Below are 57,671 nucleotides of genomic sequence, written 5' to 3'. Positions count from 1 at the left end.
CCCTACTATGCCGAACCGGTCTATATCGAGGCGCTTGCCCGTTCGATCGAGCGCCATCTGGCGACCCTCGATTTCGAGCCTGAGGTGGTCATCGCCTCCTATCACGGCATTCCGAAACCCTATTCCGATAAGGGCGATCCCTATCAGGCCCATTGCCTGGAGACGACCCGGCTGCTGCGCGAAAAGCTCGGCTGGGATGAGAAGAGGCTGATTACCACCTTCCAGTCACGCTTCGGTGCGCAGGAATGGCTGCAGCCCTACACCGACAAGACGGTCGAGAAATTAGCCGGAGAAGGCGTGAGATCGATCGCCATCGTCAATCCGGGCTTTTCTGTCGATTGCATCGAGACGCTGGACGAGATCGCCAGGGAGGCGGCCGAGACTTTCCATCACGCCGGCGGCGAGACGTTCGCGCACATCCCTTGCCTCAACGACAGTGCCGAGGGCATGGCGGTGATCGAGGCGATGGTGCGGCGCGAACTGTCAGGCTGGATCTGAAGCGGGTTTAATCGCGCAGCTAGCGCGGCTGTCTATACACCGGCAATCCGCGATCACCTGATTGTAACATTTCTGAAACACACTTAAGTGTTTGGTGAAGTCGGTTGTATGGAAACGACTATCGCATCGGCACGAAAATCGGAATCGATTTTTGGGAAGCATGATGTGCAGGTATAAAAATTAGAGCGTACTTTGTGCGTCCGGTGAACGCGCGTCGCTCTAACGTGCTCGGCATCTGAGGGAGAGCCAAATGGATTTCAGTGGTTTCGATATCGCGCTTCTTGTTCTTGTCGCTCTTGTCGTGCTCGTGCTTTTCAAAGGCATTCGGACAATCCCGCAAGGCTACAATTATACCGTCGAACGCTTCGGCCGCTATACCAAGACATTGAGTCCCGGCCTCAACCTCATCGTGCCGTTCGTCGACCGCATCGGCGCCAAGTTGAACATGATGGAGCAGGTGCTCGACGTCCCGACCCAGGAGATCATCACCCGCGACAACGCCACCGTCGCCGTCGACGGCGTCGCGTTCTACCAGGTGCTCAACGCCGCACAGGCCGCCTACCAGGTCGCCGGGCTGCAGAACGCCATCCTCAATTTGACGATGACCAACATCCGTACCGTGATGGGCTCGATGGACCTCGACGAGCTTTTGTCAAACCGCGATGCCATCAATGAACGCTTGCTGCGCGTCGTCGACGAGGCGGCACATCCCTGGGGCATCAAGATCACCCGCGTCGAGATCAAGGACATCAATCCGCCGGCCAACCTTGTTGAATCGATGGGTCGCCAGATGATGGCCGAACGCAACAAGCGCGCGCAGATCCTCGACGCCGAAGGCCTCAAGCAGTCGCAGATCCTGGAAGCCGAGGGCCGCAAGGAAGCCGCCTTCCGCGACGCCGAGGCGCGCGAACGCTCCGCCGAGGCCGAGGCCCGCGCCACACAGGTGGTGTCGGAAGCGATCTCCAAGGGCGACGTGCAGGCGCTCAACTATTTCGTCGCGCTGAAATACACCGAAGCGCTGACCAAGATCGGCTCTGCCACAAACAGCAAGGTCGTGCTGATGCCGATCGAAGCGTCATCACTGATCGGCACGCTCGGCGGCATCGGCGCAATCGCCAAGGAAATCTTCGGGAGCGAAGGCACTGCCGGCGGCGCGCGGCAAGCTTCACGCCCGCCCGTGGTTCGCCCCAGCCAGACCTGAGGCCGATCCCATGTTCAACCGCATCATTTCCGAACTCGGCCCCTGGAATTGGATGGTTCTCGGTTTCGTCCTCCTCGTAATGGAGGTCATCGCGCCGGGCATCTTCATGCTATGGATCGGCATCGCCGCGCTGCTGATCGGTGCAGTCTCCCTGCTCATCTGGGACGCGGGTTTCTGGACCTGGCAGGTCCAGGTCCTCGCTTTCCTCGCGATGTCGCTGGTTTCAACCTATGTCGGCAAGAGACTGGTGGGTGGGCGCCATGACCCGACCGACCAGCCACTGCTCAACCGCCGCGGCGCACAAATGATCGGCAGGATGGCGACGCTTGCCGAGCCGATCAAGGACGGGCGCGGGCGCATAAAGCTTGGCGACACGCTATGGCGCGTCTCCGGCCCCGATCTGCCGGCCGGCACGCAGGTGCGCGTGACGGGCGCGGCCGATACCGATCTGGAGCTGACGGTCGAGGCGGTTCAAGGCTGATCCCACCCATCTCCGCGGAGTGACTTTCAAGCAGACTCTGATGTCTGTCAGGCCGCGCCGATGCGCAGCAGGTCGTGCAGATGGACAAGTCCGACCGGCCGTTTGCCCTCGACCACCATCAGGCTGGTGATGGCCGAATTGTTGATCGTCTGCAGCGCCGTCGCCACCAGCGTGTCCGGCCCGGCCGTCTTCGGCTCCTTGGTCATGACCTGATCGACGCTCATCGCCAAAAGATTGCTGCCGATGTGGCGCCTGATGTCGCCGTCGGTGATGATGCCGATCAGCGCACCGTCCTCGGCGGTTATCGCCACGCAGCCAAACCCCTTGCGCGACAATTCGAGGATCGCTTCGCGCATTCCGGTGCCGGAAGGCACCAGCGGCAGCCTGTCGCCGACATGCATGATGTCGCGGATCTGCGTCAGATTGGCGCCAAGTTGCCCGCCGGGATGGAAGGTGCGGAAATGATCCGGCGTGAAGCCGCGCGCTTCGAGCAGCGCAATGGCCAGCGCATCGCCGATCACCAGTTGCAGCAGCGTCGATGTCGTCGGCGCCAGGCCATGCGGACAGGCCTCCGACGCGCGCGGCAGCAGAAGCACAACATCGGCCTCGCGCGCCAGCGCCGATCTCTCTCCGGCGGTGACCGCGATCAGCGGGATCGAGAAGCGCCTGGAATAGGCGATGATGCCCTTGAGCTCCAGGCTCTCGCCCGACCACGACATGGCGATGATGGCATCGTCCCTGGCGATCATGCCGAGGTCGCCGTGATTGGCTTCGGCAGGGTGGACGAAGAACGCCGGTGTGCCGGTCGAGGCGAGTGTCGCGGCCAGCTTCGAGCCGATATGACCGCTCTTGCCGACGCCGGTGACGATGACGCGGCCTTCGATCTGCGACACCATGTCGACGGCGCGCGCGAACGGTTCGGCCAATCCGTTTTCGAGCGCAGCCGCCAGCGCCGCGACACCGGCCTGCTCGGTTGCCACCGTTCTGAGCGCCGAGGCTATCGAAGCTTGCCCGTCGAGCCGCTTCTTGTCTGGGGATCCCGCATGCATGGCTGATGCGATTAGCGCTTTGCCATGCGCCTGTCCAACGGAATTGCCATTCAGTGCGGGCTGATGAACCGCCGCCTCAACCCTCCGTTAACCATCCCCGTTTACGGTTCGGTAAGTATGGCGCGCGCGCGCCGCGCAAGCAGTGGTGGCGATGTCCGGGGCCCAGCCTGAAATGAAAAGAAGACGAAACGGCAAGGCGGTCTGCGCCTTGCTGCTGGCGACCAGCGTCTTCGCCTTGCTGCGACCAGCGCAGCCCTATGCCCAGGTAACCGAGCTGCGCGGCGAGGTTTCGGAATCGGCGATTCTGGCCGGCGCCCAGGATCAGACGGCACAGGCCGGCGCAACCACCCAAAGCGATGCGCCGGCGCCCACCTATCAGCCGGCCAGCCCGGGCGCCGTACAGGACGATGACACGGCGCCCGCGACCGGCAGCATTTTCGATCCGCCGGAAGCCACCGACGATCCGTTTGCGGAAACGCCCGCTCCCGTCCCGCCACGCCGACCATCGAGCGCAACGCAACGGGCGGCCGATCAAGACGAGGCAGAGGCCGCCGAGGCAGAAGCCACCGCCGCGACTGCAGCCACGACGGACGACACGGACACCGCCGGGACAGACCAGGACGCCACCAACCGCCGGGCCGTGACAATTGATTCCGCCGACAGGCAGGAGCTCGATCCGGGCGCCGAGCGCGCCGAAGCCATCGAAGGTCGGGACAGGAAGGTCGAGGACGACCCGTTCGCCGCCACCGGCATCAAACTCGGCTCGTTCGTGATCAGGCCGACGCTCGAACAAGGCCTGACGGCCTCGTCGAATGCCGATTCAAGCGCCGACGGCAAGCCGGCACTGCTGTCGGAAACGACGCTGCGCTTCAATGCCGTCTCCGACTGGCGAGAGAATTCGGCTGTCATCGACGGCTACGGCACTTTTCTCAAGACCATATCGGGCGACGAGATTCAGGAGTTGCGGGGCCGAGTCGACGGCACGCTCAATGTCGACCTCGACAACGATCTGCGCGCCATCGCCAAGCTCGGTTACGAGGCGGCGCCGGAATCGGCTTCGTCGCCGGTCGTCGTCGAAGGCACCATCGAGCAGCCAGTGCGCCAGACCATTGACGGCAGCCTCGCGGTCGAGAAGGATGCCGGCAAGATGCGCTTTGCACTGACCGGCGCGGTCGAACGCGACATCTATGGCGACGCCAAGCTTTCGACGGGCGGAACGGTGTCGCAGAAAGCCCGCGACTCGACGCTCTATACCGCCACCTTGCGTACCGGCTATGAGATTTCTCCCGCCATCACGCCTTTCACCGAGGTCGAAATCGGCCGCCGCGTCTATGATTTGCGCGTCGACCCCAATGGTTTCGAACGATCCTCGACACGGCTTGGCGTACGGGCCGGCGCCGAACTCGACCTCGGCGAGAAGCTTGCCGGCGAATTCTCGGCCGGCTGGCTGCGGGAAGCGATCGACGACGACCGCCTGGAGGCGATTTCGGGCGCCACGGTGAACGCCGACCTCAGATGGTCGCCGGAACGCGGCACCACGATCGGCCTCACCGGCCAAACGACCGTCGAGGGCACGACAACCCCAGACGAAAGCGGCGACATCCTTTACTCCGGCCGCCTCACCGGCGAGCGGGAAATCCGTGCCAACCTGACCGGGAACGCAGCTCTCGGCGTGGACTGGCGCGACTACATCGGGTCCGACGGCCATGACCTGACGCTGAGCGCCGAGGCCGGACTGACATGGTGGCTGAACCGGTATGCCGGACTGACCACCCGCGCCAGAACCGAAAAACAGACCAGCAACCTGGAGGGCCGCGACTACACGGCCCACAGCATCTTCGTCGGGGTGACGCTGCAGCCGTAAAGCAAGCCGTTGAAGGTTTGGGTATGTCGAGATTCGGGTCAGGCAGTGGCGGGAACGGCGGTTTCGAGAACCTGAACGCGGCCTACATTGGGTTATGCAAGTACCGGAAGCGCAGAAAACCGCCGTTCGCAGGCCGGCTGAATGTCAGCTCGCTAGAACGCCGCACCCCGCTGCTCTGACGGTTTCAACTCGTCGAGAAGCTTGCGGATGGCGCCCGCCATGTTCCCGTTCACGTCGCTGCGCCACAGCGCGAAGGCGACGTTGGCCTCGACAAAGCCTTCCGGCGACCCGCAATCGAAGGTGCGCCCCTGGTAATGGCAGCCATAGAAGGGCTGCTGCTTCTCCAGCTTCAGCATCGCATCGGTGAGCTGGATCTCGTTGCCGGCGCCCTTTTCCTGGCCCTCGAGAATCCCGAATATCTCCGGCTGCAGGATGTAGCGCCCGTTGATGTATAGATTGGAGGGTGCCGTGCCGGTCTTCGGCTTCTCCACCATGCCGGTGATGCGGAAACCGTGATGCGTATCCTCGCCGCGACCGACGATGCCGTATTTATGGGCCTCGGCGGGGTCGCATTCCTGAACCGCGACGATGTTGTTGCCGGTCTCGGCATAAAGCTCGACCATCTCCTTCATGCAGCTTTTTTCCGACTGCATGATCATATCAGGCAAAAGCAGCGCGAAGGGCTCGTCCCCGACGAGCTCGCGGGCGCACCAAACGGCATGGCCAAGGCCAAGCGGGACCTGCTGGCGCGTGAAGCTGGTCTGCCCCGGCGAGGGCTGCAGCCGCTGCAGGCGGGCGAGCTCGTCGTTCTTGCCGCGCTGGGCGAGCGTGTCATAGAGTTCGAACTGGACGTCGAAATGGTCCTCGATGACCGCCTTGTTACGGCCGGTCACGAAGATGAAATGCTCGATGCCGGCTTCGCGTGCCTCGTCGACCACATACTGGATAACTGGCCTGTCGACGACAGTCAGCATTTCCTTGGGTATGGCCTTGGTGGCCGGGAGAAACCGGGTGCCGAGACCGGCGACCGGGAAAACTGCCTTGCGAACTCTCTTCATGCTGTCAATTATCCGCTTGTAAGCCTGTTCGGCAATCCCGCTTCGAGACATTTTCGTGCCGGAATCGAGGATTATGGAACGGCTGGTCAGAAAAAAATTTGTAGTCCGTAAAGCACCGACGCGGCTTTTCGTTCCCAACGGCACCTATGGTAAACCAATTGCTAACCGGCTTCGGCGATGAATGATCTTCCTGTGATGATGAAGGAGGAAAAGATGTCCGTTCGCAACGCCGCAAAGCGCTTCACCAGCGTCGTTGCGGCCGCCAGCCTTTCGCTCGCCCTGCTGATGCCCGCCGGATCTGCTTTTGCCGACGCCGGCTTCCGGCAATGGGTGGCGAGCTTCCGCGCCACCGCAGTGCAGAGCGGCGTTTCCGGCGCCGTTTATGACCAGGCGTTCCAGGGGATCAGCGATGCCGATCCGGTCGTGCTGGAAAAAGCGCGTTATCAACCCGAATTTACCGCGCCCGCCTGGGATTATTTCGACAACCGCGTCCATGACCAGTCGGTCGCTGTCGGCCAGCAGATGGCCAGGAAGTGGAAGCCTTGGCTGGACAGGATCGAGGCAAAATACGGCGTCGACCGCTACATCCTGCTGGCCATCTGGTCGATGGAATCGAACTACGGCGAAATCCTCAAGCGCGACGAGGTCATGCGAAATGTCGTGCGTTCGCTGGCAACGCTTGGCTATGCCGACCGCAGGCGATCGAAATTTGCCCGCACCCAGTTGATCGCGGCGCTGAAGATCCTGCAAAGGGGCGACATCGACAAAAGCCACCTCAGCGGCTCATGGGCCGGCGCCATGGGCCATACCCAATTCATTCCCACCAGCTATCAGGCCTATGCGGTCGATATGGATGGCGACGGCAGGCGCGACATCTGGAATTCGATTCCCGATGCATTGGCCACGGCCGCCAATCTGCTCAGGAAGAACGGCTGGCAGGCCGGCAAGACCTGGGGCTATGAAGTCAGCCTTCCCGATGGGAAGAAGTTCCCGGCCGGATCGAAGTCGCTGTCGCAATGGCAAGCGCTGGGTGTCACGCGTGTCAACGGCAAGCCCTTCAAGAGCGGTGCGGAGAAGGCCACGCTGAAAGTACCGGGCGGCCGCGGCGGCCCGGCCTTCCTGATGATCAAGAATTTTTCGGTCATCAAGCGCTACAACAATGCCGACAAATACGCGGTTGCCGTTGGCCTTCTTGCCGACGAAATCGCCGGCTATGGTGGGCTTGTGCAGGACTGGAAGCGGCCTTTCACGAAGCTCTCCTTCGAGGAGAGGCAAGAGCTTCAGCAGCGGCTTTCCCAGTACGGCTACTATGACGGCAAGTTCGACGGCAAGATCGGCGAGGGATCGAAGGCCGCCATCATGGCCTTCCAGGCGAAGGCTGGCTTGACCCAGGACGGACATCCGAGCATGGAAGTGCTCAAATGGCTCAGGCAGAACTAGCCTCGCATAGGGAGACAACAACCTGGAGCATCGGACCCAAAACCGTTGGCAATCCGATGCTCGAGCGGCGGCACGGTTGGACTTGGGTCCGGCGCTCTTAAGGGATGGAGAGGGTGATTGATTTCGGCTGCGCGTATCCAGGTGATCCTTCGTCGCGTGCCGATCCTGATTCTGGCTGTTGCCGTTCTGGCCGTCAGTACTGCCGCCGCCTTTCATACGCCGGCCGTAGCGCAGGAAGAACAAAGGCGTGGCTGGTCGCTGCGCGACCTGTTGTTTCTGCGCCGAAGCGAGCGGGTGGAACCGCCGCCGCGACAAATTCAGAGAGCCAGGCCGCCGAAGGCCAGGGCAAAAAAGCCCCGCGCCGCGCCGCGCCGGCCGGCTGAGCCGACAACCCCCATTGTCGAGAAGGCGCCGGATGCCCGCACCGTTCTGGTGGTCGGTGATTTCATGGCGAGTGGCCTTGCCGAAGGTCTGGATACCGCCTTTGCCGAAAACAACAAAATCAGGATCGTCGTTCGCAGCAACGGTTCGTCCGGTTTCGTGCGTGACGATTTCTACAACTGGCCCGAACAGATCAAGTCGCTGGTCGAGACCGAAAAGCCCGCCGCCGTGATCGTCATGCTGGGCTCCAATGATCGGCAGCAAATGCGCGTGAACGATGAGCGCGAACAGCCGCGGTCCGAAGGCTGGGACAAGGAGTACGAACGCCGGACCGAAGCGTTCGGCAAGGCCATTGCATCGGCCAAGGTGCCGTATCTGTGGGTCGGCATGCCGGCATTCAAGGCGCCGAAGATGACCTCCGACATGCTGGCTTTCAACGACATCTACCGCTCGACGGCCGAAAGTCACGGCGGTGAATTCGTCGACATCTGGGACGGTTTCGTCGACGAGGACGGCGCCTTTGTCACCAGCGGGCCTGACATCAACGGCCAGCCGGTGCGCCTGCGCACCGACGACGGCATCTATGTGTCGAAAGCCGGCAAACGCAAGCTCGCCTTCTATGCCGAAAAACCCTTGATGAAGATGCTTGGCATGACCGCGCCCACGGGCACACCGGCTACTTATGCGCCAGCGGGCGCTCCCGTCGAGGCGCCGGCACCGGCACCCATGGCCGTCGATCGCACCGTGCCGATGCTGCTCAACGATCCGGCGCTCGATGGCGGTTCGGAGCTTCTCGGCGCAGCGCCGCCGGCAAAGGCGGACGGGCTCGGCGAAAAACTCGTCGTCGAGGGCAAGGCATCAGATGCTTCGCCCGGCCGCGCCGACGACTTCCATTGGCCGCCCAGGGCGCAGCCTGCGGCGGCGGCCGCAAACGAAACGACAACGGCGATCAATCCTTGATACGAGGCTCGGAGACCGTTTCGAAACTCGCTACTGTGAGTCATATGAGGGTGTTTTCGAGAACCGGAGCGGAGCGTACATTCGAGTATGTGAGCACCGGCCTACGCCGGCCGTAGCCTTAACTGCCACGACCGCTCATGAGTGCTTCGGCCGGCAAAGGCCGGAAGCGCAGAAAACGCCCTCAGATGGCCGCAGGAGTAGAGTTTCCAAACGGTCTCAGCGCGGTAGCACGCTCGATCCCATCAGCGCCTCGTCGATCGAGCGCGCCGCCTGCCGGCCCTCGCGGATCGCCCACACGACCAACGACTGGCCGCGACGGACATCACCCGCCGCATAGAGCTTTTCGACGCTGGTCCTATAGTCGCGGTCATTGGCCTCGACGTTGTTCGAGCGGCGGCTGTCGATGGCGATCTTCATCTGGCCGCCCAGCTCCGACACCGGTCCGACGGCGGCCGGCCCGGCAAAGCCGATGGCGATGAAGGCGAGATCCGCGCGGATGACGAATTCCGTGCCGGCGACCGGCTTGCGCTTTTCATCGACCTCGCAGCATTTGACGCCGGTCAACGCGCCGTCCTCGCCGATGAATTCGAGCGTCGCCACCTGAAACTCGCGCTCGGCGCCTTCGGCCTGCGAGGACGAGGTGCGCATCTTCGTTGCCCAGTAGGGCCAGACCGAAAGCTTGTCTTCCTTTTCCGGCGGCTGCGGCCGGATGTCGAGTTGGGTGACGCGGACGGCGCCCTGGCGGAACGCGGTGCCGACGCAGTCGGATGCGGTGTCGCCGCCGCCGACGACGACGACATGCTGGCCACCGGCGACGATCGGCTGCGAAGGCCACGCCACCGACTGGATCGGCTCGCCGCCGACGCGCTTGTTCTGCTGCACCAGATAGGGCATCGCGTCATGCACGCCGTCGAGATCGTCGCCGGGGATGTTGGCAGGGCGCGGTGTTTCCGATCCGCCGCAATAGAGCACCGCATCGTACTCGGCGAGCAGCTCCGCTACCGGCTTGTCGACGCCGACATTGATCCCACAATGGAAGCTCACGCCCTCGCCCTGCATCTGCTCGATGCGCCGATCGATATAGTGCTTCTCGATCTTGAAGTCGGGGATGCCATAGCGCATCAGCCCGCCCGGCCGGCTCTCGCGCTCATAGACGTGGACGTCGTGGCCGGCACGGCCAAGCTGCTGGGCGGCGGCCATGCCGGCCGGCCCCGAGCCGATGATTGCGACGCGCTTGCCGGTCTTCTTTTCCGGCGGATAGGGCCGGATATGACCGGTTTCATAGGCCTTATCGGCGATCGCCTGTTCGATCGTCTTGATGGCGACCGGAATGTCCTCGAGGTTCAGCGTGCAGGCTTCCTCGCAAGGTGCCGGACAGATGCGGCCGGTGAACTCCGGGAAATTGTTGGTCGAATGCAAGTTGCGGATCGCATTGTCCCAGTCGCCATTGTAGACGAGGTCGTTCCAGTCCGGGATCTGGTTGTGGATCGGGCAGCCGGTTGGCCCATGGCAGTACGGAATGCCGCAATCCATGCAGCGCGCGGCCTGTTTCTCGACCTCCTTGTCCGACATCGGCAGCGTGAACTCGCGAAAATGCCGGATGCGGTCGGAAGCCGGCTGGTACTTGTGCACCTGCCGGTCGATCTCGAGAAACCCTGTTACCTTGCCCATAGTCCAGTTCCTGCTGTCCAGATGGTGCGGTTTTCGCCGCACCCGTTAACCTCTTGAGGCAGCCATGGCAACCTTCAGCACGAGGTCAGGATTGTTGATGAGACCCGTGCCGGGAAGCCAGGCTTCCCGGCAACTCCCAAAGCCTATTCTGCCGCTACGCCCATGCGCATGCGTTCCATCTCGATCAGCGCGCGGCGATATTCGACCGGCATGATCTTCCGGAACTTCGGCCGGAAAGTCGCCCAATTGTCGAGGATCTCGCGGCCCCGCACCGAACCCGTGTAATGGACGTGGTTCGAGATCAACTGATAGAGCCGCTCCTCGTCATGGCTGGTCATATCGCCCGACACGTCGACACGACCTTTGTGGTCGAGGTCACCGCCATGATGGAGCAGTTTCTCCATCAGATCGTCTTCCTCCGGAACCGGCTCCAGTTCGACCATCGCCATGTTGCAGCGCGCGGCGAAGTCGCCTGCCTCGTCGAGCACATAGGCGACGCCGCCCGACATGCCAGCTGCGAAGTTGCGGCCGGTCTGGCCGATGACGACGACGATGCCGCCGGTCATGTACTCGCAGCCATGATCGCCGACGCCTTCGACGACGGCGGCGACGCCCGAGTTGCGCACGGCAAAACGCTCGCCGGCGACGCCGCTGAAATAGGCCTCACCCTCGGTCGCGCCGTAGAGCACCGTGTTGCCGACGATGATGGACTCGGCGGCAACGATCTTCGTGTTCTCTGGCGGGCGGATGACGATGCGTCCACCCGACAGACCCTTGCCGACATAGTCGTTGGCGGCACCGACCAGCTCGAACGAGACGCCGCGCGCCAGGAAGGCGCCGAAGGACTGACCGGCCGTGCCAGTGAGCTTCACCGAGATCGTGTCCTCGCGCAGGCCCTTGTGCTTGAAGCGCTTTGCCACCTCGCCCGACAGCATGGCACCCGTCGAACGGTCGACATTGCGGATCGGCAGCTCGATGCTGACCGGCTGCCTGGCGTCCAGTGCCGGCTTGGCGAGTTCGATCAGCTTACGGTCGAGCACATCGTCGATTGGGTGCTTCTGCCGTTCGGTCCAATGCACCGCCTCGTGCGGGGCATCGGGCTTGAAGAACATCTTGCTGAAATCGAGTCCGCGCGCCTTCCAGTGCTGGATCAGTGCGCGCTTTTCCAGAAGGTCGGTGTCGCCGATGATCTGGTCGAGATGGGTGTGGCCCATCTCGGCGAGCAGCGCCCGCACCTCTTCCGCCACATAGAAGAAGAAGTTGATCACATGTTCCGGCGTGCCCTTGAAGCGCTTGCGCAACACCGGGTCCTGCGTCGCGACGCCGACCGGGCAGGTGTTGAGATGGCACTTGCGCATCATGATGCAGCCGGCCGCGATCAGCGGCGCGGTCGAGAAGCCGAATTCGTCGGCGCCGAGCAACGCGCCGATGACGACGTCGCGGCCGGTGCGCAGGCCGCCATCGACCTGCAGCGCGACGCGCGACCTGAGGCCGTTGAGCACCAGCGTCTGGTGCGTCTCGGCAAGGCCCATTTCCCACGGACTGCCGGCATGCTTGAGCGAGGTCAGCGGCGATGCACCCGTGCCGCCGTCATAGCCCGATATGGTGATATGATCGGCACGCGCCTTGGCGACGCCGGCCGCAACCGTGCCGACGCCGACTTCGGACACCAGCTTGACCGACACATCCGCCGCCGGATTGACGTTCTTCAGGTCGTAGATGAGCTGCGCCAGATCCTCGATCGAGTAGATGTCGTGATGCGGCGGCGGCGAGATCAGGCCGACGCCCGGCGTCGAATGCCTGACCTTGGCGATGGTGGCATCGACCTTGTGGCCGGGCAGCTGACCGCCCTCGCCCGGCTTTGCGCCTTGCGCGACCTTGATCTGCATCATGTCGGAGTTGACCAGATATTCCGCCGTCACGCCAAACCGCCCGGAAGCGACCTGCTTGATCGCCGAACGTTCCGGGTTCTTGCCACCGCCCGGCAGCGGCAGGTAGCGGTCGGCTTCTTCGCCGCCCTCGCCGGTGTTCGACTTGCCGCCGATCGTGTTCATGGCGCGCGCCAGCGTGGTGTGCGCTTCCCTGGAGATCGAGCCGAAGGACATCGCTCCGGTCGAGAACCGCTTGACGATATCGGCCGCCGGCATGACTTCGTCGAGCGCGACCTTCTTACGCCCGCTTTCTTCGGCGAGCCTGATCTTGAACAGGCCGCGAATGCTCTGCGCCCGCGCCGTCTCGCTGTCGATCTGAGCGGAATAGTCCTTGAACGTCTCCCATGAGCCCTGGCGCACGGCGTGCTGCAAGGTGGCGACCGCATCGGGCGACCAGATATGAGCTTCGCCGCGCATGCGGAACATGTATTCGCCGCCGACTTCGAGGCTATTGCGCAGCACCGGGTCGTTGCCGAAGCCGTCGGTATGGCGGCTGACCGTCTCGGCCGCGATCTCGTCCAGCCCGACGCCTTCGATCAGCGTCGCGGTGCCGGTGAAATACTTCTGCACGAAATCCGACTTCAGTCCGATCGCGTCGAAGATCTGTGCGCCGCAATAGGACTGATAGGTCGAAATGCCCATCTTGGACATCACTTTGAGGATGCCCTTGCCGATCGACTTGATATAGCGGGTAACGACTTCGTAGGCGTCGACCTCCGCCGGCAGCTCGCCGCGCTTGTGCATGTCGAGCAACGTGTCGAAAGCCAGGTAAGGATTGATCGCCTCGGCGCCATAGCCGGCAAGACAGCAAAAATGATGCACCTCGCGCGGCTCGCCGGACTCGACCACGAGCCCCACCGACGTGCGCAACCCCTTGCGGATCAGATGATGGTGGACGGCCGCCGTCGCCAGAAGTGCCGGAATGGCGATACGGTCCGGCCCGAGCTGACGGTCGGACAGGATAATGATGTTATAGCCGCCGGCGACCGCCGCCTCGGCGCGCTCGCACAGCCGGTCGATGGCGCCCTGCATGCCGGCCGCGCCTTCGCTCGAAGCATAGGTGATGTCGATCGTCTTGGTGTCGAAGCGATCCTCGGTGTGGCCGATGGAGCGGATCTTCTCGAGATCGCCATTGGTCAGGATCGGCTGGCGCACTTCGAGCCGCTTGCGGCGCGAATTGCCGACGAGGTCGAAGATGTTCGGCCTCGGCCCGATGAAGGACACCAGGCTCATCACCAGCTCCTCGCGGATCGGGTCGATCGGCGGATTGGTGACCTGGGCAAAGTTCTGCTTGAAATAAGTGTAGAGCAGCTTCGATCTGTCCGACATCGCCGAGATCGGCGTGTCGGTGCCCATCGAGCCGACCGCTTCCTGGCCCGTCGTCGCCATCGGCGACATCAACAGCTTGGTGTCTTCCTGGCTGTAGCCGAACGCCTGCTGGCGGTCGAGCAGCGAAACGTCCCTGCGCAGCGCGCGCGGCTCGACCGGCTTCAGGTCTTCGAGGATGAGCTGGGTGTTGGCGAGCCAGCTTTTGTAGGGATGCCTGGTTGCGATCTCCGACTTGATCTCCTCGTCGGAAACGATGCGGCCCTTCTCCAGGTCGATCAAAAGCATGCGGCCTGGCTGCAGCCGCCACTTCTTGACGATCCTTTCCTCCGGCACCGGCAGGACGCCGGCTTCGGAGGCCATGATGACGCGATCGTCGTCGGTGACGATGTAGCGCGCCGGGCGCAGCCCGTTGCGGTCGAGTGTGGCGCCGATCTGGCGTCCGTCGGTGAAGGCCACCGCCGCCGGCCCGTCCCACGGCTCCATCAGGGCCGCGTGGTATTCGTAAAAAGCCTTGCGGTCTTGATCCATCAACTTGTTGCCGGCCCAGGCTTCCGGGATCAGCATCATCATCGCATGGGCGAGCGAGTAGCCGCCCTGCGTCAGGAATTCGAGCGCATTATCGAAACAGGCGGTGTCCGACTGCCCCTCATAGGAGATCGGCCACAGCTTGGAGATGTCGTTGCCGAACAGTTCGGAATCGACCGAGGCCTGCCGCGCCGCCATCCAGTTGACGTTGCCGCGCAGCGTGTTGATCTCGCCATTGTGGGCGACCATGCGATAGGGATGCGCCAGCTTCCACGACGGGAAGGTGTTGGTCGAGAAACGTTGGTGGACCAGGATCAGCGCTGTCTCGAAGCGCGGATCGGTCAGGTCCTTGTAATAGGCGCCGACCTGATAGGCCAGGAACATGCCCTTATAGACGATGGTCCGCGACGACATCGACACGACGTAGAAGCCATTGTCGACGCCCTTGGTCTCCTCATGGATCCGACCGGAAATGACCTTGCGCAGGATGTAGAGCCGCCGCTCGTAATCGTCGTCGCTCTCGATCTCGGCGCCGCGACCCAGGAACACCTGCCGCTGGATCGGTTCGGAAGCAGCGATATCCGGCGCCTTGGACAGCGATGAATTGTCGACCGGCACATCGCGAAAGCCGAGCAGTGGCTGGCCTTCGAGCTGCGCCACCTCGGCGATAATGCCTTCGATGTGCGCCTGAAGCTCAGGATGGCGCGGCATGAACACATGGCCGACGGCGTAGTGGCCGGGCTTGGGCAATTCGACGCCTTGGCTGGCCATCTCCTCGCGGAAGAAGCGGTCGGGAAGCTGCACCAGCACGCCGGCGCCGTCGCCCATCAGCGGATCGGCGCCGACGGCGCCGCGATGCGTCAGGTTCTCGAGCACAGCGAGCCCGTCCTTGACGATCTGATGCGACTTCACGCCCTTCATGTTGACGATGAAGCCGACGCCGCAGGCATCGTGCTCATTGCGCGGATCGTAAAGGCCTTGCGCGGCAAAGCCGGTATGGGTTCGCCCGATATTGGTCAGAGACGGATTTTTGACGGCTGGCGCTTTCGTCTGCGCGGCCGGGCCGTTCGTCGCAGATGGCGTCATTTCCGTCATCATCCTGTCCTCCATTCCCAGCCCTTAGGGCGCTGGTTTGCGTCGGGAAGCGCTTGGCTCCCCCTTCATCCTTGCGGCACGTCTTGCGAAATCCTTGCGAACCAGGCGACCTGGTTCGCATCCGGTAATCGTACAGGCCAGAGCCAGGCTGTCTACCTGTCGCTCACGGCAACGGCCGGAGAGGCCCAATGATACGCCAATCCAGCCAGATGTGTGCGACAAAATAAGACAGCACTACTGTCCTAAATTTTTTATGACAGAAATCCCGGACGCGCACAAGACCGATTCATGAAAATCTTGGACATTCCACGACAGAAAATTACGCATAGCCATATCAGCACGTAACCTTCGGTCGTTTATCTCCACCGTCGTCTCTCCCTGGCTTTACCGGTTTTCCGGCACTTGGCACTTGCGAGCAGGATGCGAAAGCGGCCAAGGTTGCATGGATTTTCCCAGCACAGGCAAACGCATGAATTTCGCTTCCGACAATTGGGCAGGCGCCCATCCCAGCATCGCTGCGGGGCTATCGGCCCATGCCGGCGGCTTTTCCACCGCCTATGGCGACGGCGCCCTCGACCAGGCCGTCTACCAGCGCTTCAACGAAATTTTCGAGCGCGAGGTCGCGGTGTTTTTCGTGGCGACCGGCACCGCCGCCAATTCGCTGTCGCTGACCACCTACAACAAATCAGGCGGCATTTCCTTCTGCCATCGCGAATCGCATGTCATCGAGGATGAATGCGGCGCACCGGAATACTTTACCGGCGGCTCGCGGCTCTATGCCGTCGACGGCGCGCTGGGCAAGATCGATCCGAACAAGCTGGAAGCGGCGGTGGACCGGTTCGCGCCTGAAATCGTCCATTCCGGGCGTCCGATGGCGGTGTCGATCACCCAGTCGACCGAGGTCGGCACCATCTATTCGCTGAACGAGATCGCCAGGATTTCAGCGATCGCCAAGCATCACAAATTGCCGCTGCACATGGATGGCGCCCGCTTCGCCAATGCGCTGGTCGCACTCGAGACGACGCCTGCGGAAATGACCTGGAAGCGCGGCGTCGACATCCTCTCCTTCGGCGGCACCAAGAACGGCTGCTGGTGCGCCGAGGCTGTCGTGCTGTTCGATCTGGACCGCGCCAGGGAACTGGCCTTCCTGCGCAAGCGCGCGGCGCAATTGTTCTCGAAATCGCGCTTCGTCGCTGCGCAGTTCGAAACCTATTTCAAGGACGGCCTGTGGCTCGACACGGCCCGGCATGCCAACGCCAAGGCAGCTCACCTTGCGGCAATGATCGAGGATTCCCGGTCGGCGCGTCTGGCCTGGCTGCCGCAAGCGAACGAGGTCTTCGCGGTGATGAAAAAGGCCGAGGCTGAAAGGGTGCAAATGGCCGGCGCCGCTTTCTACGATTGGCACAAGCCGCATGACTTCGACGGTCATATCGGCGAGGACGAGGCGCTCTACCGTTTCGTCACCAGCTTTGCGACCACGGCCGAAGAGGTCGACCGCTTTGGCCGGCTAATTGCTGGATAACGGGGACCTCATTCACCAACGAAAAAGGGCGGCGCCAAGCGCCGCCCTCCGTCCCTGAGATCGTATGTGTGACGCAGCTACGCGGCGGTCTTGGCTTCGATCTGCTTGGCCTTGGCCGAAGACGCGGTGATCGCGATCTTGCGGGGCTTCAGCTCCTCGGGAATGTTTCGCTTGAGGTCGACGAAGAGCAGGCCGTTCTTCAGCGAGGCGCCGACGACTTCAACATGGTCGGCAAGCTGGAAGCGGCGCTCAAAGGCCCGGCTGGCGATACCGCGATAGAGCAGTTCGGAGCCTTCGCCATTGCCCTCTTCCTTGCGCTCACCCTTGACGGTCAGCACATTGCGGTGAGCTTCGATCGAGAGCTCGTCGTCCGAGAACCCGGCGACGGCCATCGAGATGCGGTAGGAATCCTCAGCCGTGCGCTCGATATTGTAGGGCGGGTAGGTCTGCGCGCTTTCAGGCTGCGCAAGCGAATCGAGCATCGTGAACAGCCGGTCGAAACCGACGGTCGAACGATAGAGCGGGGAAAAATCAACGTGACGCATGGTGTGTTCTCCTGTTGAGCAACAAGGTTTGCGTATGGCCGGTGCGAAACCCGTAACGGCGTTCCGGATAGGCCAGCGGCCCCGACATTGGCGGCCGCAACAGACATTTGGGGAACACGTGAAAGCATTTCAAGATTTCTCGATGAACGGCAGATGAACCGGGGCTTCGGCGGACGTTCAGCTAGGCGGCGCTAGACTGCTTCCAGGATTAGGGAACAGGCGGCGGTTACGGCGCCGCGCGTCCTCTCGGACGCGCAAAGCACGCCGTAACACTTTGATTGCGCATGATCCCAGCGAAAATCGGGTCCGATTTTCGGGGTCATGCGCGAGGCGCCGCAACGAGGCCGACCGGGTGTAACGTCCCTTCCTCCCGGATCGACAGAGGCCGGAAGCACGCCGCAAGCTGCTTCCGGCCTCACTCGCTGGCTGCCCCGTTCAGCCCTTCCAACGCGTCCAGAATTCCTTTGCTTTTGATGCATGGGCGTCTATGCCTACCAAAGCTTGCGCCATGCAGGCAGCGACACACAAACGCAGCGCCGAATGGACCTCTTCAACGAAATTCCCCTCTTCCGCGAAATTCCGGGCAATCCGCTGCCGGAAAATGCGGTAGGTGGTTTCTTCACAACGCGCGACGGCAAGAATATCCGCTATGGCCTCTTTCCCGCCGTTGCGCGCCCGATGAAGGGCACCGTGGTCGTTCTGACCGGCCGCAACGAGTGCATCGAAAAATATTTCGAGACCATCCGCAATCTTGCCGACCGCGGCTTCGGCATTGCCACCCTCGACTGGCGCGGCCAGGGCGGGTCCGACCGGCTGATCGGCGACCGCGAGCGCGGCTATGTCCGCAGCTTCTTCGACTATACCAGCGACCTGGAACAGTTCTTCGAGGAGATCGTGCTGCCCGACTGCCGGGGGCCGTATTACATATTGGCCCATTCGGCTGGGGCGGTGATCACGCTGCTTGCTGCGCCGTCAATGGTGAATCGCGTACGGCGCATGGTGCTGATCGCCCCATTCCTAACCGTGCCCGACCTGCCGGTTTCGATAACCACCGTTCGCCGCGTCTGCTCGCTGTTCTGTCTGCTGGGCCTTGGCAAGCTTTATGCCGCCTGGGGTCCGCGGCCCAGGAAAACCATACCCTTTGCCGCCAACATGGTGACATCAGATCCGGAGCGGTATCGGCGCAACACGCTTATCTACGAGACCTACCCGCAACTGGCGCTCGGCGGCCCGACGATCCGCTGGCTGAAAGCGGCGGCGGAGGCGTCCGAGGCCATCAGCGATCCCGACTTCATCGCCAGGATCCAGGTTCCCTTGCTGGTGATCGCCGCTGGCGCCGACCGAGTCGTCTCGACCAAGGCGGTGGAAACCTACACCCGACGTCTGCGCCTCGGTTCGCTGCTGGTGATCGATGGCGCGCGCCATGAAATATTGCAGGAAGCCGACTTCTATCGCGAGCAGTTCCTTGCCGCCTTCGATGCCTTCATCCCGGGAAGCGACGACGCGGCCTGATTGGAACGCCGCGTCTCTTGGCTTTACGCCTGGCGAGCGAAATCCATGATCCAGTTGGTCTCCCAGTTCTTACCGCCATCCGGTGAAAAAGCCTGCTCCCAGCGCGCCGAGTTTTCAGTGATCCGCGACCAGAGGAAGCGAACCTGGATCGGGCGGCCGTCGAATACGTCTTCGCACAGGAATGTGCCGACGCCTGCATCGAAGGTGCCGCGCATCGGGATATCGATGGTCGCCGGATTGCGGCCGTCGATCCACCAGATCGACCATTGTCTCGCCGCAGGATCGAACGTCCGCAGCGTGGCGGCGCGATAGGCGCCGCCGGGCAATTCAATGACATTGTCGTCGAAATTGCCGAGGCCGCCAAGGATCGAGTGCACTTCGCATGTCCCGCCAAACACGTCCCAGTTCGTGTCACTTTGCAGGCGCTTCTGCAACCTTAGATGGCTGACGTTCCAGCGTCCGAAGAAGAAATCGAAGTCGGCCCGGCCGTCTGCCGGAGCATCTTCGGAACGGCTGGTTGTTGATTGCGTCGGCATGTGAACCCCTCCCGTGACAGTATCTCCATAGCAGAGAGTTCCTGACATCCTCCTGTCAGGAGCTTGGACTAGCCTTGGCGCCTTGGGCCGCAATGGCCAACTGCCCAGCTGGCTCAGCCACGCAGCGCGGCCATCGCGGCGGCGTGAAGCTCCGGCGTTGCCGCAGCCAGGATGTCGCCGCCACCTTCCGCCGGTCCGCCTTCGAAGGTGGTGACGACGCCACCAGCCTTCTCGATGATCGGGATCAGCGCGACGATATCGTAGGGTTTCAATCCGGGGTCGGCGACGATGTCGACGCTTCCCGCCGCGACCATGGCGAAAGCATAGCAGTCGGTGCCATAGCGGGCGAGCTGGACCTGTTTTTCGAACAGGTCGTAGCGCAGGCGCGCGTCTCCCTTGAATAGTGCCGGCGTGGTGGTGAACAGCGTCGCCTCGGCAAGGCTTGTCGTCTTGCGTGTCGTCAGCCTCCGCGGCCCGCCCGGACCTTCATAATGAGCACCGGAAGCGTTGGCGTAGAAAAGCTCGCCGGTGAATGGTTGCGACATCATGCCGGCGACGGCATCGCCGTCGACCGTCAGCCCGACCAGCGTTCCCCACACCGGCAGGCCGGAAATGAAGGCGCGCGTCCCGTCGATCGGATCGATCACCCAGATATGCCTGCTGGAAATGTTCTCGCTGCCATGCTCCTCGCCGAGGATGCCATGATCGGGATATTCCGCTGATATCAGCGCCCGGATGACTCGCTCAGCCTCGCGGTCGGCCTCGGTGACCGGGTCGAAGCTGCCTTGCTCCTTGTTGGCGACCGCGCCCGGGCTGCGGAAGCGCGGCAAGGTTTCGGCTGCGGCGGCAAGCGCAATGCGCCGCATGAAATCGATGCTGATGTCCAACTGATTCTCCCGCGTTGCAGCGTGCTGGAACCGTCGTTTGCCTGTGGTTTTCCGCCAAAACAAGGGCGTGCGAAGATTTTTGCGCATCGACGACTGTTGCTCGAATGCAACGCTGGCGCCCTCGAAACACGATTTCCACATCACAGTGAATTAAAAACGCCTTTCGGCGGCTTGACATTTGTGCAGCGCACAATAGATTTGTTCTCGGACAGGTTTTCCTGTCCATGCCCTCCTTGGGCGTTTCCTCCCTAGACTTCGACCGTGTCGTGCAAACGATGCGGTCTTTTTTTCAGCGCGGCATCCAGCGCACACGCGCCTTTCCCGACCCGCACGCTGACGCCTTTATCTGGCACAAGATCTCTTTATTTGGCGCAGAATCCTTTGCAAAAATCGATTCCGATTTTTGGCATCATTCGGCGGCAAGCGGCAGATCGATAAAATCGTGATCGGGCATCGCCATCAGGTCGGCCGAGAATTGCGCCAGATCGTCGGCGAGCGCATCGAAGCCGGCGGATTTCTGGAACGTCCGCTCGTTCATGTAGAGTCCGCGATTGACCTCGATTTGCAGCGCATGGAGATGGCGCACGGGGCGGCCGTAATGCTCGGTGATGAAGCCTCCGGCGTAAGGCTTGTTATGGGCCACGGTATAGCCCATGCCGATGAGCAGGCCGATCGCCGTCTCGGTCAACGCTGCCGAGGCGGACATGCCGAAACGATCGCCAACGATAAAATCCGGCCTGAGACCGCTGTCACCGACCCTGATGCTCGCCGGCATCGAGTGGCAATCGATCAGCACGGCAAAGCCGAACCGTGCATGGGTCCTGGTCAGAAGCCGTTTCAGCGTCTCGTGATAAGGCTTGTAGACAGCCTCGATGCGCGCGACGGCTTCCGCCAGCGGCAAGCGGCCGGCATAGATGTCGAGCCCCTCTCCCACCAACTTGGGCACGGTGCCAAGCCCGCCGGCCACGCGCGCCGAGCGGATGTTGCAGAAGGACGGCACGGGCTCGGCGAACATGCGCGGGTCGAGTTCCCAAGGCTCCCGGTTGACGTCGAGATAGGCGCGCGGGAAGTTTGCCGCCAGCATCGGCGCGCCGAGCGCAACGGCGCCACCGAACAATTCGTCGACGTAGCAATCCTCGGACCGGCGGATGGCGTTTCGGTCCAGCCTTGCCATGGCCAGGAACCGGTCCGGATAGTGGCGGCCGCTATGCGGCGAGTTGAAGAGGAAGGGAACGCGCTGTTCGGCGCCCGACCGGATTTCGAAGGCTGGAACGACCGAAAAATCTTCGGCTGCCGTTTTCAATTTGAACGAACCCAAAAAAACCAATGCATCATGATTGGAAAGTGCCACCTCGCCGGCCGCATGTCCAGCATTTCGGCGGCTGAACCGCTTTGTTAAATGCGGATTGGGCTCTTCATCGTTCACTTGATGTTTACCGTCACCTCCTCATATACAGGATGGTTAACGGGCTGCCCCACGGCAGTCTCGGGTGGGTGATTCGGACGGGATAAGATGGCACGCATTCTACTGGCGGAAGACGACGACGACATGCGCCGGTTCCTCGTCAAGGCGCTGGAGCGTGCCGGCTACCAGGTCAGCGATTTCGACAATGGCGCCAGCGCCTATGAGCGGCTGCGCGAAGAGCCCTTCTCACTGCTCCTGACCGATATCGTCATGCCGGAGATGGACGGCATAGAACTCGCCCGCCGCGCCACCGAGATCGATCCCGACCTCAAGGTCATGTTCATCACCGGCTTCGCCGCCGTTGCGCTCAATCCCGATTCCAAGGCGCCGAAAGACGCCAAGGTGCTGTCCAAGCCGTTCCACCTGCGCGACCTCGTCAACGAGGTCGAGAAGATGCTGCAGGCAGCCTGACACGCTTTTAGGCGCATCTTGATCGACGAGACAGACCGGGCATTCTTTCCCTTTTCCCACTATTGACGCGATGGACCAAAAGTGGTGTATGCGCGGCTTCGGATGGGCGTGTAGCTCAGCGGGAGAGCACTGCATTGACATTGCAGGGGTCACAGGTTCAATCCCTGTCACGCCCACCATCCGAACTACAGTCCATCTCTCATAACTGCTTCGCTTTCGCCTCGGGTTCAAATCCGATCGTCGCGTCCGGCTAATGCATGTCGCGCAAAAGTGCGCAGCGGTTTTGCGATAACGACATGCATAAAAACAAGAACTTAAAGCGCGTCGCATGAATCCGTTCAAACGCGACGCGCTTTAGTGCCGGCGAGAAGCCATGAACGGGTCGGAGAGCGCGCGCCCGAAGCTTGGGAAGCCGTCCCGGCTCGAACCAGGACGGGCGATATCGGATCGGATCATTGTGGTGTTGGGTCTGGCGTATTTCCCGGCCTGCCTCCCCCCTTGCCTTCCCGGCACGGCACGTCGCCTGCACCGCAGCATTTGCCGCTGTAGACCGTTTTCGAATTTAACTTGTCGCACTCTCTCGTCACCGTTGTTTGACAACCCGCCAGCACCGAAGCTGAAACGACAGCAAGAAAGATGTTTCGTATCGCAATAGACATGAGAAGCTCTCCAAGATTGTCCGCGCTTTGCAAACGCAGTGCTTGGTCGCTTCTCGGCCCGTATTGGTTCACAAGAAAAATTGAAGGACAGTTGGAACGTCCGCGACGGTCGTTCGCTTCCGGGCGCCTTGCGACGCGCTTCAGGGCCGCCTAGGCGGTTATCTCCGGCGGCAATCAGCGTCGATTGAGATCAGGCCGCGCCGAGGCGGAGATCGCCCTTCTCGATATGCCGGAGAAACCAAGCATAGGTCTGCTCCAATCCACTCTGAAGCGAGTACTGTGGGCGCCAGCCCGTCGCAAACAGACGCGACACGTCCATCAGCTTGCGCGGCGTGCCGTCCGGCTTGGTCGCATCGAATGTGAGCACGGCATCGGCGCCGACAACGGAGAGCATGGTGCGGGCCAGCTCGGCAATGGTGATGTCTTCGCCCGAGCCAACATTGACATGGCTGTCGCCGGAATAGTTTGTCAGCAGCCAGACCAGAGCGTCGGCGGCGTCGTCGACATGCAGGAATTCGCGCATCGGCGTGCCCGATCCCCAGACCTCGAGGGTTTTGTCGCCGGCGCGCTTGGCCTGGTGCGCCTTGCGCATAAGGGCCGGCACGACATGGCTGGTGGAGAGGTCGAAATTGTCGCCGGGGCCATAGAGGTTGGTCGGCATCGCCGAGATGTACTCGACACCATATTGGCGCCGATAGGCTTGGCAAAGTTTCAGTCCAGCGATCTTGGCGATCGCATACCATTCGTTGGTGGGCTCGAGCGGACCGGTGAGCAAAGCATCCTCGGAGATCGGCTGTGCCGCAAACTTCGGGTAGATGCAGGACGAACCGAGAAATAGCAGTTTCTGCACCTCGTTGCGAAAGGCGCTCTCGATGACATTGGTCTGCATGATGAGATTGTCCTGCAGAAAATCGACCGGCAACCTGTCGTTTGCCAGGATACCGCCGACCTTGGCCGCCGCCATCACCACCGCATCCGGCCTGTGGTCAGCCATCCAGCGTCGCACGCCGGCCTGGTCCATAAGATCGAGTTCATCGCGGGATGCGGTCAGGACCTCGCAGTCCTCGCCCGCCAGCCTGCGCAATATGGCGGAGCCGACCATGCCGCGATGCCCGGCCACGAAAACGCGCTTGCCCTGAAGGTCGAAACTCATTGGCGTATCCCTATGCAGAAAACGGCCGCTATGACCATCTGGCGGCGGCGCGCCGGATGGGCCTGCGTCGGACGCATACCGCATACAGATTTGCCCAGACAAGGCAAATCGGAGATTTGGGCGAACTCTTCTAGTGGGATGGCGATCAGACGCCCGCCACGGCACACAGGCTCTTCATTCTTGCGATGGCAAGCTCCGGGTCGGCCAGCAATCCGGCCTGGTCGGCAAGACGGAACACATCGGCATAGTGGCAAATGCCGCGCGCCGATTGCATGCCGCCGACCATCGAAAAATGCTCCTGGTGGCCGTTCAGCCATGCCATGAGGACGATACCGGCCTTGTAATACTCGGTCGGCGCCTCGAAGATTTTCCGCGACAGAGGTACCGTCGGCGCCATCATCGCGTCATAGCCGGCGCGGTCGCCGTCGGCCAGTTTCGCCAGCGCGGCATTGGCGACCGGCGCGATGGCGTCGAAAATGCCGAGCAGCGCGTGCGAGTGCCTTTCGCCATCGCCCGCGATCAATTCGGGATAATTGAAATCGTCGCCGGTGAACATGATCACCCCTTCTGGCAGCCGGTTCCTGAGCGCGATTTCCTTGTCGGCATCGAGCAGTGATATCTTGATCCCCTCGACCTTGCCGGCGTGGCGTTCGATGATGGCGACCACCGTGTCGAGCGCGGTCTCGAAATCATGGCTGCCCCAATAACCCTTCAGAGCCGGATCGAACATGTCGCCCAGCCAGTGCAGGATGACCTTGCCGGATGCCTGAGACAGAATGCGGTCATAGATGCTGATATAATCGTCGGGACCCTTGGCGACAGTCGCCAGCGCGCGGCTGGCCATCATGATCGCCTTGCCGCCCAGGCCTTCGATGAAACCGAACTGCTCCTCATAGGCCGCGATGACATCGTCGAGCGTCCTGGCGGCGCCTGGCGCCAGATGGTCTGTTCCGGCACCTGAGGCGAGATCGGCGCCCTCGACGGTTCGCGCCTCGGCGATCGAGCGGCGGATCAACTCCCTAGCGTTTGCCCAGTCGAAACCCATGCCGCGCTGCGAGGTGTCCATCGCCTCGGCGATGCGGAAGCCTAGACGCCACAGATGATGGCGGAATGCCATCGTGCACTCCCAGTCGACCGCGGGATGGGACCACGGATCGGTCATCGCGAGGGGATCGGCAACGACATGGGCGGCGGCATAGGCGATGCGCGAAAACCGTGCGCCGATCACCGGCTGTGCCGGCTGGCCGACAAGGCGGTAGCGAGTGCTGCGACCGCCCTCTTCGGGCAAGGCAATGTCCATAGATCTCTCCCTTGGTCGCGCCTATAAATGGAACGTTCCAATAAATCAAGAACCTTTATGTCCCCGATCTCGGTCTCGCCGAATGCTGCATCGCAGCGACAAACCCTTGAAGAGCACCGGCTGCACCCGCTAAGCTCCCGTTTTTCTAGCTCGGAAAAAATCCCGATTGACTCAAATCCAACACAGGGATTAGAACGTTCCAATAATTCGACCAGAAAATACCGGGAGGACGGATCTGGATGGCCAGCAGGCCCAAGGCGACGATACTCGACATTGCCCGCGAGGCGGGCGTGTCCAAGTCGACGGTGTCGCTCGTGCTGCAAGGCAGCGGACTGATCCGGCCTGAGACCACGCTGAGGGTTCGCAAGGCGATCGAGGATGTCGGCTATGTCTACAACCGCGGCGCCGCCAATCTGCGCAAGGCTCATTCCAACGTCATCGGCATGGTCATCAACGATCTCACCAACCCCTTTTTCGCCGAAATGGCGGTCGGCATGGAGCGGGTCTTCCAGTCGGCGGGCATCGTGCCTTTCATCGCCAACACGGCGGAGAACCCGGTGCGCCAGGAAGAAGTGCTGAAATCGCTGATGGAACAAGGTGTCGCCGGGCTGATCGTGTCGCCGGCGCGCGGCACGACCTCAGGTGCTTTCCGCCGCATCGAGATGGCGGGCCTTCCGATCGTCTTCACCATGCGCCGCCTTCCCGAAAGCCGCATCCCAGTGATCGCGCCCGACAATCATCGCGGCGCCTGGCTCGCCACCGCCCATCTGATCGGCAAAGGGCATCGCCGGCTGGTCTTCTTCGGCGGCTCATCGGACCTGGTGGTCTATCACGAGCGGCTGGGCGGTTTTCGCGAGGCCTGCGAGGCGCTCGGCATCGCCAAACGCGATACACTCGTCGTCGAAGGCGAAACCAGCCGCAAGGGCGGCATTGCCTGTCTGGAGACGGCCCTCGCGATGGCCGAGCCGCCGACCGCGGCACTGTGCTTCAACGATGCGGTCGCCTTCGGCGTCATGCTGGCGCTGCGCAAGCGCGGGCTCGAGCCCGGTGCGGATTTCGCCGTCGTCGGCTTCGACGACGTGATCGAAGCCCAGCATTACATGCCGGCGCTGACCAGCGTCGCGGTGGATTCGGCAGGCCTCGGCGAGCGCGCCGCCCATGTCATGCTGAAGATGATCCAGTCGCGCACCACGCGCGCCGAGGATCATATCGGCGCCGTCAACCTCGTCGTCAGGGACAGTTGCGGTCCTGATCGCCGTGCGGGAATGGGGGACGCGGCATGACCGTGAAATGGGGGCTGATCGGCGCAAGCACGATCGCCAGGCAATTCGTGATCAACGCCATCCGCGCTCAGGCCGACGGGGAAATCGCGGCGGTGATGAGCTCCAGCCCGGATCGCGCCACTTCCTATGCCAAGGAGAACGGCATTCCGCTTGCCGTCTCGACGCTCGATGAATTGCTCGGCCCCGACATCGACGCCGTCTACATCTCGACCACCAACGAATTGCATCTCGAACAGGCATTAGCCGCCATCAAGGCGGGAAAACATGTGTTGTGCGAAAAGCCGCTCGCGCTGACCAGCGCCGATGCGCGAAAGATGGTCGCCGCAGCCAAGGCAGCCGGCATCGTGCTCGGCACCAACCATCATCTGCGCAATGCCGGCTCGCACCGGGCGATGCGTGAAGCCATCGCCGCCGGCCGCATCGGCAAGCCGATTGCCGCGCGCGTCTTCCACTCCGTCTATCTGCCGGAAAACCTGCAGGACTGGCGTATCACCAGGCCGGAAGCGGGTGGCGGCGCAGTGCTCGACATCACCGTGCACGATGCCGACACGCTGCGCTTCGTGCTCGGCGACGATCCGCTCGAGGTTTCGGCGTTCACGCAGGCCGCAGGCATGGCCAGCGGCGGCCTGGAAGATGGCGCCATGTGCATCTGGCGCTTCAGATCGGGCATCATCGCCCAGTCGCATGAGGGCTTCACCACCAAGTTCGCCGGCACCGGCTTCGAGGTGCATGGCCGCGAAGGCTCCCTGATTGCGAAAGATGTGATGACGCAGAAGCCGATCGGCTCGGTGCTGCTGCGCACGGCAAAGGGCGAAGAGGAATTGAGCTTTGATCGCGACGACCTCTATGTCCGTTCCCTGCGCCAGTTCCATGCGGCGATCGGTGGCGAAGGCCAGCCGTCGGCCACCGGCGAGGACGGCATCTGGTCGCTGACATCAGCCGAAGCGGCGTTGCAATCCGCCAAGTCCGGCAAATCAGTCCTGGTCGACCCGAAACTCGAGGGCGCAGGATGAGCAAACTCGTCTCCGCCGCGCAAGCCGCCAGCCTGATCAGGGACGGCATGGTCGTTTCCGTGTCGTCGTCGAGCGGTCTCGGCTGCCCGGATGCGGTGCTCGCCGCCATCGGTGAGCGCTTCGAGGCGGAAGGCCATCCGAAGGGTATCACGACGCTGCACCCGATTGCCGCCGGCGACATGTACGGTATCAAGGGCATCGACCATCTGGCAAAGCCCGGCCTGTTGAAGCGCACGCTGTGCGGCTCCTATCCCTCGGGCCCGTCATCCTCGGAGCCGCCGCAGATCTGGAAGATGATCGGCGACAATTCGGTCGCCGCCTACAATGTGCCTTCAGGCATCCTGTTCGACATGCACCGGGAGGCTGCTGCCAAGCGCCCCGGCGTGCTGACAAAGGTCGGCCTCGATACCTTCGCCGACCCGCGCCATCAGGGCTGCGCCATGAATGCGGCGGCCAGCGAGCCGATCGTTTCGGTGCAGCAGTTCGACGGTGAGGAATGGCTTTATTTCCGCTCGATCGTGCCCAATGTGTCGATCATCCGCGCCACGACCGCCGACGAGCGCGGCAACCTCACCTATGAGCATGAGGGCGCCTATCTCGGCGGGCTGGAACAGGCGCTCGCCGCCCGCAACAATGGCGGCATCGTCATCGCGCAGGTCAAGCGCGTCGTCGAGAACGGCACGCTGAAGCCGCATGACGTGCGCGTGCCCGGTGTGCTGGTCGACCACATCGTGGTGGCGCCCGACCAGTTGCAGACGACGCTGACACCCTACGACCCGGCGATCTCGGGCGAGATCTTCCGGCCGCTGTCGACGTTCCGCAACGCCGAGATGAGTGTCCAGAAGGTCATCGCGCGGCGCGTCGCCATGGAGCTTGCCGACGGCATGGCCGTCAACATCGGCTTCGGCATCTCGGCCAACGTGCCGCGCATCCTTATCGAGGAAGGCCAGCACGGCAAGGTCACCTGGGTGATCGAACAGGGCGCGGTCGGTGGCGTGCCGCTGCTCGACTTCAAGTTCGGCTGCTCGTCGAACGCCGACGCATTCATGCCTTCGCCACACCAGTTCATCTACTTCCAGGGCGGCGGTTTCGATGCGTCATTGCTGTCCTTCCTGCAGATCGACCGCCATGGCTCGGTCAACGTGTCGAAGCTTTCGGCGAGGCCACATGTCACCGCCGGCGCGGGCGGTTTTGTCGACATCACCGCGCGGGCGAAGAAGATCGTCTTTTCCGGGTTCTTCAATGCCGGCGCCAAGCTGTCGCTGGCCGATGGCGGCATCCGCATCGATCACGAAGGCAAGGTGAAGAAGGTGGTCGGCGAGGTCGAGCACATCTCGTTTTCGGGCAAGCGCGCGATCGCGCAAGGACAGGACATCACCTATGTCACCGAGCGCTGCGTTATGAAGCTGACGCCCGCTGGGCTGATGGTGACGGAGTTGGCACCGGGCATCGACCTTCAGCGCGATATACTGGCGCAGGCCGAGATTCCGCTCGGTATCGCCAACGATCTGAAAGTGACACCGGACGCACTCTACCGGGAGCGGCCGATCGGCCTGTCGCTCAATGGCGGGGCATCGCTCGGAGGCGCACATGGCTGAACGTCTCGTCACCTTTGACACCGATGGCACCCTCGGCATCGTCACACTGCGCCGGCCGGAGAAGTTCAACGCGCTCGACATCCCGATGCTGCGCGCGTTGGAAGCCGCACTCGACACAGCGGAAGCTGCGGACGGCGTCCGCGTCGTGCTGCTGTGTGGCGAAGGCAAGGGTTTTTGCTCGGGTGGAGATGTCGAAGCCTGGTCGCAAATGAGTGCCACCGATTTCCAGGTGCAATGGGTGCGCTACGGCCATCGCGTCTTCGACCGGCTGGCGCGGTTACGGCAACCGACCATCGCCGTTCTGTCCGGCCATGCGCTGGGCGGCGGGCTGGAACTGGCTGTCGCTTGCGACTTCCGTGTCGCCGAGGCGCATGTGAAATTAGGCTTCCCGGAAACCTCGATCGGTGTGGTGTCCGGCTGGTCCGGCACACAGCGCGCGGTGCGCCGTTTCGGCGCGCAGACGGTGCGGCGCATGGCAATCGGCGGCGAGATTTTTCTCGCCTCCGAGGCGCTTGCTCTGGGCATCGTTGACCGCGTGGTCGAAACTGGCAACGCGTTCGCCGCAGCCAAGGCCTGGGCCGGCAAGATCGCCGAGCGCGGCCCGTTGGCAACCGAAGCCGCCAAGCTGATGATCGCGGTCGCCGAGGGCGAGGAAAGTGCTGCCGCCACAGAGGCGCTGGCCAGCGGCTTCATCGCTCTAACCGGCGATCTCAAGGCCGGTGTCGACGCTTTCAAGGCCAAGCAGAAACCAGCGTTTTCAAGATCCTAGAATGCAAGCGGAACCTCACATGAACTTGCCTCTCGACATCGCCATGCCCCCCGAGGCATCCGCAGCACCGAAGACCTATCGGCTGCTGATCGATGGCAAGTTTGTCGATGCCCGCGACGGCCGTACGCTGGAGCGCGAGAGCCCCGGCCATGGCTTCACGGTTTCACGCTATGCGCAAGCCGGCGCGGCGGAAGTCGAGGCGGCGGTGACCGCCGCGCACAAGGCATTCGAGGCCGGCCCCTGGCCGCGCATGAAGGCCGGCGAGCGCGCCGCGATCCTGCTCAAGGCGGCAGACCTGATCGAGGCGCGGCTTGAGGAGATCGCCCGGCTCGACGCGCTGGAATCCGGCAAGCCGATCGCCCAGGCGCGCGGCGAGATCGGCGGCGCCGTCGATATCTGGCGTTATGCGGCATCCCTTGCCCGCACGCTGCATGGCGAAACCTACGCCAATCTCGGCGACGCCATGCTGGGCGTCGTGCTGCGCGAACCGATCGGCGTCGTCTCGATCATCACGCCATGGAATTTTCCGTTCCTCATCGTCAGCCAGAAACTGCCGTTTGCGCTCGCCGCCGGCTGCACGGCGGTGGTCAAGCCGAGCGAGATGACCTCGGCCTCGACCTTCGTGCTCGGCGACATCCTGATGCAGGCCGGCTTGCCGGATGGCGTCGTCAACATCCTCGCTGGCCTGGGCGCCGATGTCGGCGCGGCGATGGTCAGCCATCCGCTGGTCGAGATGGTGTCGTTCACCGGCTCCACTCGGGTCGGCAAGATGACCATGGGATCGGCTGCGAGCACGCTGAAGAAGGTTTCGATGGAGCTCGGCGGCAAGAACGGCCAGATCGTCTTTCCCGACGCCGACCTCGAAGCCGCCGCCGACGCAGCGGTGTTCGGCGGCTTTTTCAACGCCGGCGAATGCTGCAACGCCGGCAGCCGGCTGATCGTCCACGAGGCGATCGCCGACGACTTCCTTGGCGCAGTGAAGGCGCTCACCGCCCGGGTCACCGTCGGCGATCCACTCGATGACGGCACCAAGGTCGGCGCGATGATCTCTTCCGAGCACCTGGCCAAGGTCACCGGATACGTGACGGCGGCGGCAAACGACGGCAGCAGCGTCTATAGCGGCGGCAAGCAGATCGCCTCCAGTGCCGGTCAATATCTCGACCCGACCATTCTTCGCGGCGTAACCGAAGACATGGCCATTGCACGCGAGGAAGTGTTCGGCCCGGTGCTCTCAGTGCTGACCTTTGAATCGATTGAAAAGGCGTTGCGCATCGCCAACAACACGCCCTATGGTTTATCGGTGGGCGTGTGGAGCGCCAGCATCGACACCTGCATGTCGGTGGCGCGGAATGTGCGTTCGGGAACCGTTTGGGTGAACACGTTCATGGAAGGTTATCCCGAGCTGCCTTTCGGAGGCTACAAGCAGTCCGGTCTCGGACGCGAACTCGGCAAGCGCGCCGTCGAGGATTATACCGAGGAAAAGACAATCCAGTTTCATCGTGGCCAGCGCACCGGATGGTGGGTCGGCTGAGTTGGGAAGAACCCGGCGGGCAACCGCCGGTCGTGTAGATGTAACAAGGGAGGAAGTACATGTTGCGCAAACTGCTTATCGGAACGGCTCTCGGGTCGGGCCTTGCGTTCGCGGCCCACGCCCAAGACGTCAAGGAAGTTGAGATGCTGCATTGGTGGACGTCGGGCGGCGAAGCGGCTGCTTTGAACGTGCTCAAGGAAGATCTGTCCAAGCAAGGCTTTGCCTGGAAGGACGTGCCCGTGGCTGGCGGCGGCGGCGACGCCGCCATGACCGCGCTGAAGGCGATGGTCGCGGCCGGCAATTACCCGACCGCCTCGCAGATGCTCGGCTATACCGTGCTCGACTATGCCGCAGCCGGCGTGATGGGCGACCTGACCGAGACGGCGGTAAAGGAAGGCTGGGACAAGTCCGTTCCGGCCGCCCTGCAGAAATTCTCGGTCTATGACGGCAAGTGGGTCGCGGCTCCGGTCAACGTCCACTCGGTCAACTGGCTGTGGATCAACAAGGCCGTGATGGACAAGATCGGCGGCACCGAGCCCAAGACCTTCGACGACTTCATCGCGCTGCTCGACAAGGCCAAGGCGGCGGGCGTCATCCCGCTCGCGCTCGGCGGCCAGAACTGGCAGGAAGCCACCATGTTCGACTCGGTCGTGCTGTCGACCGGCGGACCTGAATTCTACAAGAAAGCCTTCAACGACCTCGACGAGGAGCAGCTGAAGTCCGACACGATGAAGAAGTCGTTCGACAACCTCGCCAAGCTCGTCACCTATGTCGACCCGAACTTCTCGGGCCGCGACTGGAACCTCGCTACCGCCATGGTCATCAAGGGCGATGCGCTGGTGCAGGTCATGGGCGACTGGGCCAAGGGCGAATTTAACGCCGCCAAGAAGGTCCCTGGCACCGACTTCCTGTGCTATCGCTTCCCGGGCACCGACGGCAGCGTGGTCTACAACTCCGACATGTTCGGCATGTTCGACGTTCCGGACGACCGCAAGGCCGCCCAGGCCGCCTTGGCCACCGCCACTTTGTCGAAGAGCTTCCAGTCGGCCTTCAACGTCGTCAAGGGCTCGGTCCCAGCGCGCACCGACGTGCCTGACACCGACTTCGACGCTTGCGGCAAGAAGGGCATGGCCGACCTGAAGGCCGCCAATGAGGGCGGCACGCTGTTTGGTTCGCTCGCGCAAGGCTATGGCGCGCCTCCGGCGGTCGCCAATGCCTATAAGGACGTCGTCTCGAAATTCGTCCACGGCCAGATCAAGACCTCGGACGAGGCCGTGACCCAGCTGGTCAACGCGATCGAAGACGCCAAGTAAAACCAGGCATGGAGAGACCTTCCCTGCTCCGGTGGGGAAGGTTCCACCAAGGCAGGATGGTCGGCCTCGCGTCGGAAATGCCTATCACCTGGCGCCGGCGATCAACCAACACGCCCGACCCGAAAGGGAGGAGCCCATGACTACGGTCGCGACCCAGATCAAGCTGACGCCGGAGCATAACGCGCGCCCGGGCGCCTCGGTGCGCTCGCGCCTGCAGGACGCCTTGCCGAAGATCGTGCTGGCGCCAAGCTTTGCGATCACCATCGTCTTCGTCTACGGCTTCATCCTGTGGACGGTCTATCTGTCTTTCACCAACTCCAAGACGTTCCCGTCCTATGCCATTACTGGGTCACGCGCCTATCAGCGGCTGTGGCGCTGGACCTTCGAGAGCGACCCGCCATCGAGCTGGTACACGTCGATCACCAACATGGGCATTTTCGGTTTTCTCTACATCTTCATCTGCCTGGCGCTCGGCCTTTTCCTGGCCATCCTGCTCGACCAGAAGATCCGCGGCGAAGGCGTGTTGCGGCCGATCTATCTCTACCCGATGGCGCTATCCTTCATCGTCACCGGCGTCGCCTGGAAATGGTTCCTCGATCCCGGCCTCGGCCTCGAGCAGACGCTGCACCAATGGGGCTGGACGAGCTTCCATTTCGACTGGATCAAGAACAAGGATTTCGTCATCTACACCGTGGTGATCGCCGGCGTCTGGCAGGCCTCGGGGTTCGTCATGGCGATGTTCCTCGCCGGCCTGCGTGGCATCGACGGCGAGATCATGAAGGCGGCGCAGATCGACGGCGCCACCACGTTCCAGCTCTATCGCCGGATCGTCATCCCGCTGCTGCGGCCGGTGTTCCTGTCGGCCTTCATCGTGCTCGCCCACCTCGCCATCAAGTCCTACGATTTGGTCGTCGCGCTGACCAGTGGCGGACCGGGCGGCTCGGCCTGGCTGCCGTCGAACTTCATGTATGAGTACACCTTCAAGCGCAACGAAATGGCTGTCGGCTCAGCCAGTGCTGTGATCATGCTGATGACCATCACCGCGATCATCGTGCCCTATCTCTACTCCGAGCTCAGGGAGAAGCCGCGATGAGCGTCATTGCCACTCCCGCTCGCCAGAGCACTGGCGGCATCAGCGCCAGGACCGTCAACCGCGTTGTCATCTACGGCCTGCTGGCGCTGTTCGCGCTGTTCTACCTGATGCCGCTATTCGTCATGCTGGTGACCTCGTTCAAGACCATGGACGAGATCCAGAACGGCAACATGCTGGCGCTGCCGCAGGCGCCGACCTTCGAGCCATGGCTGAAGGCCTGGGGCGAGACCTGCGTCGGCCTCACCTGCGCCGGCATCAAGGGCTATTTCTGGAATTCCATCAAGATGGTGGTTCCGGCGGTGCTGATCTCGACGCTGCTCGGCGCGCTCAACGGCTATGTCCTGACCAAATGGCGCTTCCGCGGCCACACGCTGGTGTTCGGGCTGATGCTGTTTGCCTGCTTCATTCCGTTCCAGTCGGTGCTGTTGCCGATGGCGACGATCCTCGGCAGCCTCGGCCGTTTCGGCGTGACGTTGCGGAACGCAACAGGGCTGTCATTCGGCTTGGGCAACCCGACGGTCAACCTGGTCTTTGTCCACGTCGTCTACGGGCTTGGCTTCACCACTTTGTTCTTCCGCAACTATTACGAGGCGTTCCCGACCGAACTGGTCAAGGCGGCGCAGGTCGACGGGGCCAGCTTCTTCCAGATTTTCCGGCGCATCATGCTGCCGAATTCGATGCCGATCTTCGTCGTCACCGTCATCTACCAGTTCACCAACATCTGGAACGACTTCCTGTTCGCCTCCGCCTATGCCGGCACCGGTGACGCGATGCCGATGACCGTGGCGCTGAACAACGTCGTCAACACCTCGACCGGCGTCGTCGAATACAACGTCAACATGGCGGCGGCGATGATCGCCGCACTGCCGACCCTTCTCGTCTACGTGGTCGCTGGCCGCTATTTTGTGCGCGGCCTGATGGCCGGCGCCGTCAAAGGATAATCGAATGGCTTTTCTCGAAATCAATGGGCTGAGGAAGCGGTTCGGATCGGTCGAAATCCTGAAGGGCATCGACGTCGATCTCGAAAAGGGCGGCTTCCTCGTGCTGGTCGGCCCGTCCGGCTGCGGCAAGTCGACCTTGCTCAACACCATCGCCGGCCTGGAAACCATCACCGAAGGCGAAATTCGCGTCGACGGCCGGACGATCAACGATCTTCATCCCTCGAAGCGCGATATCGCTATGGTGTTCCAGAGCTACGCGCTCTATCCGAACATGACGGTCGCCGGAAACATCGCCTTCGGCATGGAGATGCGCGGCGTGCCGGCTCAGGAGCGCCAGAAGGCGATCGACAAGGTGGCGAAGGTGCTGCAGATCGGCCACCTCCTGCAGCGCAAGCCGAGCCAGCTTTCCGGTGGCCAGCGCCAGCGCGTCGCGATGGGCCGCGCGCTGGTGCGCGACCCCAAGCTCTTTCTCTTCGACGAGCCGCTTTCCAATCTCGACGCCAAGCTGCGTGTCGACATGCGTATCGAGATCAAGCGCCTGCACGCGACCACCGGCACAACGATAGTCTACGTTACCCACGATCAGATCGAGGCGATGACGCTGGCCACCAAGATCGCGGTGATGCGCGACGGCGAGGTGCAGCAGTTCGGCACGCCAGCCGAAATCTACAACAACCCGACCAATCTGTTCGTTGCCGACTTCATGGGTTCACCGGCGATGAACCTGATCCCGGCGACGATCGGCGGCAATGGCAATGCGCTTTCCGTGGTGCTGCAGCGCGAGGCGCGCGAGCCGATCTCGCTGCCGCTGGCCGATGCGCCGTCGGGCCTGTCGGCATTCCACGACAAGCCGATCATCTTCGGCGTCCGCCCCGAAGCCCTGACCGATCCGGAAGGGGCCGAACGCAACGCATCGAACATCGCCACCGCCGACTGTCACATCGAAGTCGTGGAACCGGCCGGCTCCGACACTTTCGCGGTCACCAATCTGGGCGGCAAGGCGGTGGTGGCGCGGCTGCGCGCCGACGCCAACATCCAGCCGGGCACCAGCACGCCGCTCGCCTTCAACCTGACCAAGGCGGTGTTCTTCGATCCGGCGACCGAGAACCGTATCCTCTGACAGCCATGACAAACCCGGACATCGTCATCATCGGCTCCGGCATCGGCGGCGCCACGATCGCCTCCGGCCTTGCCGGCAGTGGCGCCTCGATCCTGATGCTGGAGCGCGGCGAGAAGCTGCCGACGACGACGCACACGCGCGACACACGCGCTATCTTCGTCGACGGCCATTACCGGCCGAAGGAGATGTGGCGCGAGGTCGGGGGTGCTGCGTTCAACCCCGGCAACTACTACTATGTGGGCGGCAATTCGAAATTCTATGGCGCGGTGCTGATCCGCTACCGCAGGCAAGACTTTTCCGCCATGGAGCACTATGGGGGCGTCTCGCCGGCCTGGCCGTTCTCCTACGAGGCGTTCGAGCCATGGTACTCCAGGGCCGAGCAGCTTTTTCGCGTGCGCGGCGCACTCGGCGAAGACCCGACCGAACCGTTCCACTCGATCCCCTATGCCTTCGGGCCGGTGCCGGACGAGCCGCCCATCGCCCGCGCCCGCGCCGAGCTCAAGGGTCTCGGCCTGCACCCCGCATCGCTGCCGCTCGGCGTCGACATCGATGCCTGGCTGAAGGACGGCAAGACAGGCTGGGATGCCTTTCCCAACACCGGGACCGGCAAGGTCGACGCCCAAACAGGGCCGCTGGCGGCAGCACTGGCCGACCGGAACATCAGGCTAGAGACCAGTGCCCACGTCGAATATCTCGAAGCGTCATCGGATGCCAGGACGATCGCCGCCGTTCACTATCGCCAGAATGGCACGCTGAAGAAAGTGACGCCGAAACTGGTCATCCTCTCGGCCGGCGCGGTCAATTCAGCGGTCATCCTGTTGCGCTCGCCCTCTCCCAACAATGGCAAGGGAGGCGGCAAGGGCCTCGCCAACCGTTCCGACCAGGTCGGCCGCAATTTCATGAACCACAATTCGAGCGCCATGCTGGCGATCGATCCGCGCCGCAGGAACACATCCGTCTACCAGAAGACGCTGATGCTCAACGACTATTATCTGTCCGACGGCAAGGGCGGCAAGCCGCTCGGCAACGTTCAGCTTCTGGGCAAGATCGACGGCCATATTCTGAGGGCCAACGTCAAGCTTGCACCCAAATTCGCGCTGGACTTCATGGCCGGCCACGCCGTCGACTGGTACCTGATGTGCGAGGACCTGCCTGATCCCGAAAGTCGCATCATGGTCGACGGCAAGGACATCGTCATGCAGTGGCGGCGCTCCAACATGCAGTCGCTCGACGGGCTGACCAAGGTGATGCGTGAAAACTTCCGCGCCTGCGGCTATCCAATCGTCCTGTCGCGGCCTTTCGACAAGCGCACGCCGTCGCACCAGTGCGGCACGGTTAAGATGGGCGACGATCCGGCGACCTCGCCGCTCGACCCGTTCTGCCGCTCGTTCGACCACCGGAACCTGTTTGTCGTCGACGCTAGCTTCCTGCCCAACTCGGCCGCAGTCAATCCGGCGCTGTCGATCGCAGCACAAGCGCTGCGTGTCGCCGACCATATCCGCAAGACGGAGCTTGTCGCATGACCCGCCCGGCGGCCATCGTCACCGGCGGCGCGCGCGGCATTGGGCTGGCCTGCGCCGAGGCGCTGGCCGATGCCGGCTTCGACATCCTTGTCGTGGACCTTGCCGACAATGCCGCTGACGGACTTGCCGCCAACATCGCTGCCCGCGGTGCGAAATTCGCCTACCATTGTGGCGACATCGCCGATCTCGAAAACCATGCGGCGCTGGTCGATGCCGCGATAAGCGCCTTCGGCCGCATCGACTGCCTGGTCAACAATGCCGGCATCGGCGCGGTCGAACGCGGCGACCTGCTGGAATTGAAACCGGAGAATTTCGACCGGATCCTCAGCATTAATCTGCGCGGCACCGTCTTCCTCAGCCAAGCCGTTGCCAAGGCGATGCTTGCGGCGCCGGGTGATCACCCAAAATCGATCATCACCATCACCTCGGTCAGCGCCGAAATGGCCTCGCCCGAGCGCGGCGACTACTGCATCTCCAAAGCTGGGCTTTCGATGTGGGTGAAGACCCTGGCACTGCGGCTCGCCGCCGAAAATGTCGGCGTGTTCGAGGTGCGGCCGGGCATCATCCGCACCGACATGACCGTAGGCGTGACGGCCAAATACGACGCGCTGATCGACAGCGGGCTGGTGCCGGCAAAGCGCTGGGGCGAAGCCGCCGATGTCGGCGCCGCGGTGGCGGCACTCGCCGGCGGCAAGCTTGGCTTTTCGACCGGCTCGATCGTCAATGTCGACGGCGCGCTATCGGTGCCGAGACTGTGAGCGGGTGACCCCATGACCGACTACATCATCGTCGGCGCCGGCCCGGCCGGCTGCGTCCTCGCCAACCGGCTGAGCGAAGATCCGTCGCATCAGGTGCTGCTGCTCGAGGCCGGCGGCAAGGACTGGCATCCGCTGATCCACATGCCGGCAGGTTTCGCCAAGATGACCAAGGGCATCGCCTCCTGGGGCTGGTCGACCGTGCCGCAAAAGCACATGAAGGACCGCGTCTTCCGGTATACGCAGGCCAAGGTGATCGGCGGCGGCTCCTCCATCAACGCCCAGATCTACACGCGCGGCAACGCCCGCGATTACGACGCCTGGGAGAGGGAAGAGGGCCTTGCCGGTTGGGGCTACCGCGACGTGCTGCCCTATTTCAAGCGGGCCGAGAACAACCAGCGCTACGCCAACGATTTTCACGGCGACCAAGGCCCGCTCGGCGTCTCGAACCCGATTGCGCCGCTGCCGATCTGCGAAGCCTATTTCCGCGCCGGGCAGGAGATAGGCATTCCCTTTAATCCGGACTTCAACGGGGTAGCCCAAGAGGGCGTCGGATATTACCAATTGACGCAGAGAAACGCGAGACGCTCCTCTGCCTCGGTCGCCTATCTCCGGCCGATCCGCGAACGCAAGAACCTGACCGTCAGGACAGATGTGCTGGTGACGCGCATCGTCATCGACAAGGGCCGCGCCATCGGCGTCGAGACCGTCGACAGGCCGGGCGGCGAGAAGAAAATCCTGCGCGCCGAGCGCGAAGTGATCGTCTCGTCCGGCGCCATCGGCTCGCCGAAGCTTCTGATGCAGTCGGGCATCGGCCCGGCCGACCATTTGAAGTCGGTCGGCGTGACGCCGGTGCACGATCTGCCCGGCGTCGGCTCCAACCTGCAGGACCATCTCGACCTGTTCGTCATTGCCGAATGCACCGGCGACCACACCTATGATAACTACGCCAAGCTGCACCGAACGGTGTGGGCCGGCCTGCAATATCTGCTGCTCAAAAAGGGACCGGTTGCCTCCAGCCTGTTCGAGACCGGCGGCTTCTGGTACGCCGACCCGACCGCCGCCTCGCCCGACATCCAGCTCCATCTCGGCCTCGGCTCGGGCATCGAGGCCGGCGTCGAGAAACTCAGGAATCCAGGGGTGACGCTGAATTCGGCTTTCCTGCGCCCACATTCGCGCGGCACGGTACGACTGAAGAGTGCGGATCCCGCCGACCACCCGCTGATCGATCCGAATTACTGGTCCGACCCTTATGACCGAGACATGTCGATCAAGGGGCTCAGGCTGGCGCGCGAGATCATGCGGCAGAAGGCACTTGCCCCCTATGTACTACGCGAGGTGCTGCCGGGACCGACACTCACCAGCGACGACGAACTGTTCGACTATGCCTGCCGCAGTTCCAAGACCGACCATCACCCTGTCGGCACCTGCCGCATGGGCCATGATGCGATGAGCGTGGTGACGCCCGATCTCAAGCTGCGCGGCATCGAGGGCTTGCGCATCTGCGACGCCTCGGTGATGCCGCGCATTCCCTCCTCCAACACCAATGCACCAACCATCATGGTCGGCGAAAAGGGCGCCGATCTGATCCTTGGCCGCGAGCCGTTGCCGCCGGCCGTGTTTTCAGGCAACCAGGCTGCATAGGAACCCAAAAATGATCAGGCACTGTGTTTTCATCAGGTTCCGCAATGACGTCACCGACGACGAGCGCGCGGCGATCCATGCCGACCTCGAAGCGTTGCGGCGGGTGATCGAAGGCATGAGCAAGGTCGAATTCAGCGCCAATGTCAGCCCAGAACCGTTCGCACGCGGCTTCACGCACGGCTTCACCATCGATTTTCGCGATGCCGCCGCGTGCGATGCCTATCTAGTGCATGAAGCGCATCAGCGGGCCGGCGCCCGGCTGGTTGCTGCACTCGAAGGCGGAACCGACGGGCTGATGGTGTTCGACCTGGAAATAAGCGCTTAGCTACCCGAGCCTCAGCGCGACGACGCCGGCAACAATGCTGAGCACGGCGGCTCCCCGCCAGCCCGTCATCTTCTCGCCGAGCGCGAACACCGAGATCATCATGGCGAACAGGATCGACGTTTCGCGCAACGCCGCGACCGAGGCTATCGGCGCCTTGGTCATCGCCCACATCACGATCCAGTAGGCGGCGCCGCTGAGCACGCCGGTGTACACGCCCGCCTTCCAGTCGCGCGCCAGCACCGGCAGCGCCTTTGGCCCGCGGAAGATCAGGCACAGCACCAGCGCCCAGAGCGCATCGCAGACGAACAGCCATGCCGCATAGCTCGAGGCGGTGGCGGCGAGCCGCGCGCCGCTGCCGTCGGACAGCGTATAGCTGGCGATGAAGATCGAGGTGCCCAGCGCAAAGCCGACCGCGCGCAGGTTCAATCTCTCTAGATGCGCGCCACCGCGAAACGACAGCACCAGCGTGCCCGCCGACAAAAGAAGGATCCCGAGAATGGCGAGCGGCGCCGGCACCTCGGCTACGACCACTATGCCGCCAAGTGCGGCCAGCAGCGGCGCCGTGCCACGCGCCAGCGGATAGGTCTGGGCGAAATCGCCGGCCTTGTAGGCACCAATCAGGAACGTCCTGTAGCCCATGTGGAAGATCACCGAGGCGATGATGTACGGCCACACTTCCGATTTCGGCACCTCGACGAAAGGCAGCGCCAGAAGCGCCACGGCGCCCATGCCGAGCGTCATCAGCGTGATCGACAGAAAGCGGTCGAGATGGACCTTGACCAGCGCGTTCCATATCGCGTGCATGGCGGCGGCGGCAAGCACCGCGAAGAAGACGAACAAGGTCATCGGTGGCTCATGCGCCTCCGGTCCCTGTCGCGAGCGGCGTTTCCAGGTCGATGTCGACCCGCAGCGGAAAGTGGTCGGAGGCGATTTCGCCGATATCGGCGCTGACCGAGCGCACGCGTCCCGCAAACATGCCGCCGACGAAACAATGGTCGAGCCGTCGCTTTGTCAGCCTGCCATCGATGGTCTTCACATGGGTGTGGAAGTCCCCCGCAGGTTCGCTGGCGACGGCGGTGGCATCGACAAAACCGTCGAGATAGGCGGCACCGCGATGGTACGGCGTGCTGCCGGCGATGCGCCGGTACTCGGCGCTGCCCGGCTCCATGTTGAAATCGCCCATCCAGATCGCTGCCAGCGGGTTTTCCGGCTGCGGCTCGCCATTGCTCCAGTTGCGCACGGGTTCGTCGTCGGCGCCACTCCACGGGCCGCCGTCGGACGGCGCCCGGCGATGCTCGGCGAGCAGATAGTCGATCTGCTCCAGCCGCTCCTCGGCCGCGATATGCGCGAGATGCAGCGACAGCACCCGCACCGGTCCGGCAGGGGTGCGGATCATGCATTCGAGCGCCGCGTTGCGGGTGTTGAGCGGACGCACGGTGCGGCGCAGCGGCAACGTGTGCAGGCGCGACCAGACGATCGGCAGCCTCGACAGCACCATGGTGCCGAATTGCCGCCGCCGGTTGACGATCCGGCCTTCACGCCGCTCGCTGGCGTCCATGTCGAAGGCCGGGCCATAGACCCAATGGTATTCGGGCAGCAGCCGAGAAAGGATTTCCGGCTGGTCGTCCTCGTTGCTGCGCAGCCAGTGCCGTTCCACTTCCTGCAAGGCGATGATGTCGGCGCCAGCGACAACCTTGGCGCAGCGCGCGAGATCGTAGCGGCCGTCGCTGCCGAAACCGTACTGGATATTGTAGCTGACCAGCTTCATTGCTTAACCGGCTCAATTTCGTGATGGCAGTAGCGGTTTGGCGGATCGGTTGCAATGTGCAGCCGGATGGAGAGAGCTTGGGCCAGATAGCGCGCGGCTAAGTCGTCAGCGGCTGGAAACGTCCTGGCGGAGAAGCGGCCAGTTCCGACCAGTCGATTTCCTCCTCCAGGCGATGATAGGCTTCGTCGCCGATCGTCCCATCGATACGCAGCTGTTCCAACGCGTCGCGCTGGCTCTTGATGGCATAGAGGCGCAACCTGTCGTACTCGGTTGCAGCCTGGGCATCGTCAGGATTTTCGGCGATCACGCGCTGCGCGGTAAATTGCTCGCGGACCGCGGCCGCCGCATTCGATGTCTTGCCGCTCAACGCGTCCAGTGCGGCCTGCATGATGGCGACGCGTGCCTGCGCGACCTCGCGGTCGACAGTTTCGTCCGGATCGAGACGAAGCAAGCGCAGCAGCGGCTTCAGGCTCATGCCTTGCAGCACCAATGTGCCGAGGACGACCGAGAACGCGGCGAGCACGATCGGGTCGCGGCCGGGAAAGTCGGCCGGCAAGGCAAACGCTGCCGCAAGGGTGACCAGACCACGCATGCCGCACCAGCCGATCAGCACGCCGCCGCGAAACGACGGGGCTTCGGCCTGCCGATCCGCGTCACCGAAGCTGGCAAGCCACCTCATGATCGCGCCGCATCCCAGCACCCAGACGAGACGCGAGACGATGACGACTGCCAGCACGGCTGCGGCGAAGACGAACGCTTCGACCTGCCCCTGCTCGGCAAGCCGGCCGACGATCGATCGCGCCTGAAGTCCCATCAGGACGAAGGCCAGCACGTTGAGCACGAAGACCGCCGTCTCCCAGACCGAGTAGGAGCTGACGCGATTCCTGGCCGGCATGCGGCGCGGCGCGGTGCGCGCGATGGTCATGGCATAGACGACGATCGTTATGATGGCGGAGAGCCCGATCCTATCGGCCAGGATCCAGACGCCGAATGTTCCGGCGAATTGCACCACCGTACCGCTCGCCGGGTCTTCGATGCGACTGAGGGTGACGAGAAACAAGCGGCCGAGCACATAACCAGCGGCAAGGCTGCCGACCGTCGACAGCAAGATCATCGGAACCGCACTGCTCAGCAGGATAGAGCCGGCAGCTGCGGAAACCGCCATGCGGTAGATCAGGAGTGCCGTGGCGTCGTTGAGCAGGCTTTCGCCTTGCAGGATCGCGGTGATGCGGTGCGGCACCTTGAACTGTCCAAGCACGGCCGACGCCGCGACGGCATCGGGCGGCGCCACGATCGCGCCGAGGGCAATGGCCGCAGCGATCGGCAGGCCTGCCATTGCCCATCCGGCGAGCGCCACGGCCGCAGTCGTGAAAACAACGGCGCCAAGCGCCAGCAAGACAAGCGGCAGCCTGTAGCGATTGAGATCGCGCAGCGACGTGTCGTAGGCAGCGTCGAGGAGCACCGGCGCGACGAACAAGGCGAGCGCCAGTTCGGGATCGATCTCGATGCTCGGCGCAAACGGCAGGAAGGCGATACCTACGCCTGCCAAGGCCAGCAACGAAGGATAGGGAACCTGGAGACGCCGCGACAATGCCGTCAGCGCGACGGCGATCAGCAGGAGAACTAGGGTCAGCTCGAAAAGCGCCATGCCTCATCGTAGCGGCGAAGCGCGATTATTGGCAGCGGTAAAAACCATGAGCTGCTGTGATTGGCCGTTGTGCTCTGACTTGGCAGTATGCGTTGAGGCGGTTGTCTGCGTATAAGCTTGGGTCATGATCCTCATCGGCCAATATGACTCGCCCTTCGTCCGTCGCGTTGGCATTGCGCTGACCCTGTACAACCTGCCGTTTGAACATCGTCCCTGGTCGACCTTCGGCGATGCGGACAAGATCAGGCCCTACAATCCGCTGACGCGCGTGCCAACCCTGGTGCTGGACAATGGCGAGGTGCTGATCGAGAGCCACGCCATGCTGGACCATCTGGACAGCCTCGTAGCGGCCGAGCACCGGATGTTTCCGACCGACGAGCCGGCGCGCCGCCAAGCGCTGAAGATAGCCGCTTTGGCAACCGGGCTGGGCGACAAGGCGGTCAGCCTGTTCTACGAGAGGCTGCTGCACGAGCCGATCTCCGACCTCTGGGTCGAGCGCTGCCGCAAGCAGATAGAAGGCGTGATGGCTGTACTGGAAGCCGATCGCAGCACAAGGCCTGAAACCTACTGGTTCGGCGATCGGATCGGCCATGCCGACATCGCGGTTGCCGCCGCGCTTCGCTTCCTTGGCGAGGCGCATCCCGGCCTGGCTTCGCTCGCCGCGTTTCCGGCGCTCGCCGCCCATGCCGCGCGGCTGGAAGCGCTGCCGGTCTTCAGGACGGTGAGCCAGCCGTTCATCCCGCCGGCCTGACTTCGACTTCCGGGATACTGCCGCTGTTAGTGCATGTCGCCCAAAAGTGCGCAGCGGTTTTGGGATAACGACATGCACAAAAAACAAAGGCTTAAAGCGCGTCGATTGAATCCGTTTCAACGCGACGCGCTTTAGAGCATTTTGCAGCCAAACGTCTTCGCTTGGCGTCCGACAAAATGCGTCAAACAAGACCTGGAGCGCGGTTTTGGTTCCACCAAAAGCGCTCTAGTGCAGCACCAGCATGTCGCCCGACGAGAAGGAAATCTCGGCCTTCTCACCGACGGCGGGCGGCGGGGCGGCCGGGCTGTTGAACGTGTCGAGCGACACCGTGCTGCCGCCGATGCCGACGCGAACCCGGATGACCGAGCCGAGGAAATGCACTTCCGCGATCTCGCCCGAAAGGCTGGAATCGCGGCCGGGATGGCGGCCGAGCGAAATCGCCTCGGGCCTCAGCGCCAGGGATAGCTTGTCGCCGGTTTTCGAACCGTTGAGCTTGCCCTTGAGCGCGACCTCCTGCGTGTTGACGCGCACTTTGCCCGAAGCGGCATCGGTGACGGTGCCTTCGAGCACGTTCAGCGTGCCGACGAAATTGGCGACGAACTTGGTCGCCGGCCGGTTGTAGATCTCGAACGGCGTGCCGACCTGCTCGGCCTTGCCGCCATACATGACTGCGATGCGATCGGAGATCGACAGTGCCTCTTCCTGGTCGTGCGTGACGAAGATCGTCGTGATGCCGAGCCTCTTCTGAATCGAGCGGATTTCCTCGCGCAGCGACACGCGCACCTTGGCGTCGAGCGCCGACAACGGCTCGTCGAGCAGCAGGAGCTTCGGCTTCGGCGCGATCGCCCGCGCCAGCGCGATACGCTGCTGCTGGCCACCGGAGAGCTGATAGGGATAGCGATCGCCCATCTGCGGCAGCTTGATGAGGTCGAGCATCTCGGCAACGCGCCTGTCAGCATCGGCCTTTGGCATGCCCGCGACCTTCAGTCCGAAGCCGATGTTCTGCGCCACCGTCAGGTTCGGAAACAGCGCATAGGCCTGGAACACCATGCCGACATTGCGCTGGTTGGGCTTGAGCCGCGTGATGTCCTTGCCGGCCACCACGATCTTGCCGGCGCTCGGCTCCTCGAAGCCGGCGACCATGCGCAGCACTGTCGTCTTGCCGCAGCCCGATGGCCCGAGGAAGGAGACGAATTCGCCCGGCTCGACGTCGAGGTTGAAATCCTGGACCACGGTGGTGGGGCCGAAGGATTTTCGCACATGCTGGATGGAGAGGAACGGCTCGGCCATGGCTTTTTTTCTTTCGGTCAGTACTTTTCGATCAGTTTGGCCGGTTCGCCGATCGCGGCGCAAAACGCGACAGGATCTGGATCAGCGACATGCACGCCCAGGTAATGGCGAAGGCAATGATGGCAAGTGCCGCCGGCTCATAGGCGCGATTGGCGCCGATGTTCTGCAGGTAGGGACCGAAGGCCGGCCGATTGAGCAGGCTGGCCATGGTGAATTCGCCGAGGACGATGGCGAAGGTAAGGAAGGCGCCCGACAATACCGCGATCAGCACATTGGGCAGAATGACGCGGGTGATGATCGTGCCCCAGCCGGCGCCGAGGATCTGCGCCGCCTCCGTCAGCGTGCGCACGTCGATGGTGCGAAGCCCGGTGTCAACGGCGCGGTACATATAGGGCAGCGCCAGCGTCGCATAGCCGATGACCAGCAAGGCGTTGGTGCCCGTATCGCTCGCCAGGAACGGCAGCGGCGAGTTCGATCCGTACATTCTGATGTAGCCGAAGACGATGACGATCGCCGGGATGACCAGCGGCAGCAGCGTGATGAACTCGACGACCGGCCTCAGTTGCGGCAGCCGCAGCCGGATCCAGTAGGCGGTGGGCACGACGATCAGAACGCCGAGGATGATGGTGAAGACGGCGGCAAGCACCGAATAGCCGAAAGTCGCCTGGAAGCGGGGGTCGCCAAGCACGACCTCGTAGGCATCGAAGGAATAGACGCCGCGCCGCATGCGCATCGAGAATTCCACGGTTGCAATCAGCGGAATGAAGAAATAGGCCGCGCCCAGCGCGAAGACGACCCAGGCCCAGAAACGTCCGCTCTTCATTTGAGCCACCTTTCGCTGCGCGTCCGGAACCAGATGTAGAAGACGTTGGCGAGGCCGGTGATGACGATCATGCCAAAGGCAATGGCATAGCCGAGATGCGGGTTGTGCAGCACGTCGCCGCGAATCTGCGCGTAGAGCACGATGGGAATGATGTTGAGCGATGAGCCGGTCAGCGCATAGGCGGTGGCGATGGCGCCGAAGGCATTGGCAAACAGCAGGATGACGGTGCCGAGAAAACTCGGCCAGATCACCGGGATGACGACCATGCGCCAGTATTGCGCGGTGGTGGCGCCAAGTGTGGCGGCCGCCTCGCCCCATTCCTTCTTCAGCCCGTCGATCGCCGGTGTGATGATGACCACCATCAGTGGGATCTGGAAATAGACATAGGTCAACGTCAGGCCCCAGAACGACAGGATGTTGAAGCCGTGGGCGTAGATGTTGAAGCCGAACACGGTGTTCAGGATCACCGTCGCGAGGCCGAGCCGGCCGAGCGTGGCGAGGAAGGCGAAGGCCAACGGCACGCCGGCGAAATTCGAAGCCACGCCGGAAAAGGTCAGCGTCGCCGACCGTATCCAGTTCGGCAGGCCGCCGCGCACGATGGCAATGGCAATGGCCAGACCGGCAAATGCGCCGATGAGCGACGAAGCAAGGCTGATCTTGATCGAGATCCAGTAGGCGGCAAGGATGCTGGGCAGCTTGCAGTTTCCGTCGACCCAGGAAATCCAGGAATCATATTGGCACTGCATGTAGTTCGACAAATTAGGTGGGTCGAAGATACCGACGATGTTGTCGAAGGTGAATGCGCCGGCATCGTTCTGGAACGCGCCCAGCACCAGATAGAGCGTGGGCAGGACCAGGAACATGATGGCGAAGATGAAGAACGGCGCCACGCCCAGCCATTGCGTCGGCAGCCGAAACGCGCGCGCCTCGCTGGGCGGCGCCGTCTTCCCGGCAATCGCGTGATCGGAAAGCGAGAGATCGGTCATGCGCCGGCTACCGTCTTATCGCATCGGCCCGAAAATCGAACTCGATTTTCGGAAAGCACGATGCGAAAATTTGAGTTCTAGAGCGTACTTTGTGCGTCCAAGTGGACGCACGTCGCTCTAGTGGAATGCCGGGCGGCAGTGAAGCCGCCCGGCGGTTTTCAACCTTACTGAACGTTGGCGCCGACGACGGCGTCCCAGTTCTTGGTGATGGCTTCCTTGGCCTTGCCCTGCTCGTCGAGCGTTGGGAACACTGCGGCCTCATAAGATGCGGCCGGCGGCAGCTTGGCCAGCACGTCCTCCGGGATCTTGCCGTTCTTGGCGAGATCGTTGAAGCGGATCGGGTGGCAGTAGCCCTTCAGCCAGCCAATCTGGCCTTCGTCGGAATAGAGATATTCCAGCCAGAGCTTGGCAGCGTTCGGATGCGGCGCGTAGGCGCTGATCGCCTGCACGTAGACACCGGCGACGACACCGGTCTTCGGCACGACGACGTCGACCGGCGGATTGCCTTTCAGCGTGTCGCGGCCGGCAAGCGCATTGTAGTCCCAGTTGATCAGGATCGGTGTCTGACCCTGTGCAAGCGTCGCCGGCTTGCCGATGACCGGCACGAAATTGCCGGCGGCGTTGAGCTTCTTGAAGAACTCGAGGCCGGCAGTACCTGCGGCTTCACCGGCCGCGGCGCCGCTCGAAAGGCCGGCGGCGTAGACCGCCTGGATGGCTTGGTTCGAGGCGCGTGGATCGCCGGCGAGCGCGACGGCGTTGGCATATTCCGGCTTCAGGAGATCGGCCCAATCGGCCGGCACTTCCTTGACCAGATCCTTGTTCACCATCATCGCCAGCACGCCGTAATAGTCGCCGGTCCAGTAGCCTTCGGCATCCTTGGCGCTGTCGGGGATCGAGTCCCAGGTCGACACCTTGTAGGGCATCAGCAGGCCGTCGGCTTTGGCGGTGGGGCCGAAGGATAGGCCGACGTCGATGACGTCGGGCGCCTGCGGGCCCTTATTGTCCTTGTTGGCCTTGATCGCCTCGATCTCGTCGCCGGAGCCGGCATCGGGGTTAAGCTCGTTGACGGTGATTTCGGGATATTTCGCCTTGAAGCCAGCGATCACGGCGCCATAGCCGCACCAGTCATGCGGCAGGGCGATTGTGGTGAGCTGGCCTTCCGCCTTGGCAGCGGCAACCAGTTCATCCATGGACTGAGCCGACGAGATGGCAGAGGTCGCCATCAGGGCGACGGCCGTAAGGGAAAGCACTTTTCCCGTGAATTTGAACATGTGTTCTCTCCGTTGAACTGACGCCGTTGGACGCCTGCGATGCGGTATCGTTTTCGTGTGACAGCCAGATGAAAGCTTTGTGAAAGCGATGCCCCGCAGTACGAAAAAGTAAACTCTTTTTAACCGGCTGTAGCAATCGCCCCGCGATTATTTTTCCGGCTAATTAATTTCGGTCTTACCTTTCATTTTTCCCCTTTCTTTGCCCTCAATTCCCAGATCAATTTTTCGGGTGCTAAAACCGTCTCAGACGGTGCCGGCAATGGCGTTTTCAAGCAGCGTCAGAGCCGCTTTCCTGGTCAGCTTGACCGGGTTGCCGCCGGCGGTCGGATCGACCACTGCCATGTCGGCGATCAGGCCCTTGCGCTTCTTGTCCATGTCGAGCCCCTTGATCAGGCCCGGCAGCGCGTGCGGCACCTTCAGCTCCTTGCGCAGCTTGATGACCGCCTTGGCGAAACCGTCGAAGCCACCCTTGATGCCGCAATAGGCGGCGAGCCGGGCGATGCGCACCTCGATGGCGTCGCGGTTGAAGGCCAGCACATAAGGCATGAACACGGCGTTGGTCATGCCGTGATGGGTGTCGTAGAGCGCGCCGATCGGATGCGACAGCGAGTGTATGGCGCCCAGCCCCTTCTGGAAGGCGGCAGCACCCATGGCGGCCGCGCTCATCATATGGGCGCGGGCGACGAGATCCTTGCCGTTGGCATAGGCCTTCGGCAGGTTCTCGAAGACCAGCCGCGCGCCTTCGACAGCGATGCCGTCGGCCATCGGATGATAGCCCGGCGCGCAATAGGCCTCGAGGCAGTGGGCGAGCGCGTCCATGCCGGTGCCGGCGGTGATGAAGCCCGGCATGCCAACCGACAGTTCCGGATCGGCGATGACGATGGCCGGCAACAGCTTCGGGTGGAAGATGACCTTCTTGGTGTGGGTCGCTTCATTGGTGATGACGCCGGCGCGGCCGACTTCCGACCCGGTGCCGGCGGTGGTCGGCACGGCGATAATCGGCGCGATCGCATCCGAATTGGCGCGCGTCCACCAGTCGCCGACATCCTCGAAATCCCAGACCGGCCGCGTCTGGCCGGCCTGGAAAGCGATCAGCTTGCCGAGATCGAGCGCCGAGCCGCCGCCGAAGGCGATGACGCCGTCATGCTTGCCTTTCTTGAACACGGCAATGCCGGCGGTCAGGTTGGCGTCCACCGGGTTCGGCTTGACCTCGGAAAACACGCCATAGGGCACCTTGGCGTCGTCGAGGATCTTCAACGTCGAAGCGACGACCGGAAGTTTGGCCAGCCCTGGATCGGTGACGAAGAGCGGCCGCTTGATTCCGGTCGCATCAAGCACATCAGGCAATTCCTTGATGCGCCCTGCACCGAAGCGGACGGTTGTCGGGTAGTTCCATTTAGAAATGAGTTTTGTCATTTTTGACTTTCAGAAAATCAGATGGTTTCACGCAGGTGATATGATTTCGGCCTCGTCAGATTGTCGTAGCCAATGGCCGACAGCGCCGCGCCCTTGCCGGTGTCCTTGACGCCGGTCCAGACCAGCGCCGGATCGAGATAGTCGCAGCGGTTCATGAACACGGTGCCGGTCTCGACGCGGTCGCCGATCGCCGCCGCATGCTCGGTGTCGCGCGTCCAGATCGAGGCCGTCAGCCCGTAAGGGCTGTCGTTCATCAGCGCGATCGCCTCCTCATCGTTGCGCACCTTCATGATGCCGACGATCGGCCCAAAGCTTTCCTCACGCATGACGCTCATCTGATGATCGACTTCAGTCAGCACTTCCGGCGACAGATAGGGCGAGCCTGGCTCGTCGTTGGCAACCTTCATGTTGATGAGCGCCTTGGCACCCTTGCGCAGCGCCTCGGCCTTCTGTTCGCGGATCAGGTCGGCGAAGCGGGCCTGCGCCATCGGTCCCATCGTTGTCGTCTGGTCGAGCGGGTTGCCGACGACGTAGTTCCTGGTTTCGGCGATGAAGCCTTCGACGAATTCGTCATAGACCTTCTCGTGGACATAGACGCGCTCGATGCCGCAGCAGCACTGGCCGGAATTGTAGAAGGCGCCGTCGACCAAGTTGGCGACGGCATGGTCCATCTTGGCATCGGCCAGGACATAGGCCGGGTCCTTCCCGCCTAGCTCGAGGCCGAGCGTCATGAAGGTGCCTGCCGCAGCCTTCTCGATGGCGCGGCCACCAGCAACCGAGCCGGTGAAATTGACATGGTCGATCTTGCCCGAGCCGAGCAGTCTTTCAGTCTGGGCGTGGTTCATGACGAGGTTCTCGAACAGGCCCTTTGGCAGGCCGGCCTTGTCGAAAGCCTGCTGAAAGCGTTCGCCGACCAACAGCGTCTGCGCCGCGTGCTTGAGGATGACGGCGCTGCCGGCCATCAGCGCCGGCACGATGGTGTTGACGGCGGTGAGATAGGGATAGTTCCACGGCGCGATCACCATGACCACGCCGAGCGGCACCTTCTTCACATAGCGGCGAAACCCGTCCTTGGGATTGGAGGCCATCACCGGCTTCAGTGCCGCTTCGGCGATCTCGACCATGTAGTTGGTGCGTTCCCTGACGCCGCCGAACTCGCCGCCATAACGCACCGGACGGCCCATCTGCCAGGCGATTTCCGGCACGATCTCATCGGTCATGGCGACCAGCGCCTCCAGCATGGCAAGCATATATTTGCCGCGCTCGACGACCGGCGTCTGCGCCCATTTTTCCTGCGCTGCCTTGGCACGCTCGACCGCGGCATTGATCGCCTGATCCGTGGCGATCGGTCGCTCGGCATAGAGCGAGCCATCGACGGGGGATTTTATCTTGACCGTTTCGGTCATTCCTTGAGTCCTCGCAGCTTATGACAATCTCGGTTTTGAGCTACCCGCCTCCGCACCAAAGGCTGAACGGCAGCGCTGGCGTAGTTTAGTACCGCTCAAACCCCCTGTGCAGTTCCCAGTCCGTAATCCGGCGGTCGTATTCGAACTGCTCCCAGCGCGCCGTATGGACATAATGTTCGAGCACGCCGTCACCGAACGCCTGCTTCAGCATCTCCGAATTCGCCAGCGTCTCGGTGGCATCGCGCAGGGTTTTGGGAATTTCCGGCAGCTGCGAGGCCTGATAGGCATCGCCGACGAAGGGCTTCTGCAGCTCCAGCTTTTCATCGATGCCGGCAAGGCCGGCCGCGATCAGCGCGGCGAAGGCGAGATAGGGGTTGAGGTCGGCACCACCGATACGGCATTCCATGCGGATGCCCTTGGTGCCCTCGCCGCACAGGCGGAAACCGGCGGTGCGGTTGTCCTCGCTCCACATGATCTTGGTCGGCGCGAAGGTGCCGGCCTGGAAACGCTTGTAGGAATTGATGTAGGGTGCCAGGAACCAGGTGAATTCCTTGGCGTATTTGAGCTGGCCGGCCGCCCATTGCTGACCGAGCGTCGACAGCGTCCATTCGGCTTGTCTGTCGTAGAAAAGCGGCGTCTTGCCGTCGGCGCTCCACAGCGAATTGTGGATGTGGCTGGAATTGCCGGCCAGCCCATAATTGTATTTTGCCATGAACGAAATCGCCTTGCCTTCGGACTCGGCGATTTCCTTGGCGCCGTTCTTCAGGATGACGTGGCGGTCGGCCATGTCGATCGCCTCCGCATAGCGGACATTGATTTCTTCCTGGCCCGGACCCCACTCGCCCTTGGAGTTCTCGATCGGAATGCCGGCTGCTTCCATCTCGTTGCGCAGCCGGCGCATGACGCCTTCTTCCTTGGTGGTGATGCCGATCTGGTAGTCGCCGATATAGGGCGAGGCGGTGTCGAGGCCTTGCCAGTGCTTCTTGCGAGCGGAATCATAGGTTTCGCTGAACAGATAGAACTCGAGCTCGGAGGCGAAATAGCCGATATAGCCACGCTCGCTCAGCCGCTTGACCTGCTTCTTCAGGATGGCGCGCGGCGAATGCGGCAGGTCGTCATGGGTGTGGTGGTCGAGCACGTCGCAGATCACCAGCGCCGTCTTTTCCAGCCATGGAATGCGCCGCAGCGTCGACAGGTCCGGCTTCATGACGAAGTCACCGTAACCCTTCGACCAGCTCGCCGCCTTGTAGCCAGGCACCGGTTCCATATCGATGTCGGCGGCCAAGAGATAGTTGCAGCCATGCGTCTCGTCATGGGCGGACTCGACGAAATACTGTGCCAGGAACCGCTTTCCCGCCAGCCGGCCCTGCATGTCGACAATGCAGGCCAGCACCGTGTCGATCTCGCCGCTGGAGACCGCCTTCTTCAACTGATCGAACGAGAAATTTCCGGCCATTCCTTTGGCACTCCAGTGCTTGTCGTTTCGGGCTTGTCGCCTTGAAGATGTGGAACGCCATGGCCGGCAGGCGCCGGCCATGGCGATGGAGAGGTGTCAGGCGCCGGCCTCGCCTATGGCTACCTCGGCAGCCTTGATCGCTGCCTGACGCTTGGCAATCTGGTCGCCGATCGGCGGGCCCTTGAAGCGACGGTTCTCGAAGCCGAACCAAAGCACGGCGGTCAGCACAATGAAGCCCAGGGTGATATAGAGCACCTTATCGTTTGGCGGCTGGATGGCGATGTAGAAGATGATCACCATGCCGATGACCGACAGGATGCAAAACAGCTTGAACAGGCCGGCGCCGAGATTCCACGGGCCGGGATTCGGCCATTTCTCCGTTCCAAAAGCCAACATGCCGAGCACGATCGGAATGATGAAGGACAGGAACAGGAACACCAATGTCGAATTGACGACGATGGTATAGATGTTCGTGCCACCGATCGAAATGAACTGGGCAAGAAAGACATAGATGATCTCGAGGACCGCAGCCGTCCAAATCGCATTGACCGGCGTGCGCCAGGCCGGGCTGACCTTGGCTAGCGAGGCCGAGCCGACCGGCATGCCACCGTCACGCGAGAAGGCGAAAAGCATGCGCGAGGCAGAGGTGACCGTTGCGAGACCGCAGAGGAACTGCGCGATCAGGATGGCCAGATAGAGCAGCGTCTTAAGCCACGACGGCAAGATCGCGTCCATCGTCGCGAAGAACACGCCCCAGCCCTGCTTGGCGCCGGCCGCCAGATCGGGGATCGCCAATACGATCGCGCATAGCATCACCCAGCCGATCAGCGATGACCAGAGCACGGACGAAACGATCGCCCGCGGCACCGAGTGCGCTGCCTTCAACGTCTCTTCCGAAGTATGCGCCGACGCGTCATAGCCAGTGATGGTGTAAACCGGCAGTAGCAGGCAGAGCAGGAAGAGATACCCCATGGAATCGGACTGCGGGAAAACGCCGCCGCCTGCATCACCCGAATAGTTCGTGAACGTCCACAACCGTGTGATGTCGATCGCAGGAGCAAACATCAGGCAAGCGACGATCAGCACGGCTGTCGTTGCCAGGATCAGGAAGCCGGAGGCGTCCGTCAGCATAGCCGTCAACTTGATGCCGAAATGGTTGAGCAGCGCCTGCAACACGGTGATGAAGGCGACAAACCCGACGATCTCGCCAGGCGTGCCAGTCATGCCGAAGGCTCCGCCGAAAGTGCCGACGAAGAAGAAAGCAGTGCCGATGTTGATCGCGCCGAGCACCGTAATCAGGCCAAGCAGGTTGAGCCAGGCGGTGAGCCAGCCGGTGAAGCGGTTGCCGAGGATCGACGCCCAGTGATAGAGGCCGCCGGCGGTCGGAAACGCCGAGGCGATCTGCGCCATGGCGAGCGCAAAAAATCCGGAAACGGCGCAGCCGACGATCCAGCCGATGCCGGCGCCTGCGCCGCCGATCGACGAGGTGGCTTGCGCGAAGGAGTTGATGCCACCCGACAGGATGCAGATGATCGAAAACGAGATGGCGAAATTCGAGAAGCGGCTCATGCTTCTCGACAGTTCCTGGGCATAGCCCATTCCGTGAAGGACCTTCAGATCCTCCTTCTTGTCGACGTCCGAATAGTCTTGCGCTGACATTTTTGTCCCCTTCTGGTTCTTAGTTGGCCGATTGTGCTGACTTTCCCACTGCGCTTGCTCGGGAGCCCCTGGCCGCCTCGGGCTCCAGATCTAGAAAAATGCCTGTGAGCAGATCCGCCCATTTTCGCTGCCCGGCCTCGCCGGAGATCTCGTCGTTGCGGATTTCGATCATCGCGCAGGGTAGCCCCCGCGGGCGCGCGTGGCGTTCCAGCGTGAAATAAACGCGGTCGGCCGGCGAATAGGGTTCGTTGACGCCGACTGTGACGCCGGCGAGCCGCCGCAGCGCGGCGATAAGCGGCGCCGCGAGCCGGCGGTCCTCGTCGTGGATGATGCCGATATGCCAGGGTCGGCTCATACCCTTGTAGACCGGGGTGAAGGAATGGATTGAAACCAGCCGCGTCTCGAGCCCGCGCACCAGCCTTTTCTCGATGATGCTCGCGACCGCATCATGAAAGGGTTGCCAGGACAGAGCGATGCGCGCGGCGCGCTGCTTTTCCGACAGGCCAGCATTGCCCGGAATGGCGGTGGTCTCGCTGACCGGCGGCACCAGGTCGGGCGCATCCAGTGGCCGGTTGCAGTCGATGACAAGGCGCGAAATGCGGGTCTCGACCAGCGTCGCGTCGAGCGCCTCGGCCATGCGGTGGGCGACTGGCAGCGCGCCGAGGTCCCAGGCGATGTGGCGGGAAAGCTGCTCGGCAGCAAGGCCGAGCGTTCCGAATTCCGGCGGCAGAAAGTTGGAGGCGTGGTCGCAGGTCAGCACGAATGGGCTCGAACCGCCGGGGTTTGTCACCCTCACGGTTTCAGGCAATGCAAGGCTGGCGGGCCGTGCTGTCTCCATTGTCCTGTCGTCCCCGGGGAGCGCTGTATCGTATGTTACGTATTTTACCTCATTGCGTCCCTGTGGATGATTTCATACAGTTTGTCGGGCTTTGTCAAACGCGATTTCGGCGAAGCGGCCAGGGTGGGGAAAAGATGATTTCGAGCATCGCCGAACTGATCTCGGACCGCATCGGCACGATGCCGGCGGGCGAGCGCCGCGCAGCGCAAACGCTGATCGCCAACTATCCGCTGATCGGCCTGAAGACGGTCGCCGAGTTCTCAGCTGTCGCCGGCGTCTCCTCGCCGACGATCCTGCGTTTTGTCGCCCGGCTCGGCTTCCAGAACTACCCGGAATTCCAGTCGGCGCTGCAGGACGAACTGGCGGCGCAACTGCAGTCGCCGGCATCGCGGACGCTCAATCCTCCGTCGCCGAACGGCGGCGCGGTGTCGCCGATGCTGGAAGCAACGCTCGACAACATGCGCGAGACGTTCAGGCACTTGTCCGACAAGCAGCTTGCCGACATCGTCGCAAAGCTTGCCGATCGGCGCGGCAAGACGTTCCTGATCGGCGGCCGCTTCACCGATCCGCTGGCGCGCTACATGGCCGCCCACCTCGCCATCGTCCAGCCCAACGTCTTTCACCTTGGCGGACAGGAAAGCGTCTGGCGCGACCGGCTGATCGACATGGGCAAGCGCGACGTGCTGGTGATCTTCGACATCAGGCGCTACCAGGACAGCCTGGTCCGCTTTGCCGAAACGGCGCATCAGCGCGGCGTGCAGATCGTGCTGTTCACCGACCAGTGGCTGTCGCCGATCGCCCGCTTCGCCCGCCATGTTATCGCCGGGCGCACCGCCGTGCCTTCGGCCTGGGACTCCTCGGCGGCCCTTTTCGTCGTTGCCGAAACGCTGATTGGCGCCGTCACCCGGCAACTCGAGGCCGACGGCGCCAAACGCATACGCGAGTTGGAAAGCCTGCGGTAGGGCGACGCGGCCTGAACCTCGCCGACGTTCTCACCCGGATCGTCAACGGCCATGCCAACGGCCTAATCGACGAGTTCCTGCCGTGGGTCTAGATCACCAGCTCGAAATGCAAGGCCGTGGCCTGAGAACAGCGGCTACATCCCAAGCGCCGACACACAACGACTATGCTGGAAAAACCAGATCCCCCTCCGCCGGCTATTCCTTATTGGCCGTTCGGCCACTCGATCGCCGGCAGCTCCGTTATTGTCTTGTCACGGGAATGAGCCCCTGTTCTTATGCGGCAATAGGGTGTGTGGGGCCTGGGCATGAAAAGTCACCACAAACGCTACCTGAAGAACATTGCGCTTGGCGTGTTCTTGGTGGTGATGGCATATCTAATCGCGTGGCCGGTTATACAATTTGTTGCTCTTTTCCTGAGTGTATTCTTCGGAGGATTCGCTCCGTAACTTATGCTGGCCACTCCATAGCCGGAAGTTCGGCAACGAACGTCTCGACAGTCGGCACCTCACGCTGGCCTCGCAAGCATTCTTACCCGGATCGTCAATGACCATCCCAACAGCCAGATCGACGAACTCCTGCCGTGAGCCTACGCCATCGGCTGAAAGCAGGCCGTGGGCTGAGAACCGCGGTTACAAGGCGACCCCGTGCCGGGCCCCAAACGCAAAACGGCCCGCGCGATGCGGGCCGTTTTTTGATTTGGTTGCGGGGACAGGATTTGAACCTGTGACCTTCAGGTTATGAGCCTGACGAGCTACCGGGCTGCTCCACCCCGCGTCAACTTTTGAAACAAGTCAGCGCTTAGTTGGTTCCGCCAACTGAAAGGGCCGCTTGCGCGGCCCGGGCTCCCGATTGGCGGGCCTGTTTGTAAGGAGAAGATTGGATTTTTGCGACGTGCGTTTTGCAGACCTGGCAGCGACCTACTCTCCCGCGTCTTGAGACGAAGTACCATCAGCGCTGGAGCGTTTCACGGCCGAGTTCGGAATGGGATCGGGTGCAGCCGCTCCGCCATAACCACC

General features: G+C 62.7%; 46 protein-coding genes, 2 tRNA genes, 1 rRNA gene and 1 pseudogene (1 of these 50 running past the window's edge). 26 read left to right on the top strand and 24 right to left on the bottom strand.

Features of this window, described 5'->3' with window-relative positions:
- The 3 genes from hemH to EOC94_RS26940 all read left to right on the top strand — a co-directional run.
- Positions 1–498, top strand: the final stretch of a protein-coding gene (hemH, locus tag EOC94_RS26950; RefSeq protein WP_095484070.1) for a ferrochelatase. Its footprint begins 555 nt before the window's first position; 498 of the gene's 1,053 nt are visible here — the last part of the coding sequence; its start codon lies beyond the left edge, outside the window; it ends in the stop codon at positions 496–498.
- A gap of 250 nt (positions 499–748) precedes the next feature.
- A complete protein-coding gene (locus EOC94_RS26945) occupies positions 749–1,699 on the top strand; it encodes an SPFH domain-containing protein (protein WP_095484069.1) in 951 nt (316 codons plus the stop codon).
- Positions 1,700–1,709: 10 nt separating this feature from the next.
- A complete protein-coding gene (locus EOC94_RS26940) occupies positions 1,710–2,180 on the top strand; it encodes an NfeD family protein (RefSeq protein ID WP_095484068.1) in 471 nt (156 codons plus the stop codon).
- Between the two features lie 47 nt (positions 2,181–2,227).
- Here the strand turns inward: EOC94_RS26940 and EOC94_RS26935 are convergent, their stop codons facing one another.
- The gene (locus EOC94_RS26935; RefSeq protein WP_095484067.1) at positions 2,228–3,229 is read right to left on the bottom strand and encodes a KpsF/GutQ family sugar-phosphate isomerase; all 1,002 of its coding nucleotides are present in this window, start codon (positions 3,227–3,229) and stop codon (positions 2,228–2,230) included.
- Positions 3,230–3,380: 151 nt separating this feature from the next.
- On the opposite strand from EOC94_RS26935, the gene EOC94_RS26930 reads away from it, so the two are divergent.
- Entirely contained in the window at positions 3,381–5,093 is a 1,713-nt protein-coding gene (locus EOC94_RS26930) for an outer membrane beta-barrel protein (RefSeq protein WP_127294522.1), read from the top strand.
- A 152-nt stretch (positions 5,094–5,245) separates the two neighbouring features.
- On the opposite strand, the gene galU is transcribed toward EOC94_RS26930, so the two are convergent.
- Positions 5,246–6,160, bottom strand: a complete 915-nt coding sequence (galU, locus tag EOC94_RS26925) for a UTP--glucose-1-phosphate uridylyltransferase GalU (protein ID WP_185928333.1) — start codon at positions 6,158–6,160, stop codon at positions 5,246–5,248.
- A 204-nt stretch (positions 6,161–6,364) separates the two neighbouring features.
- On the opposite strand from galU, the gene EOC94_RS26920 reads away from it, so the two are divergent.
- Both EOC94_RS26920 and EOC94_RS26915 read left to right on the top strand, forming a co-directional pair.
- Positions 6,365–7,591: a lytic murein transglycosylase gene (locus tag EOC94_RS26920; RefSeq protein ID WP_126105124.1), complete on the top strand. Its 1,227-nt coding sequence runs from the start codon at positions 6,365–6,367 to the stop codon at positions 7,589–7,591.
- Positions 7,592–7,708: 117 nt separating this feature from the next.
- Positions 7,709–8,932, top strand: a complete 1,224-nt coding sequence (locus EOC94_RS26915; protein WP_127294520.1) for a DUF459 domain-containing protein — start codon at positions 7,709–7,711, stop codon at positions 8,930–8,932.
- Between the two features lie 216 nt (positions 8,933–9,148).
- Here EOC94_RS26915 and EOC94_RS26910 read toward each other — a convergent pair whose 3' ends face one another.
- Together EOC94_RS26910 and gltB are read right to left on the bottom strand one after the other, a co-directional pair.
- Positions 9,149–10,603: a glutamate synthase subunit beta gene (locus EOC94_RS26910; RefSeq protein ID WP_127294518.1), complete on the bottom strand. Its 1,455-nt coding sequence runs from the start codon at positions 10,601–10,603 to the stop codon at positions 9,149–9,151.
- A 143-nt stretch (positions 10,604–10,746) separates the two neighbouring features.
- A complete protein-coding gene (gene gltB / locus EOC94_RS26905) occupies positions 10,747–15,483 on the bottom strand; it encodes a glutamate synthase large subunit (protein ID WP_127294568.1) in 4,737 nt (1,578 codons plus the stop codon).
- Between the two features lie 469 nt (positions 15,484–15,952).
- On the opposite strand from gltB, the gene EOC94_RS26900 reads away from it, so the two are divergent.
- A complete protein-coding gene (locus EOC94_RS26900) occupies positions 15,953–17,005 on the top strand; it encodes a low specificity L-threonine aldolase (protein ID WP_127294516.1) in 1,053 nt (350 codons plus the stop codon).
- 77 nt (positions 17,006–17,082) lie between these two features.
- On the opposite strand, the gene EOC94_RS26895 is transcribed toward EOC94_RS26900, so the two are convergent.
- Positions 17,083–17,550, bottom strand: a complete 468-nt coding sequence (locus EOC94_RS26895) for an Hsp20 family protein (RefSeq protein ID WP_095484062.1) — start codon at positions 17,548–17,550, stop codon at positions 17,083–17,085.
- 540 nt (positions 17,551–18,090) lie between these two features.
- Between EOC94_RS26895 and EOC94_RS26890 the strand changes: the two genes are divergently transcribed.
- Positions 18,091–19,062: an alpha/beta hydrolase gene (locus EOC94_RS26890; protein WP_127294514.1), complete on the top strand. Its 972-nt coding sequence runs from the start codon at positions 18,091–18,093 to the stop codon at positions 19,060–19,062.
- A 23-nt stretch (positions 19,063–19,085) separates the two neighbouring features.
- On the opposite strand, the gene EOC94_RS26885 is transcribed toward EOC94_RS26890, so the two are convergent.
- From EOC94_RS26885 to EOC94_RS26875, 3 genes are all read right to left on the bottom strand, one after another.
- Complete coding sequence (locus EOC94_RS26885) at positions 19,086–19,598, bottom strand: DUF1579 domain-containing protein (RefSeq protein ID WP_127294512.1); 513 nt, start codon at positions 19,596–19,598, stop codon at positions 19,086–19,088.
- A gap of 113 nt (positions 19,599–19,711) precedes the next feature.
- Positions 19,712–20,485: a histidinol-phosphatase gene (gene hisN, locus EOC94_RS26880; RefSeq protein ID WP_127294510.1), complete on the bottom strand. Its 774-nt coding sequence runs from the start codon at positions 20,483–20,485 to the stop codon at positions 19,712–19,714.
- A gap of 409 nt (positions 20,486–20,894) precedes the next feature.
- Positions 20,895–21,836: an N-formylglutamate amidohydrolase gene (locus EOC94_RS26875; protein WP_095484227.1), complete on the bottom strand. Its 942-nt coding sequence runs from the start codon at positions 21,834–21,836 to the stop codon at positions 20,895–20,897.
- Between the two features lie 162 nt (positions 21,837–21,998).
- On the opposite strand from EOC94_RS26875, the gene EOC94_RS26870 reads away from it, so the two are divergent.
- A complete protein-coding gene (locus EOC94_RS26870; protein ID WP_006199474.1) occupies positions 21,999–22,361 on the top strand; it encodes a response regulator in 363 nt (120 codons plus the stop codon).
- A 104-nt stretch (positions 22,362–22,465) separates the two neighbouring features.
- A tRNA-Val gene (locus EOC94_RS26865) sits at positions 22,466–22,540 on the top strand.
- Between the two features lie 670 nt (positions 22,541–23,210).
- On the opposite strand, the gene EOC94_RS26855 is transcribed toward EOC94_RS26865, so the two are convergent.
- Positions 23,211–24,173, bottom strand: coding sequence for a GDP-L-fucose synthase (locus EOC94_RS26855; RefSeq protein ID WP_095484059.1), 963 nt, complete (start codon positions 24,171–24,173; stop codon positions 23,211–23,213).
- Between the two features lie 145 nt (positions 24,174–24,318).
- Positions 24,319–25,473: a dihydrodipicolinate synthase family protein gene (locus EOC94_RS26850; protein WP_127205835.1), complete on the bottom strand. Its 1,155-nt coding sequence runs from the start codon at positions 25,471–25,473 to the stop codon at positions 24,319–24,321.
- 239 nt (positions 25,474–25,712) lie between these two features.
- On the opposite strand from EOC94_RS26850, the gene EOC94_RS26845 reads away from it, so the two are divergent.
- The 13 genes from EOC94_RS26845 (at position 25,713) to EOC94_RS26785 (ending at position 40,381) form a co-directional block, all read left to right on the top strand.
- Positions 25,713–26,756 (top strand): LacI family DNA-binding transcriptional regulator, encoded by a 1,044-nt coding sequence (locus EOC94_RS26845; protein WP_127294508.1) that lies wholly within the window; start codon positions 25,713–25,715, stop codon positions 26,754–26,756.
- The gene (locus EOC94_RS26840) at positions 26,753–27,769 is read left to right on the top strand and encodes a Gfo/Idh/MocA family oxidoreductase (RefSeq protein ID WP_127294506.1); all 1,017 of its coding nucleotides are present in this window, start codon (positions 26,753–26,755) and stop codon (positions 27,767–27,769) included. Before EOC94_RS26845 ends, EOC94_RS26840 begins: the two co-directional genes overlap by 4 nt.
- Positions 27,766–29,367, top strand: coding sequence for an acyl CoA:acetate/3-ketoacid CoA transferase (locus EOC94_RS26835; protein ID WP_127294504.1), 1,602 nt, complete (start codon positions 27,766–27,768; stop codon positions 29,365–29,367). The genes EOC94_RS26840 and EOC94_RS26835 overlap by 4 nt, the downstream gene beginning before the upstream one ends.
- Complete coding sequence (locus EOC94_RS26830) at positions 29,360–30,136, top strand: enoyl-CoA hydratase/isomerase family protein (protein ID WP_127294502.1); 777 nt, start codon at positions 29,360–29,362, stop codon at positions 30,134–30,136. Before EOC94_RS26835 ends, EOC94_RS26830 begins: the two co-directional genes overlap by 8 nt.
- Before the next feature lie 19 nt (positions 30,137–30,155).
- Entirely contained in the window at positions 30,156–31,667 is a 1,512-nt protein-coding gene (locus EOC94_RS26825; RefSeq protein ID WP_127294500.1) for an aldehyde dehydrogenase family protein, read from the top strand.
- A 59-nt stretch (positions 31,668–31,726) separates the two neighbouring features.
- The gene (locus EOC94_RS26820) at positions 31,727–32,980 is read left to right on the top strand and encodes an ABC transporter substrate-binding protein (RefSeq protein ID WP_126105112.1); all 1,254 of its coding nucleotides are present in this window, start codon (positions 31,727–31,729) and stop codon (positions 32,978–32,980) included.
- Between the two features lie 136 nt (positions 32,981–33,116).
- Entirely contained in the window at positions 33,117–34,073 is a 957-nt protein-coding gene (locus EOC94_RS26815) for a sugar ABC transporter permease (RefSeq protein ID WP_127294498.1), read from the top strand.
- Positions 34,070–35,014, top strand: a complete 945-nt coding sequence (locus tag EOC94_RS26810) for a carbohydrate ABC transporter permease (RefSeq protein ID WP_095484050.1) — start codon at positions 34,070–34,072, stop codon at positions 35,012–35,014. Before EOC94_RS26815 ends, EOC94_RS26810 begins: the two co-directional genes overlap by 4 nt.
- 4 nt (positions 35,015–35,018) lie before the next feature.
- Positions 35,019–36,134, top strand: a complete 1,116-nt coding sequence (locus EOC94_RS26805; protein ID WP_095484049.1) for an ABC transporter ATP-binding protein — start codon at positions 35,019–35,021, stop codon at positions 36,132–36,134.
- 5 nt (positions 36,135–36,139) lie between these two features.
- Positions 36,140–37,657: a GMC family oxidoreductase gene (locus EOC94_RS26800; RefSeq protein ID WP_127294496.1), complete on the top strand. Its 1,518-nt coding sequence runs from the start codon at positions 36,140–36,142 to the stop codon at positions 37,655–37,657.
- Entirely contained in the window at positions 37,654–38,415 is a 762-nt protein-coding gene (locus EOC94_RS26795; protein ID WP_127294494.1) for a 3-ketoacyl-ACP reductase, read from the top strand. Before EOC94_RS26800 ends, EOC94_RS26795 begins: the two co-directional genes overlap by 4 nt.
- A gap of 12 nt (positions 38,416–38,427) precedes the next feature.
- Positions 38,428–40,056, top strand: coding sequence for a GMC family oxidoreductase N-terminal domain-containing protein (locus EOC94_RS26790; RefSeq protein ID WP_127294492.1), 1,629 nt, complete (start codon positions 38,428–38,430; stop codon positions 40,054–40,056).
- A 10-nt stretch (positions 40,057–40,066) separates the two neighbouring features.
- Positions 40,067–40,381: a Dabb family protein gene (locus EOC94_RS26785; protein ID WP_127294490.1), complete on the top strand. Its 315-nt coding sequence runs from the start codon at positions 40,067–40,069 to the stop codon at positions 40,379–40,381.
- On the opposite strand, the gene EOC94_RS26780 is transcribed toward EOC94_RS26785, so the two are convergent.
- From EOC94_RS26780 to EOC94_RS26770, 3 genes are all read right to left on the bottom strand, one after another.
- Positions 40,382–41,227, bottom strand: coding sequence for an EamA family transporter (locus EOC94_RS26780; RefSeq protein WP_127294488.1), 846 nt, complete (start codon positions 41,225–41,227; stop codon positions 40,382–40,384).
- A gap of 7 nt (positions 41,228–41,234) precedes the next feature.
- Positions 41,235–42,149 carry an endonuclease/exonuclease/phosphatase family protein gene (locus EOC94_RS26775; protein ID WP_127294486.1) on the bottom strand — a complete coding sequence of 305 codons (915 nt, stop codon included), beginning with the start codon at positions 42,147–42,149 and terminating at the stop codon, positions 41,235–41,237.
- Positions 42,150–42,246: 97 nt separating this feature from the next.
- Complete coding sequence (locus EOC94_RS26770) at positions 42,247–43,797, bottom strand: cation:proton antiporter (protein WP_126105104.1); 1,551 nt, start codon at positions 43,795–43,797, stop codon at positions 42,247–42,249.
- Positions 43,798–43,921: 124 nt separating this feature from the next.
- On the opposite strand from EOC94_RS26770, the gene EOC94_RS26765 reads away from it, so the two are divergent.
- Entirely contained in the window at positions 43,922–44,548 is a 627-nt protein-coding gene (locus EOC94_RS26765; RefSeq protein WP_127294484.1) for a glutathione S-transferase family protein, read from the top strand.
- 225 nt (positions 44,549–44,773) lie between these two features.
- On the opposite strand, the gene EOC94_RS26760 is transcribed toward EOC94_RS26765, so the two are convergent.
- The 9 genes from EOC94_RS26760 to EOC94_RS26720 all read right to left on the bottom strand — a co-directional run bounded on the left by EOC94_RS26760 (position 44,774) and on the right by EOC94_RS26720 (position 55,693).
- Positions 44,774–45,838, bottom strand: coding sequence for an ABC transporter ATP-binding protein (locus EOC94_RS26760; RefSeq protein WP_126105102.1), 1,065 nt, complete (start codon positions 45,836–45,838; stop codon positions 44,774–44,776).
- Between the two features lie 31 nt (positions 45,839–45,869).
- On the bottom strand, positions 45,870–46,661 hold the full coding sequence (locus EOC94_RS26755) for an ABC transporter permease (protein ID WP_095484040.1): 792 nt from the start codon (positions 46,659–46,661) through the stop codon (positions 45,870–45,872).
- Entirely contained in the window at positions 46,658–47,647 is a 990-nt protein-coding gene (locus tag EOC94_RS26750) for an ABC transporter permease subunit (RefSeq protein WP_095484039.1), read from the bottom strand. The genes EOC94_RS26755 and EOC94_RS26750 overlap by 4 nt, the downstream gene beginning before the upstream one ends.
- 164 nt (positions 47,648–47,811) lie before the next feature.
- Positions 47,812–48,918: an ABC transporter substrate-binding protein gene (locus EOC94_RS26745; protein WP_095484038.1), complete on the bottom strand. Its 1,107-nt coding sequence runs from the start codon at positions 48,916–48,918 to the stop codon at positions 47,812–47,814.
- Between the two features lie 243 nt (positions 48,919–49,161).
- Entirely contained in the window at positions 49,162–50,334 is a 1,173-nt protein-coding gene (locus EOC94_RS26740) for an iron-containing alcohol dehydrogenase (protein ID WP_127294482.1), read from the bottom strand.
- Between the two features lie 17 nt (positions 50,335–50,351).
- Positions 50,352–51,740, bottom strand: a complete 1,389-nt coding sequence (locus tag EOC94_RS26735) for an aldehyde dehydrogenase family protein (RefSeq protein ID WP_127294480.1) — start codon at positions 51,738–51,740, stop codon at positions 50,352–50,354.
- Positions 51,741–51,825: 85 nt separating this feature from the next.
- Entirely contained in the window at positions 51,826–53,196 is a 1,371-nt protein-coding gene (locus tag EOC94_RS26730) for a glutamine synthetase family protein (protein WP_126105099.1), read from the bottom strand.
- 96 nt (positions 53,197–53,292) lie between these two features.
- The gene (locus EOC94_RS26725; protein WP_127294478.1) at positions 53,293–54,855 is read right to left on the bottom strand and encodes an amino acid permease; all 1,563 of its coding nucleotides are present in this window, start codon (positions 54,853–54,855) and stop codon (positions 53,293–53,295) included.
- Between the two features lie 19 nt (positions 54,856–54,874).
- Complete coding sequence (locus EOC94_RS26720; protein ID WP_127294476.1) at positions 54,875–55,693, bottom strand: N-formylglutamate amidohydrolase; 819 nt, start codon at positions 55,691–55,693, stop codon at positions 54,875–54,877.
- Positions 55,694–55,827: 134 nt separating this feature from the next.
- Between EOC94_RS26720 and EOC94_RS26715 the strand changes: the two genes are divergently transcribed.
- Together EOC94_RS26715 and EOC94_RS34790 are read left to right on the top strand one after the other, a co-directional pair.
- Complete coding sequence (locus EOC94_RS26715) at positions 55,828–56,655, top strand: MurR/RpiR family transcriptional regulator (RefSeq protein WP_127294474.1); 828 nt, start codon at positions 55,828–55,830, stop codon at positions 56,653–56,655.
- Between the two features lie 503 nt (positions 56,656–57,158).
- Positions 57,159–57,239 (top strand): annotated as a pseudogene (locus EOC94_RS34790) (transposase domain-containing protein); the annotation flags it as partial.
- A 113-nt stretch (positions 57,240–57,352) separates the two neighbouring features.
- Here EOC94_RS34790 and EOC94_RS26705 read toward each other — a convergent pair.
- Positions 57,353–57,429: transfer RNA gene (locus EOC94_RS26705), tRNA-Met, on the bottom strand.
- 130 nt (positions 57,430–57,559) lie between these two features.
- Positions 57,560–57,671: ribosomal RNA gene (rrf, locus tag EOC94_RS26700) — 5S ribosomal RNA — on the bottom strand; the annotation flags it as partial.

It is taken from the genome of Mesorhizobium sp. M6A.T.Ce.TU.016.01.1.1 (genome assembly GCF_003997065.1).
In the GTDB taxonomy this organism is placed as follows: domain Bacteria; phylum Pseudomonadota; class Alphaproteobacteria; order Rhizobiales; family Rhizobiaceae; genus Mesorhizobium; species Mesorhizobium mediterraneum.
This window is presented reverse-complemented; position numbering and strand designations above follow the sequence as displayed.

Coding starts and splice junctions, on each gene's coding strand:
- EOC94_RS26945 (WP_095484069.1), top strand. CDS start 749: ATGGATTTCAGTGGTTTCGATATCGCGCTTCTTGTTCTTGTCGCTCTT.
- EOC94_RS26940 (WP_095484068.1), top strand. CDS start 1,710: ATGTTCAACCGCATCATTTCCGAACTCGGCCCCTGGAATTGGATGGTT.
- EOC94_RS26935 (WP_095484067.1), bottom strand. CDS start 3,229: ATGCATGCGGGATCCCCAGACAAGAAGCGGCTCGACGGGCAAGCTTCG.
- EOC94_RS26930 (WP_127294522.1), top strand. CDS start 3,381: ATGTCCGGGGCCCAGCCTGAAATGAAAAGAAGACGAAACGGCAAGGCG.
- EOC94_RS26920 (WP_126105124.1), top strand. CDS start 6,365: ATGTCCGTTCGCAACGCCGCAAAGCGCTTCACCAGCGTCGTTGCGGCC.
- EOC94_RS26910 (WP_127294518.1), bottom strand. CDS start 10,603: ATGGGCAAGGTAACAGGGTTTCTCGAGATCGACCGGCAGGTGCACAAG.
- gltB (WP_127294568.1), bottom strand. CDS start 15,483: ATGACGGAAATGACGCCATCTGCGACGAACGGCCCGGCCGCGCAGACG.
- EOC94_RS26900 (WP_127294516.1), top strand. CDS start 15,953: ATGAATTTCGCTTCCGACAATTGGGCAGGCGCCCATCCCAGCATCGCT.
- EOC94_RS26895 (WP_095484062.1), bottom strand. CDS start 17,550: ATGCGTCACGTTGATTTTTCCCCGCTCTATCGTTCGACCGTCGGTTTC.
- EOC94_RS26890 (WP_127294514.1), top strand. CDS start 18,091: ATGGACCTCTTCAACGAAATTCCCCTCTTCCGCGAAATTCCGGGCAAT.
- EOC94_RS26885 (WP_127294512.1), bottom strand. CDS start 19,598: ATGCCGACGCAATCAACAACCAGCCGTTCCGAAGATGCTCCGGCAGAC.
- EOC94_RS26870 (WP_006199474.1), top strand. CDS start 21,999: ATGGCACGCATTCTACTGGCGGAAGACGACGACGACATGCGCCGGTTC.
- EOC94_RS26855 (WP_095484059.1), bottom strand. CDS start 24,173: ATGAGTTTCGACCTTCAGGGCAAGCGCGTTTTCGTGGCCGGGCATCGC.
- EOC94_RS26850 (WP_127205835.1), bottom strand. CDS start 25,473: ATGGACATTGCCTTGCCCGAAGAGGGCGGTCGCAGCACTCGCTACCGC.
- EOC94_RS26845 (WP_127294508.1), top strand. CDS start 25,713: ATGGCCAGCAGGCCCAAGGCGACGATACTCGACATTGCCCGCGAGGCG.
- EOC94_RS26840 (WP_127294506.1), top strand. CDS start 26,753: ATGACCGTGAAATGGGGGCTGATCGGCGCAAGCACGATCGCCAGGCAA.
- EOC94_RS26835 (WP_127294504.1), top strand. CDS start 27,766: ATGAGCAAACTCGTCTCCGCCGCGCAAGCCGCCAGCCTGATCAGGGAC.
- EOC94_RS26830 (WP_127294502.1), top strand. CDS start 29,360: ATGGCTGAACGTCTCGTCACCTTTGACACCGATGGCACCCTCGGCATC.
- EOC94_RS26825 (WP_127294500.1), top strand. CDS start 30,156: ATGAACTTGCCTCTCGACATCGCCATGCCCCCCGAGGCATCCGCAGCA.
- EOC94_RS26820 (WP_126105112.1), top strand. CDS start 31,727: ATGTTGCGCAAACTGCTTATCGGAACGGCTCTCGGGTCGGGCCTTGCG.
- EOC94_RS26815 (WP_127294498.1), top strand. CDS start 33,117: ATGACTACGGTCGCGACCCAGATCAAGCTGACGCCGGAGCATAACGCG.
- EOC94_RS26810 (WP_095484050.1), top strand. CDS start 34,070: ATGAGCGTCATTGCCACTCCCGCTCGCCAGAGCACTGGCGGCATCAGC.
- EOC94_RS26805 (WP_095484049.1), top strand. CDS start 35,019: ATGGCTTTTCTCGAAATCAATGGGCTGAGGAAGCGGTTCGGATCGGTC.
- EOC94_RS26800 (WP_127294496.1), top strand. CDS start 36,140: ATGACAAACCCGGACATCGTCATCATCGGCTCCGGCATCGGCGGCGCC.
- EOC94_RS26795 (WP_127294494.1), top strand. CDS start 37,654: ATGACCCGCCCGGCGGCCATCGTCACCGGCGGCGCGCGCGGCATTGGG.
- EOC94_RS26790 (WP_127294492.1), top strand. CDS start 38,428: ATGACCGACTACATCATCGTCGGCGCCGGCCCGGCCGGCTGCGTCCTC.
- EOC94_RS26785 (WP_127294490.1), top strand. CDS start 40,067: ATGATCAGGCACTGTGTTTTCATCAGGTTCCGCAATGACGTCACCGAC.
- EOC94_RS26780 (WP_127294488.1), bottom strand. CDS start 41,227: ATGACCTTGTTCGTCTTCTTCGCGGTGCTTGCCGCCGCCGCCATGCAC.
- EOC94_RS26775 (WP_127294486.1), bottom strand. CDS start 42,149: ATGAAGCTGGTCAGCTACAATATCCAGTACGGTTTCGGCAGCGACGGC.
- EOC94_RS26770 (WP_126105104.1), bottom strand. CDS start 43,797: ATGGCGCTTTTCGAGCTGACCCTAGTTCTCCTGCTGATCGCCGTCGCG.
- EOC94_RS26765 (WP_127294484.1), top strand. CDS start 43,922: ATGATCCTCATCGGCCAATATGACTCGCCCTTCGTCCGTCGCGTTGGC.
- EOC94_RS26760 (WP_126105102.1), bottom strand. CDS start 45,838: ATGGCCGAGCCGTTCCTCTCCATCCAGCATGTGCGAAAATCCTTCGGC.
- EOC94_RS26755 (WP_095484040.1), bottom strand. CDS start 46,661: ATGAAGAGCGGACGTTTCTGGGCCTGGGTCGTCTTCGCGCTGGGCGCG.
- EOC94_RS26750 (WP_095484039.1), bottom strand. CDS start 47,647: ATGACCGATCTCTCGCTTTCCGATCACGCGATTGCCGGGAAGACGGCG.
- EOC94_RS26745 (WP_095484038.1), bottom strand. CDS start 48,918: ATGTTCAAATTCACGGGAAAAGTGCTTTCCCTTACGGCCGTCGCCCTG.
- EOC94_RS26740 (WP_127294482.1), bottom strand. CDS start 50,334: ATGACAAAACTCATTTCTAAATGGAACTACCCGACAACCGTCCGCTTC.
- EOC94_RS26735 (WP_127294480.1), bottom strand. CDS start 51,740: ATGACCGAAACGGTCAAGATAAAATCCCCCGTCGATGGCTCGCTCTAT.
- EOC94_RS26730 (WP_126105099.1), bottom strand. CDS start 53,196: ATGGCCGGAAATTTCTCGTTCGATCAGTTGAAGAAGGCGGTCTCCAGC.
- EOC94_RS26725 (WP_127294478.1), bottom strand. CDS start 54,855: ATGTCAGCGCAAGACTATTCGGACGTCGACAAGAAGGAGGATCTGAAG.
- EOC94_RS26720 (WP_127294476.1), bottom strand. CDS start 55,693: ATGGAGACAGCACGGCCCGCCAGCCTTGCATTGCCTGAAACCGTGAGG.
- EOC94_RS26715 (WP_127294474.1), top strand. CDS start 55,828: ATGATTTCGAGCATCGCCGAACTGATCTCGGACCGCATCGGCACGATG.